The 55,317-nt window shown below is 65.0% G+C and carries 56 protein-coding genes (2 of these 56 only partly in view); 29 read left to right on the forward strand and 27 right to left on the reverse strand.

The window, feature by feature from the left end; all coding sequences use genetic code 11:
- The 4 genes from thrC to ABIA90_RS10040 all read left to right on the forward strand — a co-directional run.
- Positions 1–484: the final stretch of a threonine synthase gene (gene thrC / locus ABIA90_RS10025; RefSeq protein WP_354118704.1), read on the forward strand. It extends 935 nt beyond the left edge of the window; the window shows 484 of its 1,419 coding nt (coding positions 936–1,419); the start codon falls outside the window, past its left edge; its stop codon occupies positions 482–484.
- Positions 481–1,770, forward strand: coding sequence for a M16 family metallopeptidase (locus ABIA90_RS10030; protein WP_166345695.1), 1,290 nt, complete (start codon positions 481–483; stop codon positions 1,768–1,770). Before thrC ends, ABIA90_RS10030 begins: the two co-directional genes overlap by 4 nt.
- Before the next feature lie 39 nt (positions 1,771–1,809).
- Entirely contained in the window at positions 1,810–2,397 is a 588-nt protein-coding gene (locus ABIA90_RS10035; RefSeq protein WP_014498500.1) for a GNAT family N-acetyltransferase, read from the forward strand.
- 119 nt (positions 2,398–2,516) lie between these two features.
- Entirely contained in the window at positions 2,517–3,170 is a 654-nt protein-coding gene (locus ABIA90_RS10040) for a hypothetical protein (RefSeq protein ID WP_354118705.1), read from the forward strand.
- A 199-nt stretch (positions 3,171–3,369) separates the two neighbouring features.
- Here ABIA90_RS10040 and ABIA90_RS10045 read toward each other — a convergent pair whose 3' ends face one another.
- The 5 genes from ABIA90_RS10045 to ABIA90_RS10065 form a co-directional block, all read right to left on the reverse strand.
- Positions 3,370–3,855 carry a F0F1 ATP synthase subunit B family protein gene (locus ABIA90_RS10045; protein ID WP_085402617.1) on the reverse strand — a complete coding sequence of 162 codons (486 nt, stop codon included), beginning with the start codon at positions 3,853–3,855 and terminating at the stop codon, positions 3,370–3,372.
- Between the two features lie 5 nt (positions 3,856–3,860).
- Positions 3,861–4,424, reverse strand: coding sequence for a F0F1 ATP synthase subunit B family protein (locus ABIA90_RS10050; RefSeq protein ID WP_354118706.1), 564 nt, complete (start codon positions 4,422–4,424; stop codon positions 3,861–3,863).
- Positions 4,425–4,484: 60 nt separating this feature from the next.
- The gene (locus ABIA90_RS10055; protein ID WP_007599451.1) at positions 4,485–4,715 is read right to left on the reverse strand and encodes a F0F1 ATP synthase subunit C; all 231 of its coding nucleotides are present in this window, start codon (positions 4,713–4,715) and stop codon (positions 4,485–4,487) included.
- 53 nt (positions 4,716–4,768) lie between these two features.
- Complete coding sequence (locus tag ABIA90_RS10060) at positions 4,769–5,518, reverse strand: F0F1 ATP synthase subunit A (protein WP_071916889.1); 750 nt, start codon at positions 5,516–5,518, stop codon at positions 4,769–4,771.
- Between the two features lie 112 nt (positions 5,519–5,630).
- Positions 5,631–6,005, reverse strand: a complete 375-nt coding sequence (locus ABIA90_RS10065) for an AtpZ/AtpI family protein (protein WP_063980777.1) — start codon at positions 6,003–6,005, stop codon at positions 5,631–5,633.
- 75 nt (positions 6,006–6,080) lie between these two features.
- Between ABIA90_RS10065 and ABIA90_RS10070 the strand changes: the two genes are divergently transcribed.
- The 3 genes from ABIA90_RS10070 (at position 6,081) to ABIA90_RS10080 (ending at position 7,517) form a co-directional block, all read left to right on the forward strand.
- On the forward strand, positions 6,081–6,323 hold the full coding sequence (locus ABIA90_RS10070; protein WP_166076733.1) for a hypothetical protein: 243 nt from the start codon (positions 6,081–6,083) through the stop codon (positions 6,321–6,323).
- A gap of 41 nt (positions 6,324–6,364) precedes the next feature.
- Positions 6,365–6,883 (forward strand): hypothetical protein, encoded by a 519-nt coding sequence (locus ABIA90_RS10075; RefSeq protein ID WP_354118707.1) that lies wholly within the window; start codon positions 6,365–6,367, stop codon positions 6,881–6,883.
- Between the two features lie 160 nt (positions 6,884–7,043).
- Entirely contained in the window at positions 7,044–7,517 is a 474-nt protein-coding gene (locus ABIA90_RS10080) for a secondary thiamine-phosphate synthase enzyme YjbQ (RefSeq protein ID WP_354118708.1), read from the forward strand.
- A gap of 61 nt (positions 7,518–7,578) precedes the next feature.
- On the opposite strand, the gene ABIA90_RS10085 is transcribed toward ABIA90_RS10080, so the two are convergent.
- Entirely contained in the window at positions 7,579–9,204 is a 1,626-nt protein-coding gene (locus ABIA90_RS10085; protein WP_175627402.1) for an MFS transporter, read from the reverse strand.
- A 343-nt stretch (positions 9,205–9,547) separates the two neighbouring features.
- Here ABIA90_RS10085 and ABIA90_RS10090 point away from each other — a divergent pair, with 343 nt between their 5' ends.
- Positions 9,548–10,219 carry a response regulator gene (locus ABIA90_RS10090; protein ID WP_071917775.1) on the forward strand — a complete coding sequence of 224 codons (672 nt, stop codon included), beginning with the start codon at positions 9,548–9,550 and terminating at the stop codon, positions 10,217–10,219.
- 30 nt (positions 10,220–10,249) lie between these two features.
- Here the strand turns inward: ABIA90_RS10090 and ABIA90_RS10095 are convergent, their stop codons facing one another.
- Positions 10,250–13,084, reverse strand: coding sequence for an ATP-binding protein (locus ABIA90_RS10095; RefSeq protein WP_354118709.1), 2,835 nt, complete (start codon positions 13,082–13,084; stop codon positions 10,250–10,252).
- Between the two features lie 200 nt (positions 13,085–13,284).
- Here ABIA90_RS10095 and ABIA90_RS10100 point away from each other — a divergent pair, with 200 nt between their 5' ends.
- The 4 genes from ABIA90_RS10100 to ABIA90_RS10115 all read left to right on the forward strand — a co-directional run bounded on the left by ABIA90_RS10100 (position 13,285) and on the right by ABIA90_RS10115 (position 16,246).
- Complete coding sequence (locus tag ABIA90_RS10100; protein WP_354118710.1) at positions 13,285–13,704, forward strand: organic hydroperoxide resistance protein; 420 nt, start codon at positions 13,285–13,287, stop codon at positions 13,702–13,704.
- 35 nt (positions 13,705–13,739) lie between these two features.
- Complete coding sequence (locus ABIA90_RS10105; protein WP_354118711.1) at positions 13,740–14,768, forward strand: alpha/beta fold hydrolase; 1,029 nt, start codon at positions 13,740–13,742, stop codon at positions 14,766–14,768.
- Between the two features lie 72 nt (positions 14,769–14,840).
- Positions 14,841–15,404 carry a cytochrome P460 family protein gene (locus ABIA90_RS10110; protein WP_354118712.1) on the forward strand — a complete coding sequence of 188 codons (564 nt, stop codon included), beginning with the start codon at positions 14,841–14,843 and terminating at the stop codon, positions 15,402–15,404.
- A 17-nt stretch (positions 15,405–15,421) separates the two neighbouring features.
- The gene (locus ABIA90_RS10115; protein ID WP_354118713.1) at positions 15,422–16,246 is read left to right on the forward strand and encodes an SDR family NAD(P)-dependent oxidoreductase; all 825 of its coding nucleotides are present in this window, start codon (positions 15,422–15,424) and stop codon (positions 16,244–16,246) included.
- Between the two features lie 7 nt (positions 16,247–16,253).
- Here the strand turns inward: ABIA90_RS10115 and ABIA90_RS10120 are convergent, their stop codons facing one another.
- The 3 genes from ABIA90_RS10120 to ABIA90_RS10130 all read right to left on the reverse strand — a co-directional run bounded on the left by ABIA90_RS10120 (position 16,254) and on the right by ABIA90_RS10130 (position 22,247).
- Positions 16,254–19,763, reverse strand: coding sequence for a PAS domain-containing hybrid sensor histidine kinase/response regulator (locus ABIA90_RS10120; RefSeq protein WP_354118714.1), 3,510 nt, complete (start codon positions 19,761–19,763; stop codon positions 16,254–16,256).
- Between the two features lie 321 nt (positions 19,764–20,084).
- Entirely contained in the window at positions 20,085–21,314 is a 1,230-nt protein-coding gene (gene hemA, locus ABIA90_RS10125; protein ID WP_071916882.1) for a 5-aminolevulinate synthase, read from the reverse strand.
- Between the two features lie 198 nt (positions 21,315–21,512).
- On the reverse strand, positions 21,513–22,247 hold the full coding sequence (locus tag ABIA90_RS10130) for a GntR family transcriptional regulator (protein ID WP_354118715.1): 735 nt from the start codon (positions 22,245–22,247) through the stop codon (positions 21,513–21,515).
- A gap of 157 nt (positions 22,248–22,404) precedes the next feature.
- Between ABIA90_RS10130 and ABIA90_RS10135 the strand changes: the two genes are divergently transcribed.
- Genes ABIA90_RS10135 through aroQ form a run of 4 tightly spaced genes read left to right on the forward strand, consistent with a single transcriptional unit; the run spans position 22,405 to position 25,735 of the window.
- A complete protein-coding gene (locus tag ABIA90_RS10135; RefSeq protein ID WP_354118716.1) occupies positions 22,405–23,433 on the forward strand; it encodes a TRAP transporter substrate-binding protein in 1,029 nt (342 codons plus the stop codon).
- A 25-nt stretch (positions 23,434–23,458) separates the two neighbouring features.
- Positions 23,459–24,007 (forward strand): TRAP transporter small permease, encoded by a 549-nt coding sequence (locus tag ABIA90_RS10140; protein WP_502916636.1) that lies wholly within the window; start codon positions 23,459–23,461, stop codon positions 24,005–24,007.
- On the forward strand, positions 24,004–25,284 hold the full coding sequence (locus tag ABIA90_RS10145; RefSeq protein ID WP_259259388.1) for a TRAP transporter large permease: 1,281 nt from the start codon (positions 24,004–24,006) through the stop codon (positions 25,282–25,284). Before ABIA90_RS10140 ends, ABIA90_RS10145 begins: the two co-directional genes overlap by 4 nt.
- A gap of 19 nt (positions 25,285–25,303) precedes the next feature.
- The gene (gene aroQ, locus ABIA90_RS10150; RefSeq protein ID WP_354118718.1) at positions 25,304–25,735 is read left to right on the forward strand and encodes a type II 3-dehydroquinate dehydratase; all 432 of its coding nucleotides are present in this window, start codon (positions 25,304–25,306) and stop codon (positions 25,733–25,735) included.
- Between the two features lie 109 nt (positions 25,736–25,844).
- Here the strand turns inward: aroQ and ABIA90_RS10155 are convergent, their stop codons facing one another.
- The 4 genes from ABIA90_RS10155 to ABIA90_RS10170 all read right to left on the reverse strand — a co-directional run bounded on the left by ABIA90_RS10155 (position 25,845) and on the right by ABIA90_RS10170 (position 30,636).
- The gene (locus tag ABIA90_RS10155; RefSeq protein ID WP_354118719.1) at positions 25,845–26,906 is read right to left on the reverse strand and encodes an MBL fold metallo-hydrolase; all 1,062 of its coding nucleotides are present in this window, start codon (positions 26,904–26,906) and stop codon (positions 25,845–25,847) included.
- A 135-nt stretch (positions 26,907–27,041) separates the two neighbouring features.
- Positions 27,042–29,198 carry a methyl-accepting chemotaxis protein gene (locus ABIA90_RS10160; RefSeq protein WP_354118720.1) on the reverse strand — a complete coding sequence of 719 codons (2,157 nt, stop codon included), beginning with the start codon at positions 29,196–29,198 and terminating at the stop codon, positions 27,042–27,044.
- A gap of 167 nt (positions 29,199–29,365) precedes the next feature.
- The gene (locus tag ABIA90_RS10165) at positions 29,366–30,091 is read right to left on the reverse strand and encodes an outer membrane protein (RefSeq protein WP_063986055.1); all 726 of its coding nucleotides are present in this window, start codon (positions 30,089–30,091) and stop codon (positions 29,366–29,368) included.
- A 224-nt stretch (positions 30,092–30,315) separates the two neighbouring features.
- The gene (locus ABIA90_RS10170) at positions 30,316–30,636 is read right to left on the reverse strand and encodes a hypothetical protein (RefSeq protein WP_354118721.1); all 321 of its coding nucleotides are present in this window, start codon (positions 30,634–30,636) and stop codon (positions 30,316–30,318) included.
- 120 nt (positions 30,637–30,756) lie between these two features.
- On the opposite strand from ABIA90_RS10170, the gene ABIA90_RS10175 reads away from it, so the two are divergent.
- Entirely contained in the window at positions 30,757–31,098 is a 342-nt protein-coding gene (locus tag ABIA90_RS10175) for a hypothetical protein (protein WP_063980791.1), read from the forward strand.
- Between the two features lie 124 nt (positions 31,099–31,222).
- Positions 31,223–31,510, forward strand: a complete 288-nt coding sequence (locus ABIA90_RS10180; protein WP_071917770.1) for a hypothetical protein — start codon at positions 31,223–31,225, stop codon at positions 31,508–31,510.
- Between the two features lie 30 nt (positions 31,511–31,540).
- Here ABIA90_RS10180 and ABIA90_RS10185 read toward each other — a convergent pair whose 3' ends face one another.
- The 3 genes from ABIA90_RS10185 to ABIA90_RS10195 all read right to left on the reverse strand — a co-directional run bounded on the left by ABIA90_RS10185 (position 31,541) and on the right by ABIA90_RS10195 (position 32,960).
- Positions 31,541–32,476, reverse strand: coding sequence for an AEC family transporter (locus ABIA90_RS10185; RefSeq protein WP_354118722.1), 936 nt, complete (start codon positions 32,474–32,476; stop codon positions 31,541–31,543).
- 104 nt (positions 32,477–32,580) lie between these two features.
- Positions 32,581–32,790: a hypothetical protein gene (locus ABIA90_RS10190; RefSeq protein WP_028148688.1), complete on the reverse strand. Its 210-nt coding sequence runs from the start codon at positions 32,788–32,790 to the stop codon at positions 32,581–32,583.
- Positions 32,787–32,960 (reverse strand): hypothetical protein, encoded by a 174-nt coding sequence (locus ABIA90_RS10195; protein WP_187387912.1) that lies wholly within the window; start codon positions 32,958–32,960, stop codon positions 32,787–32,789. Before ABIA90_RS10195 ends, ABIA90_RS10190 begins: the two co-directional genes overlap by 4 nt.
- Positions 32,961–33,409: 449 nt before the next feature.
- On the opposite strand from ABIA90_RS10195, the gene ABIA90_RS10200 reads away from it, so the two are divergent.
- A complete protein-coding gene (locus ABIA90_RS10200; protein WP_354118723.1) occupies positions 33,410–33,682 on the forward strand; it encodes a hypothetical protein in 273 nt (90 codons plus the stop codon).
- Between the two features lie 18 nt (positions 33,683–33,700).
- Here the strand turns inward: ABIA90_RS10200 and ABIA90_RS10205 are convergent, their stop codons facing one another.
- The 4 genes from ABIA90_RS10205 to ABIA90_RS10220 form a co-directional block, all read right to left on the reverse strand.
- Positions 33,701–35,320 carry an ABC transporter ATP-binding protein gene (locus tag ABIA90_RS10205; protein WP_354118876.1) on the reverse strand — a complete coding sequence of 540 codons (1,620 nt, stop codon included), beginning with the start codon at positions 35,318–35,320 and terminating at the stop codon, positions 33,701–33,703.
- Positions 35,321–35,322: 2 nt separating this feature from the next.
- A complete protein-coding gene (locus ABIA90_RS10210) occupies positions 35,323–36,162 on the reverse strand; it encodes an ABC transporter permease (RefSeq protein ID WP_028160040.1) in 840 nt (279 codons plus the stop codon).
- Positions 36,159–37,130 (reverse strand): ABC transporter permease, encoded by a 972-nt coding sequence (locus tag ABIA90_RS10215; protein ID WP_085402596.1) that lies wholly within the window; start codon positions 37,128–37,130, stop codon positions 36,159–36,161. Before ABIA90_RS10215 ends, ABIA90_RS10210 begins: the two co-directional genes overlap by 4 nt.
- 231 nt (positions 37,131–37,361) lie before the next feature.
- Positions 37,362–38,912, reverse strand: a complete 1,551-nt coding sequence (locus ABIA90_RS10220) for an ABC transporter substrate-binding protein (protein WP_354118724.1) — start codon at positions 38,910–38,912, stop codon at positions 37,362–37,364.
- Between the two features lie 215 nt (positions 38,913–39,127).
- Between ABIA90_RS10220 and ABIA90_RS10225 the strand changes: the two genes are divergently transcribed.
- From ABIA90_RS10225 to ABIA90_RS10245, 5 genes are all read left to right on the forward strand, one after another.
- Positions 39,128–39,766, forward strand: a complete 639-nt coding sequence (locus tag ABIA90_RS10225; RefSeq protein WP_166077115.1) for a TetR/AcrR family transcriptional regulator — start codon at positions 39,128–39,130, stop codon at positions 39,764–39,766.
- A 253-nt stretch (positions 39,767–40,019) separates the two neighbouring features.
- Complete coding sequence (locus ABIA90_RS10230; protein ID WP_354118725.1) at positions 40,020–40,682, forward strand: DUF3313 domain-containing protein; 663 nt, start codon at positions 40,020–40,022, stop codon at positions 40,680–40,682.
- 32 nt (positions 40,683–40,714) lie between these two features.
- Positions 40,715–41,284 carry a DUF2147 domain-containing protein gene (locus ABIA90_RS10235; RefSeq protein ID WP_354118726.1) on the forward strand — a complete coding sequence of 190 codons (570 nt, stop codon included), beginning with the start codon at positions 40,715–40,717 and terminating at the stop codon, positions 41,282–41,284.
- Between the two features lie 193 nt (positions 41,285–41,477).
- Complete coding sequence (locus ABIA90_RS10240) at positions 41,478–42,410, forward strand: helix-turn-helix domain-containing protein (protein WP_354118727.1); 933 nt, start codon at positions 41,478–41,480, stop codon at positions 42,408–42,410.
- A gap of 95 nt (positions 42,411–42,505) precedes the next feature.
- Positions 42,506–43,750, forward strand: coding sequence for an acyl-CoA dehydrogenase family protein (locus ABIA90_RS10245; RefSeq protein WP_354118728.1), 1,245 nt, complete (start codon positions 42,506–42,508; stop codon positions 43,748–43,750).
- A gap of 56 nt (positions 43,751–43,806) precedes the next feature.
- On the opposite strand, the gene ABIA90_RS10250 is transcribed toward ABIA90_RS10245, so the two are convergent.
- Positions 43,807–45,357 (reverse strand): winged helix-turn-helix domain-containing protein, encoded by a 1,551-nt coding sequence (locus tag ABIA90_RS10250; RefSeq protein ID WP_354118729.1) that lies wholly within the window; start codon positions 45,355–45,357, stop codon positions 43,807–43,809.
- Between the two features lie 133 nt (positions 45,358–45,490).
- On the opposite strand from ABIA90_RS10250, the gene mddA reads away from it, so the two are divergent.
- The gene (gene mddA / locus ABIA90_RS10255) at positions 45,491–46,279 is read left to right on the forward strand and encodes a methanethiol S-methyltransferase (RefSeq protein ID WP_085398346.1); all 789 of its coding nucleotides are present in this window, start codon (positions 45,491–45,493) and stop codon (positions 46,277–46,279) included.
- Between the two features lie 207 nt (positions 46,280–46,486).
- On the forward strand, positions 46,487–46,909 hold the full coding sequence (locus ABIA90_RS10260) for a GFA family protein (RefSeq protein WP_028148676.1): 423 nt from the start codon (positions 46,487–46,489) through the stop codon (positions 46,907–46,909).
- Positions 46,910–47,110: 201 nt separating this feature from the next.
- On the opposite strand, the gene ABIA90_RS10265 is transcribed toward ABIA90_RS10260, so the two are convergent.
- Positions 47,111–48,670: a winged helix-turn-helix domain-containing protein gene (locus ABIA90_RS10265; RefSeq protein ID WP_354118730.1), complete on the reverse strand. Its 1,560-nt coding sequence runs from the start codon at positions 48,668–48,670 to the stop codon at positions 47,111–47,113.
- Between the two features lie 492 nt (positions 48,671–49,162).
- Here ABIA90_RS10265 and pcaB point away from each other — a divergent pair, with 492 nt between their 5' ends.
- Together pcaB and ABIA90_RS10275 are read left to right on the forward strand one after the other, a co-directional pair.
- Positions 49,163–50,524, forward strand: a complete 1,362-nt coding sequence (gene pcaB / locus ABIA90_RS10270; protein WP_354118731.1) for a 3-carboxy-cis,cis-muconate cycloisomerase — start codon at positions 49,163–49,165, stop codon at positions 50,522–50,524.
- Positions 50,525–50,636: 112 nt separating this feature from the next.
- The gene (locus ABIA90_RS10275) at positions 50,637–51,893 is read left to right on the forward strand and encodes an aminopeptidase (protein ID WP_166077245.1); all 1,257 of its coding nucleotides are present in this window, start codon (positions 50,637–50,639) and stop codon (positions 51,891–51,893) included.
- Positions 51,894–52,030: 137 nt separating this feature from the next.
- Here ABIA90_RS10275 and ABIA90_RS10280 read toward each other — a convergent pair whose 3' ends face one another.
- On the reverse strand, positions 52,031–52,585 hold the full coding sequence (locus tag ABIA90_RS10280) for a hypothetical protein (RefSeq protein ID WP_354118732.1): 555 nt from the start codon (positions 52,583–52,585) through the stop codon (positions 52,031–52,033).
- 238 nt (positions 52,586–52,823) lie between these two features.
- Between ABIA90_RS10280 and ABIA90_RS10285 the strand changes: the two genes are divergently transcribed.
- Complete coding sequence (locus ABIA90_RS10285) at positions 52,824–53,279, forward strand: cupin domain-containing protein (RefSeq protein ID WP_028157215.1); 456 nt, start codon at positions 52,824–52,826, stop codon at positions 53,277–53,279.
- An 80-nt stretch (positions 53,280–53,359) separates the two neighbouring features.
- On the opposite strand, the gene ABIA90_RS10290 is transcribed toward ABIA90_RS10285, so the two are convergent.
- From ABIA90_RS10290 to ABIA90_RS10300, 3 genes are all read right to left on the reverse strand, one after another.
- Positions 53,360–54,412: an amidohydrolase family protein gene (locus ABIA90_RS10290; protein WP_354118733.1), complete on the reverse strand. Its 1,053-nt coding sequence runs from the start codon at positions 54,410–54,412 to the stop codon at positions 53,360–53,362.
- A 112-nt stretch (positions 54,413–54,524) separates the two neighbouring features.
- Positions 54,525–55,046 carry a hypothetical protein gene (locus tag ABIA90_RS10295; protein WP_354118734.1) on the reverse strand — a complete coding sequence of 174 codons (522 nt, stop codon included), beginning with the start codon at positions 55,044–55,046 and terminating at the stop codon, positions 54,525–54,527.
- Between the two features lie 65 nt (positions 55,047–55,111).
- Positions 55,112–55,317: the 3' end of an MBL fold metallo-hydrolase gene (locus ABIA90_RS10300; protein WP_354118735.1), read on the reverse strand. Its footprint extends 610 nt past the window's final position; 206 of the gene's 816 nt are visible here — the last part of the coding sequence; its start codon lies off the right edge, out of view — the gene reads right to left on this strand; its stop codon occupies positions 55,112–55,114.

Consider the following 55,317-nt stretch of genomic DNA (forward strand, 5'->3'; position numbering starts at 1 on the left):
GATCTCCTCGAATTTCGAGCGGCTGCTGTTCGAGGCCGGCCGGCGCGATGCGGCCGGCGTGCGCCGTCTGATGGACTCGCTAAAGCAGTCGGGGCGCTTCGTATTGCCTGACGCGATGCTGGCCGCAATCCGTGAAGAATTCGACGCCGGCCGGGCCGACGAGACCGAAACCGCAGCCGCGATCCGCGCCGCCTGGCGCGAGGCGGGCGAACTGGTCGATCCCCATACTGCGGTCGCGCTTGCTGTCGCTGACCGCGACACCACCGATACGACGGTGCCCAGCATCGTGCTCTCCACCGCCCATCCGGCCAAATTCCCCGATGCGGTCGAGGCAGCCTGCGGCCAGCGGCCGCAATTGCCGGCCTGGCTCGACGGTCTCATGACCAAATCCGAACACATGAAGGTGATGAAGAACGATCAGGCCGAGGTCGAGCGGTTCGTGCTGTCGGTCAGCCGGGCCGCAAAACAGGGAGTTGCCGGATGAGTGTCGAGATGTCCAAGCTTGCCTCCGGCCTGACCGTCGTCACCGACGAGATGCCCCATCTCGAGACCGCGGCGCTCGGCGTCTGGGCCGGCGTTGGCGGGCGCGACGAGAAGCCGAACGAGCACGGCATCTCGCATCTGCTCGAGCACATGGCGTTCAAGGGCACGACCAAGCGCTCCTCGCGCGAGATCGTCGAGGAGATCGAGGCGGTCGGCGGCGACCTCAATGCCGGCACCTCGACCGAGACCACGTCCTATTATGCGCGGGTGCTGAAGGCCGACGTGCCGCTCGCGCTCGACGTGCTCGCCGACATCCTTGCCAATCCCGCATTCGAGCCCGACGAGCTCGAGCGCGAGAAGAACGTCATCGTGCAGGAAATCGGTGCCGCGCAGGACACGCCCGACGACGTCGTGTTCGAGCATCTCAACGAGCTCTGCTATCCCGACCAGCCGATGGGCCGCTCGCTGCTCGGCACCGCCAAGACCTTGCGCGCCTTCAACCGCGACATGCTGCGCAGTTATCTGTCGACGCATTATCGCGGCCCCGACATGGTGGTGGCGGCAGCCGGCGCGGTCAATCACAAGCAGGTCGTCGCCGAGGTCGAGAAGCGCTTTGCGAGCTTCGAAGGGACGCCGGGTCCGAAGCCGCAAGCCGCCCAGTTCGGCAAAGGCGGCGCCAAGGTGGTGCATCGCGAGCTCGAGCAGGCGCATCTGACGCTGGCGCTGGAAGGCGTGCCGCAGAGCGATCTGTCGTTGTTCTCGCTCCAGGTCTTCACCAACATCCTCGGCGGCGGGATGTCGTCGCGGCTGTTCCAGGAGGTGCGCGAGAAGCGCGGCCTCTGCTACTCCATCTACTCGTTCCACGCGCCCTACACCGACACGGGCTTCTTCGGCCTCTACACCGGCACCGATCCGGCCGACGCGCCGGAGATGATGGAGGTCGTGGTCGATATCATGAATGATTCGGTGGAGACGCTGACCGAGGCCGAGATCGCGCGGGCCAAGGCGCAGATGAAGGCGGGCCTCCTGATGGCGCTGGAGAGCTGCTCGTCCCGCGCCGAGCAGCTGGCCCGGCATGTGCTGGCCTATGGCCGGCCGCAGACGGTCGAGGAACTGGTGGCCCGGATCGACGCCGTCAGCGTCGAATCAACCCGGGATGCCGCGCGTGCGCTGCTTTCGCGGAGCCGCCCTGCAGTTGTCGCATTGGGCAGTGGCAGGGGTCTGGACACGGCGGTATCTTTTGCGGAAGGATTGACCCGGGCACGTGCCAAGGCGCGGCTGCATTAGGAGCCGCGCACGGGCTGATCTGCCCCGGGAAGCATCACCATGGCCCTGTTTCGCCTGCCATCCAGTGGACCCGCCGCCCTCGCGCCGCGCGGCAACGGCCTGTTGCTGCGCGCGCCGCAGATGTCGGACTTCATACAGTGGGCGCATTTGCGGGAGTCCAGCCGCGACTACCTCACGCCCTGGGAGCCGATCTGGCCGTCGGACGACCTGACCCGGTCCGGCTTCCGCCGCCGCCTGCGGCGCTATTCCGAGGACATCGCCGCGGACCGGTCCTATCCCTTTCTGATCTTCCGTGAGCTCGATGGCGCCATGGTCGGCGGCATCACGCTCGCCAATGTCCGCCGCGGCATCGTCCAGGCCGGCACCATCGGCTATTGGGTCGGCAAGCCTCATGCCCATCGCGGTTACATGACGGCGGCGCTCCGGGTGCTGCTGCCGACGCTGTTCGGCGAGCTCAATCTGCACCGGGTCGAGGCCGCCTGTATCCCAACCAATGCGCCGTCGATCCGGGTGCTGGAGAAGTGTGGCTTCTCCCGCGAGGGCCTGGCGCGCCGCTATCTCTGCATCAACGGGGTCTGGCAGGACCACCTGCTGTTCGGCCTGCTGCACGAGGATTTCCGCGGCTGAGCTGCCGCTCGTGCTGCCAAAGTCTCCTTGTTTGCTGCCTTGGGTTCGCCGATTTTGGCGATATAAACCGCTGGCCTGCCGGCGATCGGCTGGAGGATGGTCATGGAGTATGGGCGTTGATGGTGAAGAAGCTTCGGTCATCGCGGAATGCGTTGCGGCGGGGGACGGGGATCGCGCTGGCGTTGTCGGTTGCGCTCGCCTCCGTCTCGCCAGTGGCGGCCCAGTCGCTCACCGACCGCTTCAAGAGCCTGTTCGGCGGCAAGTCCGACGAGCCGGCCCAGCCCGCGCCGGCGCCGGCACCCGGCCAGCCGGCGGCTGACGACGTCGATTGTCCGCAGGTCACGGTGCGCGCCGGGGCCTCGACCTACGCGGTCGGCGCCGCCGGCAAGCCGGCCGTCGGCAATGAGATCCGCTTCCAGGCCACGATCACCAAGATGGCGCGTGAATGTACCCGGAATGGCGGCGATATCACGGCCCGGATCGGCATCCAGGGCCGTGTCATCGCCGGTCCCGCCGGTGCGCCTGCGACCGTCGAGGTGCCCTTGCGCATTGCCGTGGTGCAGGGCGGCGTCGGCGAGAAGGTGATCGCCTCGAAGGCGTACCGGACCACGGTCGAGATGTCGGAGGGCGGCAGCGTGCCCTTCACCTTCATCGCCGAGGATCTGGCCTATCCGGTGCCCTCGGCCAAGATCGCCGATTCCTACATCTTTTATGTCGGCTTCGACCCGCAGGCGCTCTCGCCCGAGCCGAAGGCAAGGCCGAAGAAGAAATAGGTAACCACAAGCTTCGCTGTCATGCCCCGCGAAGGCGGGGCATCCAGTACGCCGCGGCTTCTCCGTATCCCATTGCTGTCTCTGGAATACTGGATCACCCGCCTTCGCGGGTGACGACACCTGATTTGCGGCTACAGGCCTGCCCAACAAAAAAGCCGGCGCTCGCGCGCCGGCTTTTTGATTGATGAAGGCAAAACCCTCAGTTCAGCTTCTGCCGAACCTCGTTGATGCCCTTGGCGAGCAGGTCGTCGGCGACCTGGCCCTTGACCGACTGCGACAGGATCGTGGAGGCGGCCTGGACGGCGGCTTCCGCGGCTGCGGCGCGGACATCGGCCACCGCCTGGGCCTCGGCGAGCGCGATCTTGCTCTCCGCGGTCTTGGTGCGGCGGGCGACGAAGTCTTCCATCTTCGCCTTGGCCTCGGTCGCGATGCGCTCGGCTTCGGACTTGGCGTTGGCGATGATGTCGGCAGCCTCGCGCTCGGCCGTGGCACTGCGCGCCTTGTAGTCGGCGAGCACCTTGGCCGCTTCCTGCTTGAGGCGCGTCGCGTCGTCGAGCTCGGCCTTGATGCGGTCGGCGCGGTGGTCGAGCGCAGTCGTCACCTTCTTGAAGACCCCGAGATAGCCGAACAGGACCATCAGGATCACGAAGGCGATGGCGACCCAGGTTTCAGGATCGAAGAACATATCGACTAACCCTTCAAGGACGCGTCAACGGCAGTGCTGACTGAGGCTGCGTCCGGAACGATACCGGTGAGCTGCTGCACGATCTGGCCTGCCGCATCGGCCGCGATGCCGCGGACGTTGCTCATGGCCGTCGTGCGGGTCGAGGCGATGGTCTTTTCCGCCTCGGCGAGCTTGACCGCCAGTTGCTCTTCAAGCGCCTTGCGCTCGGCTTCCGCCTGCGCATTCGCCTTGTCGCGGGATTCGTTGCCGATCGCCTGCGCGCGCGAACGTGCCGAAGCAAGCTCACCCTCGTAGGCCTTCAGCGCCGCGTCGGACTGGTCCTTCAGCTTCTGCGCTTCGGCGAGGTCACCCTCGATCTTGTTTTGACGTGCCTCGATCGCACCGCCGACGCGCGGCAGAGCGAGCTTGGACACGATCACGTAAAGCGCGACGAAGAAGATCGCGAGTGACACCAGCTGCGAAGCATAGGTGCCGCTCTCGAAAGGCGGAAAACCGCCACCGTGACCGCCTTCGGACTCGGTGTGGGCGCCCGCCGCCAGACTTTTCGCCCCGCCATGACTCTCAGCCATGGATTACTCCTGTTGCCGTCATGCGCGCCGCTTCGGTCGAAGCGGCGCGAAACATCGTCCTCAGAGCGGAACGAACAGCAGCAGCAGCGCGATCAGCAGCGAGAAAATGCCAAGCGCTTCGGTCACGGCGAAGCCGAAGATCAGGTTGCCGAACTGGCCCTGAGCGGCCGACGGATTGCGAACGGCTGCGGCAAGGTAGTTGCCGAAGATCACGCCCACGCCGACGCCCGCGCCGCCCATGCCGATGCATGCGATGCCCGCGCCGATAAGTTTTGCTGCTGCCGGATCCATTTTAGACTCCTTGGAAGAAAGATTGGGTTGTGGGTGGAAATTCCCCGGACCGCTCAGTGTCCCGGATGAATGGCGTCGTTCAGGTAGATGCAGGTCAGGATCGCAAACACATAGGCCTGCAGGAACGCGACCAGAATCTCGAGAGCGTACAGCGCGACCGTGAGCGCCAGCGGCAGCACGCCGCCGACCCAGCCCAGCGCGCCGAGCGAGAAGCCGAGCATGGCGACGAAGCCCGCGAAAACCTTGAGCGCGATGTGGCCGGCCAGCATGTTGGCGAACAGACGGACGCTGTGGGAGACCGGCCGCAGGAAGAACGACAGGATCTCGATGAACATCACGAGCGGCAGGATGTAGCCGGGGACGCCGTGAGGCACGAAGATCGAGAAGAATTTCAGGCCGTTCTTGGCGACGCCGTAGATCAGCACGGTGAAGAAGACCAAAAGCGCGAGCGCGGCCGTCACGATCAGATGGCTCGAGATCGTGAAGGTATAGGGGATGATGCCGACCAGGTTCGAGACGCAGATGAACATGAACAGCGAGAAGATCAGCGGGAAGAACTTCATGCCTTCCGCGCCGGCAGTCGAACGGATGGTCGAGGCGACGAATTCGTAGGAGATCTCGGCGACCGACTGAAGGCGCCCGGGAACCAGCTGCGTGCCACTGGCAAGCATCAGGAACGAGATGATCGCCACCGCCACCAGCATGTAGAGCGACGAATTGGTGAAGGCGATCGTGTGATTGCCGATATGGCCCAGGGTGAAGAGAGGCTCGATGTTGAACTGGTGGATCGGGTCGATTTTCATCAGCGCGGCATCTCTTGGTCTGCCGGGCAATGCCGGCGGGTCTCGGTCTGCCGGCCGGGCCGGCCCGTACCGGCATGGCCGGCACGATCATTCCTCTGTTGGTGCGGATCGCTTAAGAATCACCGCGCCTGTTTTGACCCGCGCCTGCCGTTCTCACCACATTCACCACGCCGGCCACGAAGCCCAGCAGCAGGAACACGATAAATCCGAAAGGCGACGTCGACAGCAAGCGGTCGAAACCCCAGCCAATCCCCGCTCCGACAACGACCCCGGCGACCAACTCGGAGGATAACCGGAAACCAAGCGCCATCGCCGAAGCTCTGGCCGCTCTGTCTTCACCGTCACCTGCGGGTTGCTCGGTCTTGATTCGTCGGTCCCGGAATTCGGACAACCGCTGATCAAGATTTCCGAGCCGTTCGGAAAGCGCAGCTTCCTCGGACGATCTATCGCGATCCCCATTCTCGCCGTGTCCCGTGCCCTGTGTCATGCAACGAAGACCCGAAACGCCGCGGCTGAATGGAAATTACGCCCGCCACCCTCAAAAGCCGCGCGGACCATACTGATGGCCCATAATCAAGTCAAGCCAAGTCACGATTGCGTCGCGTTCTATTATGTATCTGATTTACTTGATGATATTGGCACGCACGGCAACGCTGCACACAGCGTGACGCCGCACCGCAGCAGCTCTCTTCATGATCGGCGAATGCGACCACCATTTCGTCCTGCTGGCGGGATCAAAGGGATTGCCGCGATCGTTGATATCGGTGGCGCGTTTTGGGCGGCAGATCGCCTCGCCGGGGTGTAGAATTGAAGAGAAGCCACAGAAGCGCCATGGCGGAGAGCGCGATGAGACCAGCAAATTCAACCACAGCATCATGGCTTGTAGCGGCAGTATTCGCCGCGATGATGACCATCGGCGGCGGCCTCGTTGCTGCACAGTCCGCGCCCGACAGCGAAAACGGCCGCTACAGCATGACGCCCATCCCCGAAGGCGTGCTGCGGCTCGACACCCGCACCGGCACGGTATCGACCTGCACCAAGAACGGCGCCGGCTGGGCCTGCTACGCGGTGCCCGACGAACGCACCGCGCTCGACGCCGAGATCGGCCGGCTCCAGGCCGAAGTCGAGAAGCTGAAGGGGCAGATCGCGGCGGGGCCGACCGTGTCAGGCAAGATCGACGAGGCGATGCCGAAATCCGATCCGCTCAAGAAGGACCCGAAGGTCGCCGAGGGGGACCGCAAGATCGAGATTCCGCTGCCCAGCGACCAGGATGTCGATCGGGTGATGTCGTTCCTGGAAAAGGCCTGGCGCCGGCTGATCGACATGGCCAACCGCGTGCAGAAGGACGTCTCGGGGAAGATTTGAGGACCCCTTCGCGTTATCCATGCGTTGAGCTGCCGTAGGGTGGGCAAAGGCGTTCTTGCGCCGTGCCCACCATGTTTCCACCGTGACGTAAGAAGACATGGGCACGTCGCTACGCGCCTTTGCCCACCCTACGGCGGCATTCCGAGTTGAGAGATCTTTCATGACATCAGGCAAATCCGTCACGCGCTCGGCGCCATCGTCGGTGCAAGCCACCACCGTCGCATCGTCACTGCTGACCGTGCAGACGCCCGGCCGCGGCTTCACGGATCTCACCAGCGAAGCCGCGAAGTTCATCAATGAGGTTCAGGCGCGCGATGGCGCGCTGACGCTGTTCATCCGGCACACCTCGGCTTCGCTGACGATCCAGGAGAACGCCGATCCGTCCGTGCTCGTCGATCTCACCACGTCGCTGTCCAGGCTCGCGCCTGAAAACGGCGGCTGGATGCACGACACCGAGGGACCGGACGACATGCCGGCGCATATCAAGACGATGCTAACCGGGGCCTCGCTTCAGGTCCCGATCCTGAACGGCAAGCTCGCGCTCGGTACGTGGCAGGCGATCTACCTGATCGAGCACCGCAAGCGCCCGCACCGGCGCGAGGTGGTGCTGCAATTCATCGGCAGCAATCACTGATCCCAAAACAAAACCGGCCGCGGAGACCGCGGCCGGTTCGTGTGTCGATCGGTGCTGTCGATCAGGTCGCCTTGATGTCGACGTCCTTGGTCTCGGGCAGGAAGAAGAAGCCGATCACGACGGTAATCGATGCGAAGATGACCGGATACCAGAGACCCGCATAGATATCGCCTGTGGAAGCCACGATGGCGAAGGCGGTCGCGGGCAGCAGGCCGCCGAACCAGCCGTTACCAATGTGGTAGGGCAGCGACATCGAGGTGTAGCGGATGCGGGTCGGGAACAGTTCGACCAGCATCGCGGCGATCGGGCCGTACACCATGGTGACGAAGATCACCAGGATGAACAGCAGCCCGACGGTCGCGGCCACCTGCGGACGGAAGATGTCGAACGGATGCGACATCTTCACGATGCCCGCATCGCCCGGCTTCGGATAGCCGGCTGCCTGCACTGCGGCGAGCAGCGCGGGATTGCCGTCCTTGGCGTTGGCGTAGGCGATGTCCTTGCCGTTGACCACCACCTTCACGCCGGAGCCGGCCGGGCCGGAAGAGGTCGAGTACTTGACCGACGCGCCCGACAGGTAGGCGCGTGCGGTGTCGCAGGGCGCGCTGAAGACGCGGGTGCCGACCGGGTTGAACAGGTCGCCGCAACCCGCGGGATCCGCCACCACGTCGACCTTGACCGACTCGATCGCCTTTTCCAGCGCCGGGTTGGCGTTGGTGGTGATCATCTTGAAGATCGGGAAGAAGGTCAGCGCCGCGATCAGACAGCCGCCGAGGATAATCGGCTTGCGGCCGATCTTGTCGGAGAGCACGCCGAACACGATGAAGAAGCCGGTGCCGAGCAGCAGCGACCAGGCGATCAGGAGGTTGGCGGTATAGCCGTCGACCTTCAGGATCGATTGCAGGAAGAACAGCGCGTAGAACTGGCCGGTGTACCAGACCACGCCCTGGCCCATCACGCCGCCGAGCAGCGCGAGCAGAACGAGCTTGCCGTTCTGCCAGTTGCCGAAGGCTTCCGTCAGCGGCGCCTTCGAGCTCTTCCCCTCGTCCTTCATCTTCTGGAAGATCGGGGATTCGCTGAGGCGGAGCCGGATCCAGACCGAGATGCCGAGCAGCAGCACCGAGACCAGGAACGGGATGCGCCAGCCCCAGGCCGCGAAATCGGCCTCGCCGATCGCGCTGCGGGTGAACAGGATCACCAGCAGGGACAGGAACAGGCCGAGCGTGGCCGTCGTCTGAATGAACGAGGTGTAATAGCCGCGCTTGCCGTTCGGCGCGTGCTCCGCGACATAGGTCGCCGCACCGCCATATTCACCGCCGAGCGCCAGGCCCTGGGCGAGGCGCAGCGCGATCAGGATGATCGGGGCCGCGATGCCGATGGTCGCCGCATTGGGCAGCAGGCCGACGATGAAGGTCGACAGACCCATGATCAGGATGGTGACGAGGAAGGTGTATTTGCGGCCGACGATGTCGCCGACGCGTCCGAACACGATGGCGCCGAACGGACGGACGAGGAAGCCCGCGGCGAAGGCCAGCAGCGCGAAGATGTCGCGGGTTGCCGGCGGATAGGCCGAGAAGAACTGCGCGCCGATGATGCCGGCCAGCGAACCGTAGAGGTAGAAGTCGTACCACTCGAAGACGGTACCGAGCGAGGAGGCGAGAATGACGAACCGTTCGTCCTTCGTCATCCCTCCCGCGCCCGCTTGAGACACAGCCATTGTCGACATGTTGAGTCGCTCCCCGAAATGCGTTTCCTCGCGCCCCGGATATCCGGTCATGCCGGATCAACCCAGGTCTTGGCTCCAAGGTAACATCGGCGTGAAACCCGCCCCAATACGACTTTCGGCCTTGCGCACTGACGCGCACCTGACGCCGCGGACCTTTCAATCCGGCACGATCGCGCTCGACCACGGGTTAACCCCGTTCCCGCAAAGGGATAATGCCCACTTGCATGCCACGGCCGGTCGGGAAAGAATTGACCAAGGCCCCGGGCCGGCCTACTGGCCCGGTGTGAATGCCAGCAAGAGAACGATGAGCGCTCCTTCGACCCATCTTGTCATTGCCGATGACCATCCCCTGTTCCGCGACGCGTTGCGGCAAGCGGTGGCGGGCGTCCTGACCTCGGCCAGGATCGACGAGGCGGGATCGTTCGAGGATCTCACCAAGCTGCTGGAACAGACATCCGACGTCGATCTGGTCCTGCTCGACCTCTCGATGCCCGGGATCTCCGGCTTTTCCGGGCTGATCTATCTGCGCGCGCAGTACCCGGCCATCCCGGTGGTGATCGTCTCGGCCTCCGACGACAGCGCCACGATTCGCCGCTCGCTCGATTTCGGCGCCTCCGGCTTCATCCCGAAGCGATTCGGCGTCGAGACCTTGCGCGACGCGATCCTCAAGGTGATGGAGGGGGACGTCTGGGTTCCCACCGACACCGATCTATCGGCCGCCGCCGATCCCGACATGACGCGCCTGCGCGACCGCCTGGTGACGCTGACGCCGCAACAGGTCCGGGTCTTGATGATGCTGTCGGAAGGGCTGCTCAACAAGCAGATCGCCTACGAGCTCGGCGTCTCCGAAGCCACCATCAAGGCGCATGTCTCGGCGATCCTGCAAAAGCTCGGCGTCGAGAGCCGCACGCAGGCGGTGATTGCCGCGGCCAAGATCGCCGGGGGCCAGTGGAAGCAGGGCACCCCGACGGGGTAAGCCGTCGTCGGTGCGCACTGCCGACCTGGGTCACCCCAGGAGCCTCTTGGCGGCCCCGATATCCGCAGTCTCGGAGCCCTCGGCAAAGCCCTCGAGCGCCGACTGCAGCAACCGCTTCGCTTCCTCACACCGGCCACGTTCAGCAAGGACCTCGGCGAGATCGATCGCAGCCCGCAGCTCCCAGGCTTTTGCGCCGTTGCGACGGCCCAGCTCCAACGACTGCATTAGGTGGCTTTCGGCATCTCCACGGTTCGGCTCCGGCAGTGACAGCAACACATTGCCCTTCATGCGCAGCAGCTCGGGCATGTAGAGATGATCGCCGCCCTGCTCGACGAGGCCGATCGCGTCGTCGATCAGGCGCGCACTCCGCTCGATCTGCCCGAGCGCCAGCAAGCCATGCACGAGCGCGATGTTGAACGTCGTGGTGAGCAGCTCGTAGCCGGCGTCGTGGAGCTCGCGCAGACAGGCCCGTATCGTCTCGACGCCGCCAGCGGCGTTGCCGCGCCGGATCGCCAGCTCGCCTTTGACGCCGCGGCCGACCGCGAGATAAGGGCCCATCGAGCGCGTTTCGGCATGTGCGATGAAGCGGTCGAGGTTCTCTTCCGCGCCGTCGAGATCCCCGCTCCAGAGATCGATCGAGACCGCCCAGATCAGCGCGATGCAGAGCGTGATCGGATGGTCCATCTGCGCGGCCTCGGTGACCGTCTGCCGCGCCAGTTGCCGCGCATCCGCCGGCCGGCCCTGCAACCAAAGCTCGCGCGCGAGCGAGATGCCGGCCCGGTTGCGGTGATCGAAGCCGTGGACCGTGCTGATCCGCTCCGTGCCCGGCCCGTGCCAGGCGGCCTCCAGCATGCTCAGTGCGTCGCGATGCTCGCCGGCCAAATGCAAGGAGACACCCAGCAGCGAATGGGCGAGGGCGATGGCGGCGGCATCGCCGAGCGTCTCGGCGACCGTGAGGCTCTGCTGCGCATAACCGAGCGCGGCGTCGAACTGTCCCATCCGCTCGTGGAAGATGTGCATGCGGCCGAGCAGCTGGAGCTGGTTCGGCGCGTCGCCGCGCGCCTCGGCGATCGCCAGGCTCCTGCTCAGGGCGGCACGCGCAGCTTCGCTGCCGCCACGCGTGAACATCAAGGTCAATCCGAGGGCGGCCTGGATGTGCATTTCCTCGGCGCTGCCGCGCGAGGGCGGATCGATCGCAAGCAGCGCCCGTTCCGACCAGCGTCGGCATTCGATCAGCAGCGACATCGCGAGAAAGATCGGAGCCGCCGCGGCGGCGAGCGCAATGCCGATGCCGACATCGCCGCCCGTTCCGAAGCACCAGTCGAGAGCGGCGCGCACGTTGTGAAGCGCGGAGAAATGGATCGCGCGTTCGTCGGCGCTCGGCACTGTCGCCCATGTCGTGCCGGCCTGCTCCAGCCATCGCCGGTAGTAGGTTGCGTGGCGGGCGGCGAGCGCGGTCTCGTCCGGCTCGATCTCGAGCAGATAGGCGCGCGTCGTGTCGAGCAGACGGTAGCGCATCATGGCGCCGACCGGTCGCGGCGCGACCATCGACTTGGCGACCAGGCTGTCGATCGCGTCGAACAGGCGCGAGCGGTCGACGCGCTCGTCCGGCACGATTTCGAGCGCGGCGTCGATGGTGAAGTGACCGGCGAAGACGGCAAGCCGGCGCAGCACGAGACGCTCGGTGTCGGACAGGAGCCCGTAGCTCCAGTCCAGCGTCGCTTGCAACGTCTTCTGCCGCGGCAGCGCGGTGCGCTGGCCCTGCCAGAGCAGATTGAGGCGTTCGTCGAGCAGTGCGGCCGTCTGTTCCAGTCCGTAGGCCTCGACCCGGCCGGCGGCGAGCTCGATCGCCAGCGCCATGCCGTCGAGCTTGCGGCAGATCCGGGCGACGATCGCGGCATTGGCATCGTCGAGCGCGATCTGCGCGCCGCCGGCCATGGCACGTTCGAGGAAGAGCTGAAGCGCGGGATAGGTCTGCGCGGCAGCCGCGGTCAGCCCGGGATTGTCAGGCGGAACGGCGAGCGGCGCCAATCGATAAACCTGCTCGCCCTCGACGCGCAGGGCCTCGCGGCTCGTGGCGAGGATATGGACATGCGGTGCGGCGTGAAAGATTTCGGCTGCCAGCGGCGCCGCGGCGGCGATGACATGCTCGCAATTGTCCAGGATCAGCAGCATCCGCTTGTCGCCGAGATGCGCGAGCAATGCCGGCAGGGGATCGTCGGTCTGCGCCGGCAAGCCCAGCATCAGCAGGATCGAGGTGATCACGAGATCGGGATCGCTGAGCGCGGCAAGATCGACGAAATGCGCGGCGTCGGAGAAAGTCTCGAGCAGGTCGTGCGCGATCGCCACCGCAACGGCGGTCTTGCCGACGCCGCCCGGGCCGACGATCGTGACGAAGCGCGAGCCGATGAGCTTGTCGGAGACGGCGGCGACCGCATCGTCGCGCCCGACCATCCGTTGCAGCCGGTTCGGCAGCTTGACGGGCGGTAATTCCGTTCGCTGCGCGGGACGCCGCTCTGCCGCGATTTCCGCCTTGGAGATCGGCGCCACGAAGCAATAGCCGCGGCCGGAGAGCGTGGTGATGTAGCGGGCGCCGTCCTTGCCGTCGCCGAGCGCCTTGCGCAGGGCTGCGACGTGAAAGCGCAGATTGGCTTCCTCGACGGTCAGGCCGGGCCACACCAGCGCCATCAGATCCCATTTGCTGACGACCTCGTTCGGCCGCGACATCAGTGCGATCAGCGTGTCGAAGGCCTTCGCGCCGAGCGGCAGCGCGACGCCGTCGCGCATCACGAGCCTTTCATGCGATGTCACGGTGAATGGCCCGAACGATAGGGTTCCCGTTGCGGTGCCGGCCGGCTCGGTCATGGCGAAATCTTGGTCCTTTCAAACCGACCGGATAGCCAGATGATCGCAATCCGGCAAGGCCGCACCTGCATCGGCATCAGACCGCTGATGCAGGCCTCGTGGCGGGGCTGCGCGCCGGGGCCTCACAACTTCTCACAAGTCCAAACGGGTGTCCTGCCGCCGCCGCTGCTAGTCAGTTGCGCGACGGCAAGGAGACCTTCATGACGCAAGCGGCAAAACTGCTCTACACGGCCAGGACCCATACCAGCGGCGGACGACACGACGGCATATCGCGCAGCTCCGACGGTCGCCTCGACGTCAAGCTGTCGCCGCCGGGCGGCACAGGCATCGGCACCAATCCTGAGCAATTGTTCGCAGCCGGCTGGTCGGCCTGCTTCGAAGGCGCGATGGAGATCGCGGCCCGCAAGCGCAAGATCGAGCTTCCTCGGAAATGCGCGATCGATGCGGAGATCGATCTCGTGCTCGACGAGGGCGCCTATTCGCTCAGCGCGCGCCTCAACGTCAGCCTGCCGGGCCTCGATCGCGAGATCGCGCGCGGCATCGTCGATGAGGCGCACCAGACCTGCCCCTATTCAAAGGCCGTCCGCGGCAACATCGACGTCACGGTCGCGCTGATCTGACGGACATCACCAACCATCAACAAGGTAGCACCACCATGAAACAGATCATCGACCAGCACCGCCGCAAATTTTTCGGCGTCGCCGCGGGAACCGTCGCCGTCGGTCTCGGCGTGATCGACCTCGCCCGTGCCGAAACGGACGCGCCGAAGCCGTCCGCATCGAATGCGTCGTTCGGTCCGATCAAGCAGATCGACGCCGGCGTCCTCAATGTCGGTTATGCGGAGGCAGGTCCCTCGAACGGTCCCGTGGCGATCCTGCTGCACGGCTGGCCTTACGACATTCACGCCTTCGTCGATGTCGCGCCGATCCTGGCAAAGGCCGGCTATCGCGTGATCATACCGTACCTGCGCGGCTACGGCTCGACGCATTTCCTTTCCAGCGAGACGCCGCGCAACGGCGAGCCCGCGGCCATGGCCGTCGACATCATCGCGCTGATGGACAAGCTCGACATCAAGAAGGCTGTTATCGCCGGCTTCGACTGGGGCGCGCGCACCGCCGATATCATCGCTGCGTTGTGGCCGGATCGCTGCCGCGCGCTGGTGTCGGTCAGCGGCTATCTGATCTCCAGCCAGGCCGCAGGCAACGCGCCGCTGCCGCCGTCGGCCGAGCTGCAATGGTGGTACCAGTTCTATTTCGCGACCGAGCGCGGCCGCGCCGGATACGAGAAGTACACGCATGATTTCGCAAAACTGATCTGGAAGCTCGCCTCGCCGCAATGGAAGTTCGACGACGCGACCTTTAGCCGGAGCGCGGCGTCGCTGGACAACAAGGATCATGTCGCCATCACGATCCACAATTACCGCTGGCGGCTCGGGCTCGCCCAGGGCGAAGCCAAATACGAGGAGCTCGAAAAGAAGCTCGCTGCAGCTCCGGTGATCAGCATCCCGACGATCACGATGGAGGGCGACGCCAACGGCGCGCCGCATCCCGACCCCAGCGCCTATGCCAAGAGGTTCTCAGGCCGGTACGACTTCCGCCTGATCACCGGCGGCATCGGCCACAATCTGCCGCAGGAGGCACCGCAAGCCTTCGCCAAGGCCGTCATCGACGCCGACGGCGCCTGAGCGTTCATTCGATGCCTCGGTCCAGCGCGGCTGGACCGAGGCTATGCCGCGCTCCCAGCATGAAGGAACGTCATGACGTCCATCGAATCTGAAAAGAAGAAGCGCTTCCATGCCACGGCTATCACGCTTGCCGCGCTCCTTCTCGTCGTTCTCCTGACTTGCGTGCCCTACCTGGTCTCGATCGCTCTCGCCGAGGGGCCGGCACAAGGCAATACGGCAGACGCCTCGCCGATCTTCGGCGTCACGATTCCTGCGGGTTACAAGCAGTGGGAGCTGATCGCGCCCGCCGAAGAGGCGGCACCGCTCGATGAGCTTCGAGCCGTTGTCGGCAACCAGACCGCGATCGATGCTTATCAGGCCGGAAAACTTCCGTTCCCCGATGGCACCATTCTGGTCAAGCGCGCCTGGAAACGGAAACAGTCACCGGAATTCGCATCCGCGACGATCCCCGGCGCGGCCACTACGGTTCAGGTGATGGTCAAGGATTCCAGGAAATATGCATCCACCGGTGGCTGGGGGTTCGGCCGCTTCATCAACGGCAAGCCGGTCGACGAGGCCCAGCACCGCACCTGCTTCGCCTGTCACGACGCCCGCGCGAAGAGCCACGATTACGTCTTCACCCGGCTTGCGCCTTGAGCGGTCAGGAGCCCGCCGTGTCAAAGATCTGGTTCATCAGCGGCAGCTCGCGCGGGCTCGGACGCGCCATCACGGAAGCCGCGCTTGCGGCGGGCCACCGGGTGGTTGCCACTGCCCGGAATCTCGGTCCGCTCGAATCGCTGCGGGAACGCTTTGGGGAAAGACTGCGGCTCGCAACGCTCGACGTGACCGACGAGGCGGCCGCGCAAGCGGCCATCGGCCTCGCCGTGGAGGCATTCGGCGGCGTCGATGTGGTCGTGAACAATGCCGGCTATGGCGATCTCGGATCGGTCGAGGACACGAGCCTGGCCTCGTTCCGTCAGCAGATCGAGGTCAATCTGCTCGGCACCATCATCGTCACCAAGGCGGCGATCCCCGTGCTGCGCCGGCAGCGCCGCGGGCATATCGTGCAATTCTCATCCGTCGGCGGACGGATCGGAGCTCCCGCACGCGCGGCCTACTCGGCCGCGAAATGGGGCATCGAGGGCTTTTCGGAATCGCTGGCACGCGAGATGGCGTTGATCGGCGTGCACGTGACGATCGTCGAACCCGGCGGCTTCCGCACGGGCTTTGCGCAGGCCGCGCATGCGACCGGCGAAGGGCGGGCGGAGTACGATGCCGTCGTTGGTGCGGCCGTCAGGATGCAGCGCGATTACGACGGCCGCCAGCCGGGCGATCCGGCGAAGGCCGCCGCCGTCGTGCTGGAGCTGGTCGACATGGACAGCCCGCCGCTGCGGATCGCGTTCGGCAGCGACGCCGTGAACGCCATCGCGGCGACGGACCGGCAACGCCTCGAAGAGCTCGAGAGGTGGCGCGCGCTCAGCGTCTCGACCGACTACTGACCGCGTCTCACTCCGCCGCCACCATCTGCTGCGTGCGCCACTGTCCCAGCAGGGCGCGCAGCGAGGCCGGCTTCACCGGCTTGTTGAGCACCGCGACATTTTCCTCGCGCGCGGCGACCTGCACCGCGGGGCTGCGGTCGGCGGTGATCAGGATCGCGGGGATGCCGTCGCCGAAGCGGCGGCGGATGTCGCGGATGGCGGCAATGCCGTTGCCGCGATCGAGGTGATAATCGACCAGCAGGCCGGTGACGCGGCGGCCCGCGCCTTCGATCGCGGCGATCGCGCCCTCGGGGTCGGCGACTGCGATGACCTCGGCGTCCCAGGCCTTCAGCAGCGTGCGCATGCCGTCGAGGATCGCTGCGTCGTTCTCGATGCAGACGATGAGGGCGCCCGAGATCGGCCTACGCGCCAGCGGTGTCGCGCTGGTGACGGCCGCGGTGTGGGTGATCGCCTTGGCTGTCGGCACTGTCACGGAGAAGACCGAGCCGCCGCTCTTGTTGCCGTCGATGGCGATGCCGTGCTTGAGCACGCGTGCAAGACGCTCGACGATCGAGAGGCCGAGTCCAAGGCCGCGGGCGATCCGCGCGCCCTGTTCGAGGCGGTGGAATTCCTTGAAGATCTCGCCGCGCTTGACCGGGGGGATGCCGACGCCGGTGTCGTAGACGCAGATTTTCAGCGAAGGGCCCTGGCGGCGGCAGCCGACCAGCACGCGTCCGCGCGGGGTGTATTTGATCGCGTTGGAGATCAGGTTCTGGAGCAGGCGCCGCAGCAACAGCCGATCGGACTCGACCGGCAGCGAGCAGGGCACGAAGGCGAGCTCGAGGTTCTTGGCGCGCGCGATCGGCGCAAACTCGATCTCGAGCGAGCGCATCAAATCGGCCATCTTGAAGCTCGAAATCGAGGTCGTCATCGCGCCGGCGTCCAGCCGCGATATGTCGAGCAGTGCGCCGAGGATCTCCTCGATCGCCTGGAGCGATTCGTCGATGTTCTCGACCAGCCGCGTCTCCTCGCCGCTGTGCTGGCGCTCGACCAGGCTGGTGACATAGAGCCGCGCCGCGTTCAGGGGCTGGAGGATGTCGTGGCTGGCCGCCGCTAGGAAGCGCGTCTTGGAGATGCTGGCGTCCTCGGCCGCGCTCTTGGCCAGCGCCAGCTCGGAATTCAGCCGGGTCAGCTCCTCGGTGCGGTCGCGCACCCGCTTTTCGAGCGTCGCGTTGGCGCGCTCCAGCGCTTCGGCGGCCTCGAACGTGGGGGTGACATCGGTGAAGGTGATGACGAAGCCGCCGCCGGGCATGCGGTTGGTCAAGATCTCGATCACCATGTGGCGGTCGGGCAGGCGCTCGAGATAAGGCTCGCCGTCGGTGGTGTAAGCCGCGAGCCGCCGCTCCAGCATGGCTTCGCGCTCGACCGGATTGTCCGGCTCGCTCACACCCATGAATTCCAGGATTTCACGCAATGGCGTGCCGAACTGGATGAAATGCGGCGGCACGTTCAGGAGATCGCCGAACTGCCGGTTGGAGCAGATCAACTGCAGGTCGGCGTCGAACACGGCGATGCCCTGGCGGACATGGTTGAGCGCGGTCTGGAGGATCTCGCGATTGAAATGCAGCGCCGCGTGGGAATCGTCGAGCAGTTTCAGCGCCGCTTTCGCCGAGACCGTCCGCTTGCGCAGCAGCAGCGACATCACGAGCCGCGAGGAGGCTGCGCCGATCGAAGAGGCGATCAGGTGCTCGGCGTGCTGCAGCAGCTCGAAATCGGCGGGCGCCCCGGATTCCAGGCGAACATTGCGCCGTACCGAAAATGCCTCGAACGAATGCCGGGCGCGGTCGGGCCCGAGATATTGCGCGACCGTGGTCTGGATGTCCTGCACCGTGACGGTGGTGCGCCAGCGGCGGAAGTTCGGGGAGATCGGCGCGAGCGTGTTGGGTACGAACAGATCGGCTTGCACCAGCTCGATCGAAGATGGCCGCCGCGCCAGCGACAGTAGCACATAGGTCAGGATGTTGAGCGACAGCGACCAGATCACGCCGTGCATCAGCGGCGGCAGGTCGGCGCCGAACAGCGCCTGCGGGCGCAGCGCCTCGATCCCGAACGGGCCGTGCTGGAGCAGCAGGATGCCCGCCGTCGAGGAATCCATGAAGCTCGGGATGAACAGCGTGTAGAGCCACACCGCGAAGCCGACCAGCATGCCGCCGATGGCGCCGCGCGCGGTGGCGCGCCGCCACAGCAGCCCGCCGAAGAAGCTTGGCGCGAGCTGGGCGATGGCGGCAAAGGAGAGCAGGCCGATCGCCGCAAGCTGGGTGTTGCCGAGCGCGCGGTAGTAGAAATAGGCCATCACCATGATGGCGAAGATCGCAAGCCGCCGCGAGCGCAGCAGGAAGTCGCTGAAATCGGCGCCGCCGGTGCGCCCCTCCGGCCGCCGCTGCAGCACCAATGGCACCACGAGGTCGTTCGAGACCATGATGGAGAGTGCGACGCATTCGACGATCACCATCGCGGTCGCCGCCGACAGCCCCCCGACGAAGACCGCGACGCTGAGAAGTCCCGCGCCGCCCTCCATCGGCAGCGCCAGCACATACATGTCCGGTTCGACCGCGCCGAACGGAAAGGTGACGAGGCCAGCAAGCGCGATCGGGATCACGAACAAATTGATGGCGACGAGATAGAACGGGAACAGCCAGCGCGCGCGGCTGACCTCGGCATCCGAGGAGTTTTCGACCACGCTGACGTGGAACTGGCGGGGCAGCAGCATGATCGCGCAGAGCGACAGCAGCGTCATGGTGAGGAAGTTGCCGATCGACGGCGAATAGTTGATGGCGCGCACCGCCTCCGGCGTCCTCATCGCGCGCTCGATCAATTCGTGTGGCGAGAACATCCAGAAGGTGACGAAGATGCCGGCGGCAAGGAAGGCGATCAGCTTGATGATGGATTCGGTTGCGACCGCCAGCATCAGTCCGTGCTGGTGCTCGGTGGCGTCGGTCTGCCGCGTGCCGAACAGCACGGCGAAGGCGGCCATCGCCAGCGTCACCATCAGCGCCATGTCGCCGAGGATCGGGATGTGGGAGAACGCCTGGTCCTCGCTCAGGATCGTTTCGAGCGAGGAGGCGACCGCCTTGAGCTGGAGTGCGATGTAGGGCACCGAGCCGATGATCGCGATCAGCGCCACCGTTGCCGCCACCGCCTGGCTCTTGCCGTAGCGCGCGCCGATGAAGTCGGCGATCGAGGTGATGTTGTGCGCTTTCGCGAGCTGGATCACGCGGCGCAGGACGCCGGCGCCGAGCCCGATCATCAGGATCGGGCCGACATAGATGGCGAGGAAGTCGGTCGAGGCGCGGGTGGCGAAGCCGACCGAGCCGAAGAAGGTCCAGGAGGTGCAATAGATCGCGAGCGAGAGCGGATAGATCAGCCCGGACGCGCGGCCGCGCCCGGCCGGCGAGCGGCGGTCGCCGTGGCTCGCCACCAGGAACAGGAAGCCGATATAGCCGAAGGCGGCAGCGATCACGCCCCAGTCGTGCAGCATGGCGAGCGCGCTTCTCCCTGGGCGCGAGGGCGCCCGAACTCATTTTCCTTGCAAATCTAGCGCGTTGGGCGGGCGCAAGCGACAGCGAAATGCCCTACCGGGGCGGGAATTGGGGTTGTCGTTAAGGTGCGGGCGGACGCGGATCCCGCTTACCTTCCCCTGGAGGGGGAGGGTCGATCGCGCGAAGCGCGAGCAGGGTGGGGTGATCTTTCCACACGAGCAGCGTCAGAGGTGGAGACACCGTCACCCCACCCCGTCTCCCATTTTCGCTGCGCTCAATGTGAGCCGACCCTCCCCCTCCAGGGGAGGGTGGAGAAACGCCTACTCCGCCGCCAGCGACTTTTGCTTGAGCGGCAGACCGAGGCGGTCCCACACCTGCAGGAGCGCTTCGGCTAGCTGATCGATCAAGCCGTCGTCGTGATAGGGCGAGGGCGTGATGCGCAGGCGTTCGGTGCCCTTGGCCACCGTCGGATAGTTGATCGGCTGAATGTAGATGCCGTGCTGTTCCAGCAGCAGGTCGGACGCCTGCTTGCACTTCTCGGCATCGCCGATGAACAGCGGCACGATATGGGTGTCGCTCGACATCACAGGCAGGCCGGCGGCATTGAGGATCGCCTTGACGCGGGCGGCGCGGTCCTGGTGGCGCTCGCGCTCCCAGTTCGAGGTCTTCAGATGCTTGATCGCGGCGGTCGCGGCCGAGCAGATCGCCGGCGGCAGCGCGGTGGTGAAGATGAAGCCCGGCGCGTAGGAGCGCACGGCGTCGATGATCTGGCCGTTGGCGGCGATGTAGCCGCCGAGGCAGCCGAACGCCTTGGCCAGCGTGCCTTCGAGAATGTCGATGCGATGCATGACGCCGTCACGCTCGGCGATGCCGCCGCCGCGCGGGCCGTACATGCCGACGGCATGGACCTCGTCGACATAGGTCATCGCGCCATATTTCTCGGCGAGATCGCAGATCTTGGCGAGCGGGGCGACGTCGCCGTCCATCGAATAGAGGCTTTCGCAGGCGATCAGCTTCGGCCGGTTCGGACCTGCGGCCTTCAACTTCTCTTCGAGGTCGGCGAGGTCGTTGTGGCGGAACACGACGCGCTCGCAGGCGGACTGGCGGATGCCCTCGATCATCGAATTGTGGTTGAGCTCGTCCGACAGGATCAGGCAGTTCGGAATGAGCTTCGCGATGGTCGCGATGCCGGTCTGGTTCGAGACATAGCCCGAGGTGAACAGCAGCGACGCTTCCTTGCCGTGGAGATCGGCGAGTTCGGCCTCGAGCTGCACCAGCGGATGATGCGTGCCGGCGATGTTGCGGGTGCCGCCTGCGCCGGTGCCGACGCGGGTCGCGGTTTCGACCATGGCGCCGACCACTTTCGGGTGCTGGCCCATGCCGAGATAATCGTTGGAGCACCAGATCACGACGTCGCGTTTGCCCTTCGGCGAGTGCCACAGCGCATGCGGGAACCGGCCGGCGATGCGTTCGAGATCGGCGAACACGCGGTAGCGCCGCTCGGTGTGGAGACGATCGAGGGCGGTATTGAAGAACTGGGCGTAATCCATCGGCAAAACCTAAGACGGAACTGACCAAAAAGGGCGCATCTTCTTAGAGCTTTTCCAGCTCTAGAGTCTATGCGCTATCCCACATTTGGGCATGGGGAGCATTTGGGCAAAATGCCCTATCGTGCGATTTGAAACTTGATCCCGATCAAGTTCGCGCGAGAGGCAATGTTGCTTTGCACCATTGGCGGCGGTGCGGATCTACCCGGCCTTGGCCTTCTTGCGCGGCTCGCTCCGCGCCTCCTTCACGGCGGCCACCGGCCTTAACCAATCCGAATTGCGCAAGGCATGCACCACGCAATCATGGATGTGGGTGTGCAGCACCTTGTTCGCGCCCTTGGCGTCGCGCTTCAGCGCCAGCTCTTTCAGCTCGCGATGCTCGGCCGCCGCCATCTCGCCGCGGAACACCACGGCGATCATCTGGTAGCGCAGATAGCGGTCATAGACCGCGGCATGCGCATCGAGCAGCACCTTCGAGCCGCAGGCCGCGACGAGCGCGCGGTGAAACTGGAAATCGCACTGTTTCCAGCTCTCCGCATCGGATCGCTCGCCTGACAGCAGCATGCGCTCCATCGCCGCGAGCTTGTGATGCGCCGAGACGATGTGCGCTTCCCAGTCGAGATCGCCGGCCGCGAACGACTTCTCGATCATGTGGCTCTCGAGCAGCTCGCGCAGCTCAGCGATCTCCTGGAATTCGGTCGCCGAGATCGGCGCGACCTCGAAGCCGCGCTGGCCTTCGGCGACGACAAAACCTTCCGAGCACAGCCGGTTCAGCGTCTCGCGCAGCGTCGAGATGCTGGTGCCGTAGGCGCCGCTCATCCGCTCGAGCTTCAGCTTCTGCCCCGGCGTCAGCTTGCCGAAGATCAGGTCGGTGCGGATGCGGCGATAGGCGCTGTCGCCCACCGTCTCGGCGGTCGTGTCGGGAAGGGTGTCCATGCCTCATCCTAGCGCTTTGGACGTGCGTTTTGCCAAATTTCGTAACTTTATCAAGCGTTTCTTGTAATATCAGACAAAATTAAAAATATAGGTTGATTTATAATTCGTCATATAAGACGTTCCACCCCCAAGAACGAGATCAACAGGGGAGGCGGCGATGCCCGTTCGATTCAAAGGTCTGGCTTTGGTGGCGGCGATCGGCGCGGTCGCCTTGGGCGCGATGGCGCCGGCCTCGGCGCAGGCCATTCAAGAGCGCACCATCCGCTGGGGGCACCTCAACAACACCGACCATCCCGTCAGCAAAGGCGTGCAGAAATTCGCTGAGATCGTCGCGGCCAAGAGCGGCGGCAAGCTCAAGGTGCGCGAATATCCGGCCAACCAGCTGGGCAGCGAGATGCAGCAGCAATCGGCGCTGCGCGCCGGCACCCAGGAGATGCAGTCGCCGGCGACGACGTCGCTGGTCGGCATCGTCAAGGATTACGGCCTGATCGATTTCCCCTTCATCGTCTCGACGCCGCAGCAGGCCGACGCCCTGCTCGATGGTCCGCTCGGCGCAGCGCTGCTGGCAAAGCTGCCTGAGAAGGGGCTCGTTGGTCTCGCTTATTGGGATCTCGGCTTCCGCAACGTCACCAACAGCAAGCGTGCCATCACCAGGGGCGAGGACCTCGGCGGCATCAAGATCCGTGTGATCCCGAACCCGGTCTATCTGGAGACCTTCAAGGCCTTCAACGCCAACCCGGTGCCGATGAGTTTCTCGGAGCTCTATAGCGCGCTGGAGACGGGCACCGTCGACGGCCAGGAGAACCCGTTCTCCGTGATCCTGTCGAACAAGTTCTTCGAGGTGCAAAAGTATCTCAGCGTCACCAACCACACCTATTCGACCAACATCATCCTGATCAGCAAGAAATTCTGGGACGGGCTTTCGCCTGACGAGCAGAAGATTTTGCAAGACGCCGCGATCGAGGCGCGCGACTACCAGCGCAAGGTCAGCCGCGAGCAGGCCGCTGCCGCGATCGACGAGCTCAAGGCCAAGGGCATGGCCGTCAACGAGATCGCACCCGCCGAGCTCGATCGCATGCGCGAGAAGACAAAGCCGATCGCGGAAAAATTCTCGGCCGACTACGACCCCGCCATCGTCAAGCTGTTCAACAGTGAGCTCGACCGCGTGCACGCGCTGAAGCCGTAAGCCGACGCGCAGCAGGACGGACATGATGAAAACGATGGTCGACGCCTATTTCTGGCTGCTCCGCGCGGTGATCGCGGTGCTGCTCGCCGCCATGGTGGTGCTGGTGTTCGGCAACGTCGTGCTGCGCTACGGCTTTAATTCCGGGATTGCGATTTCGGAAGAGCTGTCGCGCTGGTTGTTCGTGTGGATGGTGTTTCTGGGCGCGATCATCGGCCTGAAGGAGCATGCCCATCTCGGCGTCGACAGCCTCGTCAAGGTGCTGTCGCCGTTCGGCCGCAAGGTCTGCTACGGCCTCAGCCACGCGCTGATGCTCTATGCCTCCGTGCTGCTGACGGAAGGCTCCTGGAAGCAGACGGTGTTGAACTGGGACACGGTGGCGCCCGCCTCCGGACTCTCGGTCGGCCTGTTCTACGCCGCCGGGATCGTGTTCGGCGCCTCCTCCTGCGTGATCATCGTGCACGAGCTCTATCGGCTCGTGACCGGGCAGGTCGCCGATGCCGATCTGATCGCCATCAGCGAGTCCGAGGAGCTCCCGCATTCTCCCGGCACCGCGAGCGGAAAGCAGCAGGCATGACTGTCGCCGTCTTCACCTTCTCGCTGCTGGGCGCCATGGCGATCGGCATGCCGATCGCGTTTGCGCTGATCATCTGCGGCATCGCGCTGATGACCTATCTGGCGATGTTCGATTCCCAGATCATCGCGCAGAACGTTATCAACGGCGTCGATTCCTTCCCGCTGATGGCGGTGCCGTTCTTCATCCTCGCCGGCGAGGTCATGAACACCGGTGGCCTTGCGCGCCGCATCCTCAACTTCGCGATCGCGCTGGTCGGCCATTTCCGCGGCGGGCTCGGCTATGTCGCGATCCTGACGTCATGCATCCTGGCCTCGCTCTCGGGCTCGGCGGTCGCGGACGCCGCGGCGCTCGGTGCGCTCCTGGTGCCGATGATGGCCGCCGCCGGCCACAATCGCGCCAGTGCGGCCGGCCTCGTCGCTGCCGGCGGGATCATCGCGCCCGTCATTCCTCCGTCGATCGGTTTCGTCATCTTCGGCGTCGCCGCCAATGTCTCGATCTCGAAGCTGTTCCTGGCCGGCATCGTGCCGGGCCTGCTGCTTGGCGTCGGCCTGTGCTTTGCCTGGTGGTGGGTGGTGCGCAAGGAGAATCCGGCGCGCCTGCCGCGCAAGAGCATCGCAGAGATCTGGCGCGCGCTGATCGACGGCTTCTGGGCCCTGATGCTGCCGATGATCATCATTTTCGGCCTGCGCTTCGGCATCTTCACGCCGACGGAAGCGGCCGTCGTCGTCGCCGTCTACTCGCTGGTGGTGGCGATGGGCGTCTATCGCGAGCTCAGGCCGGCACAACTGCCGGCACTGCTGGTCTCGACCGCGCAGACCACGGCTGTCGTGATGTTCCTCGTCGCCGCGGCGCTGGTATCGTCCTGGCTGATCACGGTTGCCGAGATCTCCGACCAGATCGTGGCGCTCGTGCAACCGTTCGCGGGCAACAAGACCCTCCTCACCTTCGTTCTGATGATTATCGTCGTCATCGTCGGCACCGCGCTGGACATGACGCCGACGATCCTGATCCTGACGCCGATCCTGATGCCGATCGTCAAGCAGGCCGGCATCGACCCCGTCTATTTCGGCGTGCTCTTCATCATCAACAATGCGATCGGGCTGATCACGCCGCCGGTCGGCGTCGTGCTCAACGTCGTCTGTGGCGTTGCCCGCGTCTCGATGGATGATCTGATCCGCGGCGTCTGGCCCTTCATGATCGCGCAGCTCGTCGTGCTAGCCTTGCTGACGCTGTTTCCCGTTCTCGTCACCGGCCCGGCCAAGTGGTTCGGTGGCTAACTTCTAGAAGGACCTGTCCATGAAGCGCGTGATGATCCTCAACGGTCCCAACCTCAACATGCTCGGCATCCGCGAGCCGCACATCTACGGCACGACCACGCTCGACCAGGTCAACGCAAGGTGCGAGGAAGCGGCCGCCAAGCTCGGGCTCAAGTTGGCCTTCCACCAGTCCAACCATGAAGGCGTGCTGGTCGATCTGATCCAGTCGGCGCGGCAGGATGCCGATGCGATCGTCATCAATCCGGCCGGCTTTTCCTTCACCTCGGTCTCGATCATGGATGCGATCAAGACCTTCGAAGGCCCGGTGCTGGAGGTCCACATCTCCAACATCCACGCCCGCGACGAATATCACCGCCACTCCAAGATTTCGTTCGTGGCCACCGGTGTGATCTGCGGGCTGGGCCCGTTCGGCTACGTCGCGGCGCTGCACGCGATCGCGAATATGAAGTGAGCCGCTTCCACAAACTCGTCATGCCCGGGCTTGTCCCGGGCATCCACGAACTCGTTTCGACCTGAAAGAACGTGGATGGCCGGGACAAGCCCGGCCATGACGCCGTGGCTCACGTCGTCCGGAACTGGAGCACGCCGTCTTTCGTCTCCGCCGTCAGACGGCCCTCGACGATCATGTAATTGACGTGGGCAACGAGCTCGCCGGCGGCAAAGCCCATCTGGTGCTCGTCCAGCACGTGCTTGTTGAACACGACGGGGACCAGGGCGCGCGAGGTCTGCGGCACCTCGCTGCAGGCTTCCGCGATCAGGCGGCAGCGCTCCTCGTGGTGATCGGCGAGCTGCTTGATGCGGGTCTTCAGACCATAGAACGGCACGCCGTGGCCGGGCAGCACCAGCAGATCGTAGGGCAGGGTGGTGGTCAGGCTCGCGAGCGAGGCCAGATATTCGCCGAGCGAGTTCTGGTCGGGTTCGACCGCCCAGACGCTGACATTGGGCGAGATCTTGCTCAGCACCTGGTCGGCGGAGAGGAACAGCTTGTCGTCGGCGCAATACAGCATCACCTGGTCGAGCGCGTGCCCGCCGCCGGTGATCACCTTGAAGCGGCGCGTGCCGATCACGACCTCGTCGCCATGCGAGATGCGGCGGTAGGACGGCGGCAGCACCGAGACGCGCTTGAGATAATCCTGGCCGCGGCCGAGCAGCTTTTCGGTGAGCGACTCGTCCATGCCGTGGCGGCGGAAGAACAGCCGCTGGGCTTCGCGCCGCTCCTCGGTGCCGCGGTTCTGGTGGTAGACAGATTGCAGATATTCGACCTGCGTCATCACCAGCGGGCAGTTGAACCGCTCGACGATCCAGCCCGCGAGGCCGACGTGATCGGGGTGCGAATGCGTGACGATCAGGCGCGTGATGTTGACGCCCTTCAGCGGCCCCTCGAACAGTCTGGTCCAGGCCTCGATCGTCTCCTCGTTGCCGAAGCCGGCATCGACCATGGTATAGCCGTCGCCGTCGGCGAGCAGGTAGATGTTCACGTGGTTGAGGCGGAACGGCAGTTTCAGCCGCGCCCACAACACGCCGGGACGCACCTCGACGATCTCTTCGGGGCCGGGATGCTGTTCCCAGGGATAGCGCAGGGCCTCGGCCGAGGACTGCACGGTGTCGGTTTTCGGGTTCATGCTACCGGCTTAAACCCGCCGGGCGCGGGGCGCCAGCCGAAAAAGGACAGGCCGTGATCTCCGCATGGCGGTCATACCCGCAGTTTTCCGTAGCCCGGATTACGCGGTGCGCCATCTGGGCTACGGACCGGCGGCTTACGCCGCCCGCATATTGTTGAGGAATGCGTCAATCTCTCCGCGCAGCATGTCGGCTTCGCGGCGGAGCGCGTCGGAGGCGCCCAGCACTTCGCTCGCCGCCGCGCCGGCTTCCGCGGACGCCGTGGAGACGCCGATGATGTTGCTGGAGACCTCGCTGGTGCCGCCGGCGGCATGCTGGATGTTGCGGGCGATTTCGCGGGTGGCCGCGCCCTGTTCCTCGACCGCGGCGGCGATCGTCGTCGTCACGTCGTTGATCTCGCCGATGATCCGGCCGATGCCCTGGATGGCGCCCACCGCCGAGGTGGTGACTTGCTGCATGCTGGCGATCTGGGTGCGGATCTCTTCCGTCGCCTTGGCGGTCTGGCTCGCGAGGCTCTTCACCTCGGAGGCGACCACTGCGAAGCCGCGGCCGGCTTCGCCCGCGCGCGCTGCCTCGATGGTGGCGTTGAGCGCGAGCAGGTTGGTTTGCGAGGCGATGGTCTGGATCAGGTCGACCACGACGCTGATGCGGCTCGCACTGTCGGCAAGGCTCTGCACCGTGGTGTCGGTGGCGCCGGCCTCGTCGACCGCCTTCCTGGCGATCGCGGCCGAGGTGACGACCTGCTTGCTGATCTCCTCGATCGAGGACGACAGCTGCTCGGTGCCTGATGACACGGTCTGCACGTTGACCGAGGTCTCCTCCGCGGCGGAGGCAACCGCGTTCACCAGCGCGTTGGACTGGTCGGCGGTGTTCGACATGCTCTGCGCGGTGGACTGCATCGAATTGGCCGACTGCGCGAGATTGTCGAGCGCGTTGCGTACCGCGCCCTCGAACTCGGCGATCTTCGCTTCCATGCGCGCGGCACGCTCGGCCTTGGCGACACGGTCCTTGTCCTGCTCGCTCGACATCGCGCGGGCCTCGATCATGCTCTCGCGGAACACCTGCAGCGTGTTCGCCATCACCGAGATTTCGTCGTTGTGGTGCTTCGAGCGGTAGATCTCGGTCTCGAGGTCGCCGTTCGCGAGCAGCTGCATCGACTGATGCAGCGCGCCGATCCGCCGCAGGATGTTGCGGCCGACATAGAGCCAGACGAACAGCGCCGAGCCGACCAGCATCAGCGCGCCCAGCGCCAGCATCGCGGTGGTGGCGAGCGAGATCTCCTGGCGCGCCTGGAAGGTCGACGCGTTGGTCTCCTTCTGCACGCCGTCGACGAGCTGCTGCACGCTGATGCCGAGACCGACATTGAGCTTGCGGGTCTCGTCCAGAATGGTCTGGCCGTAGTCGATGGCGTCGAGCTCCTTCTGGCGGATCTTGAACACGCCGGTCTTGCCCTCGCCGAAGGCGAACAGCTTCTGCACGGCGTCGCGCACCGTCTGCATCGAGGGCATGTTCGGGAGATCCTCGAGGTTCGACTTGACGCGGTCGCGCGTCGCCTTGAACTCCTTCTCGATCGCCTCCAGCGTGTCGCTGTTGTTGGCCGACAGCGCCGCCATCATGTCGGCGGCCATCAGATTGCCGTTGGCGGAGATTGTCGCGACCTGGGAGACGGTGCGGGCAGCCTCAGTCGCATCATCGGCGGAAACTTCCGCCGCGCCGAGGATCGCGTTCAGGCGTGTCTGTGCGTCCAGCATCGCAGGACCGGCCGCGCCGACGAAGGTGAGCTGCGCCTTGCGCAGCGCCTCATACTGCTTGTCATGCAGCGCGCCGGTCTCGAGCCGCTCGCGCGCGGCCGACACCAGGCTCTGGGTCGCCTCGTCGATGCTCTTGGCGGTGTCGCGCAGCGCGGTTGCGATCTGCTTGTCGGCGCCGAGCTCGATGATCTCGCCGAGCTTGGCCATGGCGAGCTGCTGGATGTCCTTCACGCTCTTGGTGCGTTCCTTCAGCGCCTCGTCGGAGGGCGATGCAAGCAGGCCCGGGCCTTGCGCGGCGAGCGTCGCGCTCTGCGAGGCAAGCTGCAGGCTGGCGGAGAGGCGCGGGATGTCGCGGCCGCTCAGATCCATCATGGTCGCGCCGAGATGATTGAACACGAAGCCGGCGCCGGCTGCGATCACGAGGCCCATGCCCGCGATCAATGCGAAGGCGGCGAACAGGCTGCCGCGCACGCCCCACCTTGGCATCTTGAAACGAGGCTTGAGACGGCCAAGGACATGGCCAGCACCCAGACGGATCGCCATCGAAATTCCCCCACGCGTGATCTTTATATTTTCGCCGCGGAGTATCCCTGGGTCGGGTTAAAAAATCGCAAGTTGCACAATCGGTTGCGCCTGTTCCGCACAGCGAAAAAAGAAAGGGCCGGCAGAATTGCCGGCCCCTGTTGGCGAGGAGATTTTTGGAGGCGCGATCAGTAGCGCGCGACCGCCGAATTGGCCCAGTTGAAGCGGTAGTTGACGCCCGCCTTGAAGGTGTGGTCGTCGGTCGTGAAGTTGCCGGTGCCCACCAGCGGGCCCGCGGTGAAGTGTGCGTCGCCGAAATTATAGTACTGATACTCGGCCTTGGCCGACCAGTTCGGGGCGAACATGTATTCGAGGCCGGCGCCGACGGTGTAGCCGTTGCGGTGATCGCCATCGATGATGAAGCCCGTCGGCACGCCGCCAATCGTCACCTTCTCGTTGTTGTCCGAATAGGCGTAGCCGCCCTTCACGTAGAGCAGGCCCGGACCCCAGGTGTAGCCGACGCGGCCGGTGATCGAGCCGAGGCCACGCTGGTCGTTGCTGTAGGCGACGCCGCCCGGGAACGCCGCGCCGACGCTGCCGGAGAGCCAGGAATACTGGCCTTCGACGCCGACCAAGAAGTTCGGGTTGAACTGCCAGTCAGCACCGACCTGCACGCCGCCGAGGAAACGGCCGTTGCCGTTGTTGCCGGTGGAGAGGCCGTTGAAATTGTTGTCGCTGGAGAACGCGCCGCCGACATGGCCGCCGACATAGAAGCCCGTCCAGTTGTAGATCGGCGCGGCATAGGCCGGCGCAGGCGCCTTGTAATAGTTGCGGTTGCCGAGATCGGCGCCGACGGCCGGCGCGGCAGCGCCCACCACGAGCAGCCCAACGGTCGCAAACAAAATCTTCTTCATCGTCTTGAACTCCAGCACTTTGGTCCCCGGCAGGCGCGCTGTCCGCGCCGTCGTTGGTTTTGCAGATAGCTCGCTTTTGACGAAAATGCTGTCACATCCGTGGCACAGCGACAGCCAACCTAACTTATTGGGCTGTAAATGATTTTCGTGCTTAATGGCGGCTTAAGAAGTGGTGAAGGAAGGCTTAACGTCGCACGTCTCGGGTAACTTGCGCGCGTCTCTCGTTAACCAAGCCGCCGCCGCACCTCATCGCGCATCTGCTCGCGGAAGGCCGCGCGCCTTGCGGGCCGGTCTTCCTCGCGGACGTCGTGGCGATCGAAGACGTCGAACTTCTCCATGATCGGATAGCGCTCGCTCGCCATCGCGAGCACGCGCAGCACCTTGGTCGCGGACGGCGTCGGGCCACGGACCTCCCAGCGCCGGATGGTATCGGCGCCGCCCTTCTCCGGCAGTCCGCAAAGCTTGGCCATGTCGGCCGCGGTGAGCTTGCGCTCGAGGGCATCGGAAAGGTCGTTGCGGAGCTGCTTCAGTTCGGGGCCGGTCATGCTGCTTGCGTCCAGGGAAGTCACTGAAGGCGATGCACTAGCGCTGATTCGGGTCCATCCGAAGGCGGGTGGTCGTGATAGTGTGTCCATGCCGGTCGAGCATCAGCGAGGCGAAATCGCATGCCTGTGTTCAAGCTGCCCCTGTCGGGGGATGTCGTCCAGTCCATTTATCCGTCGTTCTTCAGTCCCACCGGCGGCCAGTTCGGTCTCGTCAACATCACGGTGGGGCAATCCTCGGCGCCAGATGTCGAGAAGGACGTGCTGTCGGATGTCGCCGGTTACGGCAAGCAGATCGGACAGATCGCGGACGCGCTGCTGGCCGTGGTCGAGCATCTGGAGTCGCGGCCCGACCACGCGCTCGCTGACGATCCGGCGATCGTCGCCTTCAAGGCGCTGATGCACTCCGTCGCGACAGTCAAGGAGCGACATGGCCGCAAGGCATGTCGTCCGAAGCGACGATGACCACGGCGGCGGCCTGGGTCAGGCACATTCGGGCGTGCACGAAGTTATGAACGGATGCCTATGGAAATCTTGCGTTGAATGAACACATCCCACACTGGGCTCGCAGCCAATGAAGGGAACCGCCATGACAAGCATCAAACCCGCCATTGCCGCACTCATCACTGTCGGACTGCTTGCCGCGCCCTTCGCAGCCGAAGCGAAGAAGGCCCGGCCGAGCCGGCATCACTACAGCACGGGCGTGGTCGCCCCGACCTATGGCGCCGCCGCATTGCCGGTCGCGCAGCCCAGGACCTCTTACGGGTCGTCCGGACAGACGGTCGGGACGGTCACGGCGCCCTCGATCGGATCGTACAATTGGCCGTCGGTCGGCGTGACCAATTCGGTGCCGACCTGGAGCAACACCACGAGATAGAGAACCCGTCGCCAGGCGCGCCGGTGACCGTCAACGCGTGCCGGGCGCGAGGCCGGAGAGCAGGTAGAGCGCGACCAGCAATGTCGCGACCGACAGCATCGTCGTGACCGAGACGGTGGCCGCGACCAGCTTCTCCTCGACCTTGTGCTCGTGCGCCAACACATAGACGGTCTTCGCCGTCGGCACGGCCGCGCATATGACGGCGGCAACCGTGTAGAGCGGATTGAGGCCGGTGACCACGCAAAGTCCGTAGACGATCAGCGGCATCACCACCAGCTTCACGGTCGCGAGCGCGAACGATGCCTTCAGGTTGGATCGCAGACCGTCGACCGACAGGCCAAGCCCGATGGCAAACAGCGCGCAGGGCGTGAGCGCGGCGGCAATGATGTTCAGATAGGCCGCGACCGGCGCCGGAATCGGCAAGCCCGTGATCGCCCAGACGAGACCGATCAGCGTCGACAGCACCATCGGATTGAGCAGGATCTGCTTCACCAGTCCGCTGGAATGCGAAGGGCCGCGCACGTCCCTTTCCAGCAGGATGACCGTGAGCGGAAACATCACGCCGGCGACGAACACCGTCGCCACCGCGGCGGGCAAGACGGCGGGCTGGCCGTAGATCGCGTGCAGGATCGGGAGCGCCACGAAGCCGGTATTGGTCATCGCCGCCGCCATGCCATGGATCGTGCTGCTGGCGAGGTCATGCTTGCCGTCCGCACGGACCGCCAGGAAGACCAGCGCGAAGCAGAGGAGGGAGCCGCCGCCGAACGCGAGCAGGAAGCGCCATTCCAGCAGATTGCGCGCCGGCTCCTGGGCGATCGTGACGATCAGCAGCGCCGGCATCGCCACGTTGTAGGCAAAATGCACCAGCGCGTCCGCAAGCGAGCGGGAGAGATAACCGAGTTCGCCGGCAAACCAGCCGGTGACGATGATTGCGAACACGGGAAGAACGAGGCTGGCGACCTCCATCCGGCGTCCCCCTCTGCCAAGCAGCGTCGCCATTCTAGCCTGGCGATGCATGCTCGTCACGGTTCAACTGGATGGCGCCGTCCTCGACCAGACGTCCCGTGGCCTCAGGCGCCCCTGCCGGTCTGTTGACCGAACACGCAGCGCCATCCAGCCAGGCGTTCGGCCGGATGCTGGTTCATCCATTCGGCGAGCTGCGGCGCGCCCATCAGGCAGGATTGCATCGAGACGTTGGCGAAGTCCGAGGTGGTGACGATCTGCTCGTGACAATTTGCCGGAGAGGAGAGGCTGCACAGCACCGCGATGATCTTGATCACGCCAGATTTCCTGCGTCGCCGTTGGCCGCGCGGCCGATCGTCGCCTTGCCCTGCGGCTCGCCGCTCGGATCAGCCGGCGGAAAAATGCTGTCGTAGATCGCGCGTGCCTCCTGAATGAGGCGAACGCGCTCGCGCTCGGATTTCGAGATAAACTGAATAACCTGGCCCATGTCGGCTCCAATGGATCGGAAATCCATCATCAGATGATGGAAATCATTCCATGCGAATCTGGGGTGCCGGCCTCTGTTTCGCATCTGTGCGGACGGTCACGAGGGATAAAAAGCCCGTGACTGTTCCGTCGCCCGAAGAGGAGCGGAATACCTTAGCCATGAGCTGGCCTGACGTTGCCGGCGCGCGCTCCTCGTGTCCCGGGATCGCCGCAAGCAAGGCACAACATGCAAGCATCCTCCGGTGCGGCGGCGAGCCAAGGGGCTGGGAGTGCGCCCCGGTTCGGTTGGAGCTGCTCGTCGCGCCATCGTGATGGAGCGTCAGGCCCTGCAGTGTGATCGTGTTGCGGCACATTTTCGCGCGCGTGGAGTTGTAAGATTGCTCAGTGCACGAGTGGTTCGACGAGCGAACGGCCGACGCGACTGAGACACCGCGCCCGAAAGGATTAGCCATGACAAGAACCAGACGCTCGATTGCGGTACTTATCGCGGTCGGATTTGCGGCATCGCCATTCGCTGCAGGCGCGCAGACGTCTGCGGCGGGCACCCAAAGCAACACGGGCGGTCTTTCCGGAGCGCCAGCAACGCAAGGCACAACTTATGGAAGCTCCGGACAGACCGTCGGGACCGTCACTGCGCCGTCGGTCGGAACGTCTAATCAACCATCGGTCGGCGTGACCAACTCAGTCCCCACCTGGAAGAACACCAACCCTCCGGCCAGGTAGAACCCGCAAGCGGTTGGCTCACGCCGCCGGCGCGCGCTCCTTGCGTCCTGGGACCGCCGCAAGCAGCTCGCGCGTATAGGCGTGCTCTGGCGCGGCGAACAGTTGCGCGGTCGGCTTCAACTCGACGATGGCGCCGCGCTGCATCACCGCGATGCGGTCGCAGATTTGCGCCGCGACGCGCAGATCGTGGGTGATGAACAGCATCGAGAGGCCGAGGCGCGCCTTGAGGTCTTCGAGCAGTCGCAACACCTGCGCCTGCACGGAGACGTCGAGCGCGGAGACGGCTTCGTCGGCGACGATGATTTCCGGTTCGAGCGCGAGCGCGCGCGCAATGCCGATGCGCTGACGCTGGCCGCCGGAGAATTCATGCGGGTAGCGGTCGAGCGCTCCGGCGTCCAGCCCGACCATCCTGAGGAGATCGCGGGCGCGGTCGAACGCCAGTTTCGGATCGATGCCGGCTGCGATCGGACCGTCGGCGATGATGTGCCCGACCTTGCGGCGCGGATTGAGCGAGGCGAACGGGTCCTGAAAGATCATCTGGATGCGATGGCGCTCGGCGCGGAGCGCCTTGCCCGAGAGCTGCGTGAGATCGGTCTCGCCGATCCGCACCGTGCCGCGGTCGGCTTCGATCAGTCGCATCACCAGCCGCGCCACCGACGATTTGCCGGAGCCGGATTCGCCGACGAGGCCGAGCGTCTCGCCCTTGAGAATGTTGAAGTTGACCTCGCGCGCGGCATCGACGCGGCGGTCCTCGCGAAACCAGCCGCCTGATGTGACATAGGTCTTGTCCAGCCCAACCACCTCGACGGCCCTGGCCTGGTCATCGAGCGGCTCGCGCGCCGGCGGATCCATCGACGGCACGGCGGCGAGCAGCGCCTTGGTATAGTCGTGCTGCGGATTGTTGAAGACGGAGCTAGCGGGGCCCTCCTCGACGACCTTGCCATGCCTGAGCACCACGACCTGGTCGGCGATGTCGGCGACCACGCCGAAATCATGGGTGATGAACATCACCGCCATGTTGCGGTTGCGCTGGAGGTTGCGGATCAGTTTCAGGATCTGCGCCTGCGTGGTGACGTCGAGCGCGGTGGTCGGTTCGTCCGCGACCAGCACTGCGGGCTCGAGCGCGAGCGCCATCGCGATCATGGCGCGCTGGCGCTGGCCGCCGGAGAGCTGGTGCGGATAGGCGCGGACAATGCGCTCGGGGTCGGGCAGGCCGACCTCGCGCGCCAGCGACAGCGCCTTCGCGCGCCGCTCCTTCGGCGTCAGCAGACCGTGGGCCTCGAACGTCTCCGCCATCTGGTCGCCGATCCGCATCAACGGATTGAGCGCGGTCATCGGCTCCTGAAAAATCATCGCGAGGCGGCGGCCGCGCAAATCGCGCCAGCCGTCGTCGTCGAGCTTGAGCAGGTCGCGGCCTTCGAACTGGATCTCGCCGGAGGTGACGGTGACCGTATCAGGCAGAAGCCCCATCAGCGCATGCGCGCACATCGACTTGCCGGAGCCGGATTCGCCGACGACGCAGACGATCTTGCCGGGCCGAAGATCCAGCGAGACGCCGTCGGCCGCGAACGGACGCTCGGCGCCCTTGGGCAGCGCGATCCGCAGATTCTTGATGGAGACGGCGGGCGGGGCGGTCATCATCAGCGGCCCTCCCGCGACAGGCGCGGATTGAGCGCGTCGTTGAGGCCTTCGCCGATCAGGTTCAGCCCCAGCACCGAGATCAGAATGGCGACGCCGGGAAACACCGTGATCCACCAGGCCTGGCGGATCACCGTGCGGCCGGCGCCGACCATGTAGCCCCAGGAGATCAGATTGGGATCGCCGAGCCCAAGGAACGCCAGGGAGGATTCCAGCAGGATCGCGGTCGCCACCATCAGCGAGGCCAGCACGATCACCGGCGACAGCGCGTTGGGCAGGATCTCGCGCAGGATGATCCAGGTGTTGCTTTGGCCGGTGACGACGGCGGCCTGGACATATTCGCGCGTGCGCAGCGACAGCACCTCGCCGCGCACGAGGCGGGCGACCGGCGGCCAGCTCACCACCGCGATCGAGGCCACGATCGAGTAGATCGAGGGCTGCAGGATCGCGACCAGCACGATCGCAAGCGCGAAGCTCGGAATGGTCTGGAAGAACTCGGTGAAGCGCATCAGGGCGTCGTCGACCTTGCCGCCGAAATAGCCGGCCATGGCGCCAATGGGAACGCCGACGACCAGCGCGACCAGCGTGGAGACGAGACCCACCAGCAGCGAGACGCGCGCGCCAAAGATCATGCCGGCGAACACGTCGCGGCCGAGCGCGTCGGTGCCGAGTGGCACGGTCGAGAGCGTGAAGGGCGGCAGGAACGGCCGCTGCACCATGCGCCAGGGTGAATTCGGGAACAGCATCGGCCCGAACACCGCGACCGAGATCGCAAGGACAAGGATGACGAGCCCGACGACGCCGCTCGGGCTCTTCAGCATCGATTTCCAGAACTGTTTCATGAGGCGAATTCGATGCGCGGGTCGACCAGGCGGTAGACGAGGTCGGTGATGAGGTTGAAGATCAGCACCATGGCGGAGCAGATCACGAAGACGCCGAGCAGGAGGTTGTAGTCGCGCTGGAGCAGCGCGTCGTACATCAGACGCCCGATGCCGGGCCACGCGAACACGGTCTCGGTGATGACGGCGCCGCCGATCAGCGTGCCGGAATGCACGCCGGCCAGCGTCACGACCGGCAGCAGCGCGTTGCGCAGCACGTGGCGGCGCTGGATCACGGCATCGGAGAGGCCCTTGGCGCGCGCGGTCTTGACGAAGTCGAGCCGCTTCACCTCCAGCATCGAAGCGCGCGTCATGCGGGTGTAGGTCGCCATGAAGAACAGGCCGAGCGTCATCGCCGGCATGATCAGGTGCTTTGCGACGTCGACTGCATGGGCAAGGCCGGTGAGGTTGGCGCCGACCGTCTCGTAACCGAAGCTCGGCAGCCAATCCATGGTGACCGAGAACAGGAGGATTCCCATCAGTGCCACCCAGAAGATCGGCATGGCGTAGAAGATCAGCGCGAACACGGTGATGGCCGTGTCGAGGAAGGTTCCGGCGAAGCGCGCGGCGAAGGTGCCGAAGAGAACGCCGAGCATCAGCGAGATCGCGAATGCGGTCAGTGTCAGCAGCAGCGTCGCCGGCAGCCGCTCGCCGATCAGCTTCACGACCGGCGCCTGCTGGCGGAAGGAGAAGCCGAGGTCGAGCGTGACGACGCCCTTGACGTAGATGAAGAGCTGCTCGGGCAGCGGCTTGTCGAGGCCGAACTTTTCCCGGAGCTGCTTGACGAAGACCTGGTCACTGGCGCCGGCCTCGCCCGCCATCACGACCGCGGGGTCGCCGGGCGCAAGCCGGATCAGGAAGAAATTGAGGACGACGATTGCGAGCAGGACGATCACGCCCTTCAGGACACGCTGAGCGACGAAGGAGAGCATATTAGAGAGTCATCTCTTGTAGCGTGACCTGGAGCCACGGAGACAGTGGGCTCCCTCGCCCCGCTCTTGTCCGCCGAAGCCTCGGCGAAGGCGGGGAGAGGGTTGGGGTGAGGGGGACTCTCCGCGGGGACGGTGATAGTTGGGCTCGCGGAGACTCCCCCTCACCCGAATGTGCGCTATGCGCACATTCGACCTCTCCCCGCGAGCGGGGAGAGGTGAAGAGGGCAGCCATCATTTGTCCAGCCATGCGTCCTTGAAGCCGTCATTGACCCCGATGCCCGTGGTGATCAGGTTCTTGACCTTGCAGCGGGTGATGGTCGGGAATTGCAATTCCAGCATCCAGGCCACCGGCACGTCCTCGACCAGGATTTTTTGCGCCTTCTCGTAGATCTCCTTGCGCTTCGAGTCCGGCGTCGCGGTCGCGCCGTCGGCGAAGAGCTTGTCGATCTCCGGGTTGGAGTAGCCCTCGACGTTGTTGAAGACCTGCCCCTTGGCGATGTTGCTGGAGATATAATTGCGGCCGACGCCGAGCGCGGGATCGCCATACTGGTAGAGATAGGTGAAGGCGATGTCGTAGTCCCAGTCGCCGATCTTCTGGTTGCCGCCGGCAACGTCGGTGGCGATCGTCTCGATGTTCATGCCGACGTCCTGGAGGTTCTGCTTCACGGCTTCACCCCAGCGCTGCCAGGTCTCGCCATAGGCGAGCGGCAGCAGGCGGATCTTCTCGCCCTTGTAGCCGGCTTCCTTCAGCAGCGCCTTGGCCTTGGCCGGATCGTAAGGGTATTTCGGCACGTCGTCGGTGTAGAACCTTATGGTCGAGGCGGACGGGCCTGTCGCCACCTTGCCGAGCCCGTTCCAGATCACGTCCTTGGCGAAATCGCGGTCGATCGCGTACATGATCGCCTGCCGCACCCGCTTGTCGGCGAGTGGCCCCTGGCGGTTGTTCAGCCATAGCCAGGCGAGCGGCGAGAAGAACTCCCAGCCGGCGCCGGTGACGCAGGTGTCCTTCAGCTTGGACAGCCGCGGCACGTCGAAGTTCTCGACCGAGCCGCCGGGCAGCACGTCGACCTTGCCGGTCTCATACGCCACCGAGCGCGCGGCGGCGTCGGGAATGATCTGCCAGTAGATCTCGTCGAGATAGGGCTTGCCCTTTTCGTGGTAGTTCGGGTTCTTGACCAGGCGGATGAACGAGCCCTTCTGCCACTCCTTGAACATGAAGGGGCCGGTGCCGACAGGCGCGTTGTTGTAGGGGTTGGTCTTCCAGTCGGTGCCTTCATAGAGATGCTTCGGCACCATCGGCATCGAGCCGACCTCGAAGATGCCGAGGAACGGTCCGAATGGCTGCTTCAGCGTGAACACCACCGTATATTCGTCCGGCGTCTCGATCTTGTCGACCTGCGCCAGATTGGTGCGGGCACGCGCATGCGTCTGCTTCAGCATCTCCATCGAGAACAGGACGTCGGCGGCGGTGAAGGGCTTGCCGTCATGCCAGGTCACGCCCTTCTTGAGCTTGAAGGTGTAGGTCTTGGCGTCCTCGCTGACGCTCCAGCTTTCGGCAAGCTCCGGCAGTGGCTCGAGCTTGGGGCTGTAGCGCAGCAGGCCCTCGAAGATGTTGCCCGAGACCATTTGAGTCGGGCCGTTCTGGACCTGCGCAAGCATCAGGCCGGGCGGCTCGGGCTGGATCACGGCGTTGATCACGCCCCCCGTCCTCGGCTCTTGCGCCAGCGCCGAGGCCGTGAGGCCGCAAGCCAGGAGGGCACCAAGCAACACTCGTTTTGGCATGTCGTATCTTTCTCAAGCGAGACCGGCCGAGAACGCTTCGCACGTCATGGCGCGCAAAGCTCCGGCCGGCCCATCCCAGTCCCCATCCGGTATCGAGGCTCACACAGTCTCATTCGGGGCCGCAAGATGAAAGTCTCGACAGTGTTCGCACAAAAAATGTACAGCGCGTCCTGTTTTCACTTGATTCATTGTCTTGTCACGGAGACAAGTCGGCCATGGACAATGCCAGCCGCTCCGAACGATCCCGTAACGCCGCACTCGAAGCGGCCATCGCGATCATCGCGCGCGACGGGCCGGGCCGGCTGACGCTGGATGCGATCGCGCGCGAGAGCGGACTCAGCAAGGGCGGCGTGATGCATCAGTTCCGCACCAAGGAAGCGGTGCTGAAGGCGTTGCTCGACCGGCAGATGGCGCATTTCGAGGAGTTCGCCACCAGCACCATGGCAAAGGTGAGCGCGACCTCCGCGAATCCCAATCTGGCGACCCAGCTCGCGACCGTGCGCGAAGCGGCCACCTCGCCGAATTCTGCCGCGCTGGCGCTGGTTGCGGCCATGGTCGAGAATCCCAGCCTGATGGCGCTGCCGCGCGAGCGCGAGATGGAGAGGATGGCGGCGATCAGGGAAGAGGCCACTGATCCTGATCTCGCGATGCTGCGCTGGGCCGGCGCGATGGGACTGCTGCTGAGCTCGTTGTTCGGCATGTCACCGCTCAGCAAGGACGAGCACCAGCGGCTGTTCGCGCGTCTGCTCGACGACGCGCAGTGGACCGGCCTCGAGCGGCCGGCCGCCAAGCGCACCGCCAAATCCGGCGGGCACTCGGCGGCGAAAGCCGCAACGCCGCGCAAGCGCGCCTGATTCCTCGTTAACGATTTCCCGCCGATCGCTGCCCAAAGCCGCGCCTGCGGCCAAATGTGCCAGGCCTGTGTTTTTGAACTTTACAAACCGTCTAGTCGGTTTTATAAATGGACACACTGAGACGGCCCAAGGCTTCCGAGATGGCCCCGGACGAAGCCTCGGGTTGGCACTGGTGAGCGCCGCAGCCGCGTCTGGTCCCGTACGCGGCTGCGGTCGCCGCTGCCTGGGCAGCAAGCCGCTAGAGGAGTCTGGAATGAATAGCTCGATCGCCCTGCGCGGTCTGGGAACGCTGCTGCTCGGCGCAGCCGTCGCGGGCTGCGCCACCGTCGCGCCCGTGCCGTATTCCGGGATGGCGTCCTCAGCCTACATGGCGCCGGACAAGTCGGACGCCTCCGGCCGCGTGCCCTACCGCTATTCCACGCCGGTCGACTGGCGCGCTTATAACAAAGTCATCCTCGAACCGGTCGTGGTCTATCGCGGCAGGGATCACCAGTTCGGCGACATGTCCGACAAAGACAAGGCGACGCTTGCCGCCTACATGCAGACCCGTTTCGCCGAGGGTCTGCGCGGCCGCTTCGCGCTGGTACGCGAGCGTGGGCCGGAGACGCTGCGGATCAGGCTGACACTCACCGGCGCCGTCGCCAACACGCCGGTGCTCGGCACGCTCTCCCGCTTCGACGTCGCCGGTGCGGTTTATAATGGCGTGCAGGCCGCCCGCGACGGCGAGGGCACGATGACCGGCTCGGTCATCTACGGCGTCGAGATATTCGACGCCGCCACTGCGCGCCTGCTCTCCGCCTACGTCACCAAGCAATACCCGGCTGCCTACGACATCAAGGCCACCGCCGGCGCGCTCGCCGCCGCCACCGCCGGCCTCGACAAGGGCGCCGACGCCTTGATGGCGCAATTGAACTGACGCCGCGACCCATCCAACGAAAGGTGCTGCTGATGAACATTGTCCTTCGCTTCGTGCTGCGCGTTGCGATCACGATCCTGATGATGGTGTTTGGCGGCCGCGCCGGCGCCGCGGCGCCGCCCGATCCCAGCGGCACCTGGCTCGTCCAGGACGGCCGCGCGCGCATCAGGCTCGAGCGTTGCGGGCCGTCGCGCGACCGCATCTGCGGCTTCATCATCTGGATGAAGGAGCCGGCCGACAAGCGCGGCCAGCCCTATCGCGACAAGGAGAATCCCGATCCCGACAAGCGCGCCCGCGCGCTGCTCGGCCATCAGCTCATCATGGGTTTGCAGGCGACGCCGGAGGGACAGTTCGCCGGCGAGATCTACAATGCCGAGGACGGCAAATCCTATTCGGTCTCGCTGTGGCGCGACTCCGCCGATCGCCTCAAGCTCAGGGGTTGCCTGATCAAGTTCCTGTGCCAGACCCAGACCTGGCAACAGACCCTCGACGTGCTGCCCGGCCAGCTCGTTGGCCTCACCGGCGATCTCAACGGCCCCCGCGCCGACAAGGAATGGGCCGCCGTGCCGGCACCGAAGCCGATGCAGGCGAAAGCCAAGTAGCGGATTGCTCCTCTAACCACTCACTTGGTTTCCGGTGCGCCGACGGCTGCGCTCGCAATGACGACGTGATGACGGTCGCATATTGCGCGCCTTCGAGATTTGACCGGTTGTTCGCCAAAAGCTATCCTTCCGTCCCGCTGGGTCGTCCAATCTGAATTTGCACGCGCGAATTCCTCGTTCCGGGGGCGCACCTATGGAATGGTCAGCCAAGCCATCTCGCGCCGATCAGCCCTTCGGCAGTTGGGCCGACGATCTCGCTGCGGCCTTTGTCCGGCTCGAGCCGCGTAAAATCGCCGACCGTCCCTTTGAAGGTTCGATCGCGCGTACCGACGCTGCGTCGGTCCAGATTTCGCTGGTGAAAGCCACGGGGCACTGCGTTCTCCGGCTGCGGCCCCATATTGCGCGAAGCACGGACGATCTCTGCTTCGTCAATCTCCAGCTCGAGGGTCTGGGCCGCACGACGCAGCGGGGCCACGAGCAGGTCTGTGCGCCCGGCGACCTCGCGGTCGCCGATACGACCGAGCCGTTCGAGATTGCCAACGGCCGCGACTTCCGCCTCTTTTGCTTTGCCGTGTCGCGGCGGCACCTGCCAAAGAGCTTTGCGGATTCTCCGCGGCTTGCGTTGTCGAGGACGGAAAATGGCCGCGCGTTGTCGCGCACGCTCGCAGGCTATGCCGAGCTTTGCCTGGCAGCACCCGCCGTTGCGGCAAGCAGCGGCACGCATGTGGTCGAGCTGATCGCGCATGCACCGGAGATGCTGGGTGAAATGCCGGTTGCGCGCGTGAATGCGCCCGTGCTGCTGTCGATGATGCTCGACCATATCGACCGCCACAGCGACGATCCCGGTCTCGATGCCGAATTGCTTGCCCGGAAGTTCCGCTGCTCGGAGCGCTACGTGCACCGGTTGTTCGTCGCGACCGGCCGCTCCGTCGGCGAGCATGTCAGCGATCGGCGGATCCTGATCTGCGCCCGCGACCTGCTCGACGCGCAGCATCGTCACAAGACCATCTCCACGATCGCGTATGAGGCCGGCTTTTCCGACATCTCGCACTTCAACCGCCTCTTCAAGCGCAGCCACGGCCTCGCCCCGCGCGAATTTCGCAGGACGAAGGGGAAGGGCGAGTAGTTCGCCTCCAGCCAAGAATTAGGTCGCTGCCGACCAAGATTTTCCGCCCTCGCTCGGCTCACCCTGGTGACCTGCCGGAGCGAGGGAGATGTTCGATGGCGATTGATTTCACGCTTTCACCTGCGCAGCGCGCGTTGCAGCTTCAATCGCGAAAATTCGCGGCGGAGGTCTTGGCCGGCGCCGGCAAGGCCGAGTTGCTGGCGACGCCGGAAGAGCGCTTCCTCGCGACGAAGCCGACCTATGAGGCGATGGTCGCTGCCGGTTATCTGCGCAAATGCATTCCGGCGCCGGCGGGCGGCGACAATGCCGGACTCATCGACATGGCGATCCTGGCGGAAGAATTCTACGCCGTGAATCCGAGCGTGACGCTGACCATGCTCGGCACGGTGCTCGGTCTGCTGCCAATTCTGCTTGGTGGCACCGCGGAGCAATGCGCCCGCCTGCTTGCACCGTTCCTGAAGACGAGCGGCGCTCCGCTTGCGGGCTTCTGCTCCTCGGAACCCGGCGGCAGCGCCAATGCTGCCGCGCCGCCGCCGGGCGAGGGCGTGCGCACCACCGCAAAACGCGAGCTCGGCAATTGGATCATCAACGGCCGCAAGAAATGGGTGTCGTCCGCCACCGGGTGGGATCGCAATGGCGCCGACGTGCTGTGCGTGGTGTGCCGGACCAATCCCACCGCGCCACGGGAGCAGGGTGTCTCCATCATTGCGGTCGAAGGCCCGGTGCATGGCATCGTGTTCGAACGCGCCATTGATTCGATCGGCCACCGCGCTCACCTCGTGCCGGAATTCAGCCTGCGTGCCGTCACCGCGCCGCACGGCAATCTGCTCGGGCAGGAGGGGGGCGGCTTGATGCTGGCGTCCGCCGCCTTCACCGGCACGGCGGCGCTGGTCGGCATCTTCGGTGTCGCCCTGATGCGGGCCGCCTTCGACTTCGCATTGTATTTTGCCCGCACCGAGAAACGCGGCGGGGTACAGGCGATCATCGAGCATCAGGCGGTCGGCTATGCACTCGCCGATGCCAAGACCACTATCGAAGCCGCGCGCTACCTGAGCTGGCGGGCCTGCCATGCGCTCGATACGCAATCACCGGGCGCCGACGAGCTCGCGGTCCAGGCCAAGATCTTCGGCTCCGAAGCCGCGGTGCGGGTCATCACCGACCTGATGCGCGTGGTCGGCATCGACAGCTATGATCACGCGGCACCGTTCGGCCGCTTGTTGCAGGACGCGTTGGCGCTGCCGATCTTCGACGGTGGCAACATGGGCATTCGGCGGCGCCAGCTCCACGCGATGCTGATGCGGCCCGATTACGATCCACTGACCGCGTGCGGAGGAGCCTGAGACGGCGCGTCGTATCTGCATCCGCCCTTTGCGCATTTGCGGGGAGAGGGAGTTCTCTACCCCAACCCCGCGCGCCGGAACCCTTCCAGATAGTGCTCGCGATCGGCGTCACTGGCCCAGGGCAGCTGCGTCGCGATCCAGTGCAGCGAGATGTTGGGCTGGGTACGACGGAGTTCGCCCAGCGCCATCTCGGCCAGCGCGCCGTCGCCGGTCATGCCGGCGGACACCGCGAGCACGCGGTAGGCGCCGGTGAGGTCGCCGCGATGGCGGATCGCCTCGCGCGCCAGCGCGATCGCTTCGTCGTAATGCCGTTCGGTGAAGCGCGCATAGCCGGCAATGCCGTAATAGATCGCCAGCGACGGATCGCGCGGCGAGAGCCGGATCGCCCTCTGCGCCGCATCGAACGATTCCCCGGAGCGGCCGGCGTAGGACAGCGCCAGGGCGTAGTAGCCCTGCGCCAGCGAGAAATTCGGGTTGAGCGCGAGCGCCTGCTCGAACTCGGACAGCGCGTCGGAAAGCCTGCGCGTCGAGAAGAAGACGCTGCCGAGCGCGGCATGCGCCCATGCATCCTCGTGGTCATGGCGTACCGCGGCGAGCGCGGCGGCCTCCGCGATCGGCACCGTCGTGGCAAGCTCCGCCCAGCCGAGATGGACGCCGAACATGTGGCTTGCCGCGAGCACCGACAGCGCCTGACCGTAGTTCGAGTCGATGGAAATGGCGCGTTCGAGCAATGCCTGCGCAGCCTTGTGGTCCTGCTGCGTCACCCGCCAGTAATGCGACAGCGCGCGCATCAGCAGGTCCCAGGCATCAAGGCTCGCGGGCGGCTTGCGGTCGGCGCGAAAATTCTCGGCCGCGTGGATCTGCGGCTCGATCGCCGCGACGATCGCGTTGGTGATGTCGTCCTGCACGCCGAAGACGTCGACAAGCTCGCGGTCATAGCGCTCGGCCCAGAGATGGCTGCCGGTGGTGGCGTCGTTGAGCTGCGCGGTGATGCGCACACCGTTGTCGACCTTGCGCACGCTGCCTTCGACGATGTAGCGGACGCCGAGCTCCTCGGCGATCTGCCTGATATGAACCGAGCGCCCCTTGTAGGTGAAGGACGAATTGCGGGCGATCACCATGAACCAGCGCTGCTTCGACAGCGCGGTGAGAATGTCCTCGCTGATCCCGTCGCCGAAATATTCCTGCGCGGGATCGCCGCTCATGTTCTCGAAGGCGAGCACCGCGATCGCCGGGCGGTCCGTCACGGCGCGCACCGGGGCAGGGCCGGGTTCCACCGGCGCAAGCGTCGCTGCCACATCTTCCCGGACGTCGCCGACGAAGCGAAAGCCCTTGCGCGGGATCGTCTTGATCAGCCGCTGCGTCGCGCCGTCGTCGCCAAGCGCCTTGCGCGCGGCATTGATTCGGCTGTTCAGGGCGGAATCCGAGACGATCCGGTCGCTCCAGATATGGCTGATCAGGTCATCCTTGCTGACCACACGGGCGCGTTGAGCGACCAGATAGAGCAGCAGATCGAACACCTGCGGCTGCAGCGGCACGGCTGCGCCGCTGCACGTCAGTTCCCGCAGGTCGCCGTCGAGCACGTTGTTTTCAAAGAGAAATCGCACGTTTCTGTCGTCTCAAGCAAAAATCAAAGTGGTCTCAGGCGAAAATCAACCGTCCGTGAAAGTCAGGGGGTGTCCGATCCGGCATGGTGCGAACACTAAACAGTGCCGATGCCTCGGCACAACGGAGCGTTCTATGACCCAACTTGATCACCAACTTCATTCCATCGGCCCGGAGGTTGCGGGCTCACGCATTTTCAAATTCATCGGCTTTCTGTACGGAATTGCGGCATATCTCGTGTTTTTCGTCACCATTCTCTATGCCATCGGCTTCGTCATGGGGCTGGTGGTGCCGAAGACCATCGACACCGGAACCGACACGCCGACGGCCGAAGCCGTCATCATCAATCTACTGCTGATGACGCTGTTCGCCCTTCAGCACAGCGTGATGGCGCGCAAGCAGTTCAAGGCGTGGTGGACGCAGTTCGTCCCCAAGCCGGTCGAGCGCTCGACCTACGTGCTGTTCGCGAGCCTGTCATTGCTGCTCCTGTTCTGGCAGTGGCGTCCGATGCCTACGGTCGTATGGGATGTCGGAAACCCGGATCTCGCCGTGACGCTGGTCACGCTGTCCCTCGCGGGCTGGGTGCTGGTGTTCGCCTCGACCTTCATCATCAATCACTTCGAATTGTTCGGGTTGCACCAGGTGACCAACCATCTCGTGGGCAATGAGGCGGCGCCGCCGCGCTTCAAGACGCCGTTGTTCTACAAGTTCGTTCGTCATCCGATCTATCTCGGCTTCATCATCGCGTTCTGGGCGGCGCCGGTCATGACGGCGGGCCATCTGCTGTTCGCGGCCGTGACCACGCTCTACATCTTCGTCGGCATCGCGCTGGAGGAGCACGACCTCGTCGATCTCTTCGGCGACGAATACCGGCAGTACAAACAACGGGTGTCGATGCTTATTCCCTGGCGCAGATCGGTATAGCCGTAGCATCTTTCCGCCGCGTCCACCGAAAGGAGGACGCGCGGCGGAACCGAAGCGCGTAACGGACGTTGCCGGCCTCCAGCCCTCAACGTCCCTCGGGGTGATTCCCTCCGCTCCGACGCCTCTCCCCGCATCCGCCTTTGCCGGTTTATCGGCGAGCCGGAGCGGGGAGAGGAATTTCAACCTTCATCCAACGGAGACGACCCAATGAAACATGTCGGAAACTGCTTCTGTGGCGCGGTCACAATCGAGGTCACGGGCGAGCCGGCGGCGATGGGCTATTGTCATTGCCGCTCCTGCCGCTCGTGGTCGGGCGGACCGGTGAATGCCTTCAGCCTGTGGAAGCCGGAAGCCGTGCGCATCACCGAAGGCGCCCAGAACGTCGAGACCTTTGCCAAGACGCCGCTCAGCCAGCGCAAATATTGCAAGAAGTGCGGCGGTCATCTCATGACCAACCACCCGCCGCTCGACCTGATCGACGTCTTCACCGCCACCATCCCCACGCTCGCATTCACACCCGGTGTTCACGTCAACTACGCCGAGACGGTGCTGCCGATGCGCGATGGCCTGCCGAAACTGAAGGACTTTCCGGCCGAGTTCGGCGGCAGCGGCGAGATGATGCAGGAGTAGGGTGCACTTACCCTCCCCTGGAGGGGGAGGGTCGATCGCGCGAAGCGCGAGCGGGGTGAGGTGATCTCTCCACACAGGCAGTCTTCGTTGTGGAGAGACCGTCACCCCACCCCGTCTCTCATCTTCGCTGCGCTCAGATACGAGCCGACCCACGGGCGAGCTACGCTCGTCCCGGACCCTCCAGGGGAGGGTGAGCAGGGTCTACCTCATCCCCGCGCGCTGAAACCCCTGCAGATAGTGCTCGCGATCCTCTGCCCGCCGCATCGGCAGCTCGCGCGTGAGCCAGGCCAGCGAGATGCCGGGCTGGGTGCGTTGCAGGCCCCGCAGCGCGTACGCCGCGAGTTGAGGATCGCCCAACATGCCGGCGGCGGCCGTCAGCACGCGATGGGCGCCGACGAAATCGGCGCGCTGCCGCATCGATTCCCGCGCCATCTGCACGGCGCCCTCATAGTTGCGGCCGATGAACTGGGCATAGGCGGCTACGCCGCAATAGATCGCCGCGAGCGGATCGCGCGGGCTCAGCCGCAGCGCGCGGCGTGCGGCGGCATCGCCGTCTCGCCATCTCCCCGCGTAGCACAGCGTCACGCCGTAGAAAGCGTGCGCCATCGCAAAATTCGGATTGAGTTGCAGCGTCAGCTCGAACTCAGCCAGCGCGTCGTCGAAGCGGCGGCGGAACAAATAAGTGTAAGCCAGACCGTGATGGGCCCAGGCGTCCTCGCGATCGGCTTCCACCGCCGCGAGCGCCGCGCGTTCGGCGACCGGCACGGTCATGGCCATGTCGGCCCAGCCCATATGCGCGCCGAAGATATGGCTGGTCGCGAGCAGGCCCAGCGCCTTGCCATAGGCGGGATCGATCGCGGTCGCCTGTTCCAGCAGTCCTTGCGCGGCGGCGTTGTCCTCGCGCGTGATGCGCCAGTAATGCGACAGCGCACGCATCACGAGGTCCCAGGCGTCGAGGCTGCCCGGTGGCTTCTGCTGGGCACGAAAGCTTTCGGCGGTATAGAGCTGCGGCTCGATCGCGGCGACGATCGCCTCGGTGATCTCGTCCTGCACGGCGAAGATGTCGGCAAGCTCGCGGTCGTAACGCTCGGCCCAGAGATGGCTGCCGGTCGAGACGTCGTTGAGCTGCGCCGAGATGCGCAGGCGATCGCCGCTGCGCCGCACGCTGCCTTCGAGCACATAGCGTACGCCGAGCTCGCGCGCGACTTCGTGCATGTGAACGGCGCGGCCCTTGTAGACGAAGGAAGAGTTGCGGGCGACGACGAAGAACCAGCGCAGCTTCGACAGCGCCGTGATGATGTCCTCGCTGATGCCGTCGGAGAAATAGTCCTGCTCGCGGTCGCCGCTCATATTGGTGAAGGGCAGCACGGCGATCGCGGGACGGTCGGGCAGCGCGAGCGCCGCCTGCGGCGCCTGGGCGACACGGCCCGGCTCCGGCAAGGCCGCGCCGCGCTGCGTCTGGACAGCGCCGACGAAACGAAAGCCCTTGCGCGCGATGGTGCGGATCAGCGCCTGGTTGGCGCCGCTGTCGCCGATCGCCTTGCGCGCCGCGTTGATCCGGCTGGTCAGGGTGGATTCGGAGACGCTGCGCCCGTGCCAGATCTTGTCGATCAGCTCATCCTTGCTGACCACCCGGTCGCGGTTCTCCATGAGGTGGACGACGAGGTCGAAGACCTGCGGCTCCACGGCCACGGGAACCTGCTCGCGGCTCAGCTCGCGCCGGTCGGTGTCGAGAAGGTGGTCCCGGAACATAAACTGCACGTCGAAAACTCAACCCTCGCAATGACATCAGGCAATGATGAAATCAGAATGGATTTCGACTCTAAGACTGTGAGTCCGCTGAGCGGCCTGCCGGGTTCACCACGATCGCGTGATGGCTGCTATGCCGTTTTCGGATAGGAATGCAACTTGAATGAGAATGTGGCGGGTCTGGTGGACTGTCGCGGGCTGCGCACTTAGCCCGATCTTGCTGCGCGCACAATTTATCCCCGTCCCCCTGAAGTGGCCGCCTTGTCACGGCCCTCGAAGGGCGACAACCCGGCTGCATCGCGGCCGCTCATCACTTCGAGGTCCTTCGTGCGCCGCTGCGCGTCGCACGCTTCGCATCTCAGGATGACGGGGGGATAGAGCGATGCGCCGTCGTAATATCGTCGTACGACATCGAATGTGTGGCGAGCCATGAATGTCCATTGCCGAACAGCGCGGCCCGCGTAAGCTGCTCTCCACACAAACACCAACCATAAAGAAACGCCCATGCCCGCTTTTCCCGCCGCGACAACCGTGCTCGATTCCATGCTGTTCCGCGACGCCTTCGGCACGCCCGAGATCCGCGAGGTGTTTTCCGATGTCGCGCTGGTGGCGCGCTATGCCGAAGTCGAGGTGGCGCTGGCGAAGGCGGAGGCGAAGTGCGGCGTGATCCCGCAGGAAGCCGCCGACCAGATCGCGGCGCGGACCGACGTCGCCGCATTCGATTTCGATCTGCTGCGACAGGAGACCGACATCGTCGGCTATCCGATTCTGCCGCTGGTGCATCAGATGGTGAAGCAGTGCGGCGAGGCTGGCCGCTACGTGCATTGGGGCGCGACCACGCAGGACATCATGGATACCGCGGTGGTGCTGCAATTGCGCGCCGCGCTCGGGATCGTCGAGCGCGACATCGCCGAGCTGCGAAACATTCTCGCGGACCTCTCGAAGCGCTACCGCGACACGCCGATGGCCGGGCGCACCCATCTCCAGCAGGCGCTGCCGGTGACGTTCGGCTACAAGACCGCGATCTGGCTCGCGATGTTCGACCGCCACGCCGAGCGGCTCGTGCAACTGAAGCCGCGCGTGCTGGTCGGACAGTTCGCCGGCGCCGCCGGAACGCTGGCCTCGCTCGGCGGCAAGGGGTTCGAGGTGCAGGAGGCGCTCTGCGCCGAGCTCGAGCTCGGCGTTCCCGCCTCGACCTGGCACGTCGCGCGCGACGGCTTTGCCGAGGCCGTGAACTTCCTCGCGCTCGTCACAGGCTCGCTCGGCAAGATCGCGCTCGACATCATGATCATGGCCTCGACCGAGTTCGCCGAGGTTTACGAGCCCTTCGTCAAGGGCCGCGGCGCCTCCTCGACCATGCCGCAGAAGCGCAACCCGATTTCCTCGGAGCTGATGCTCGCGGCGTCCAAGGCGGTGCGCCAGCATGCCGGTCTGATGCTGGATGCGATGGTGCAGGATTTCGAGCGCGCCACCGGGCCCTGGCATGCCGAATGGATGGCGATCCCGGAAAGCTTCGTGCTGACCGCCGGCGCGCTGCACCAGGCGAAGTTTGCGCTCGCAGGCCTCATCGTCGATGAAAGGAAGATGAACGACAATCTCGCCATCAGCCGCGGCCTGATCGTGGCCGAAGCGGTCATGATGGGGCTGGCGCCGCAGATCGGGCGGCAGGAGGCGCATGACGTGGTCTATGATGCCTGCCGGCTCGCCAATGAGAAGGGTCTGACATTGGCGGACGCGCTCTCGTCCGACGCCCGCGTCTCCGTCAGGATCGACCGTGCCACGATCGAAGCGCTGACTTCACCGAAAAATTACCTCGGCCTTGCGCCTGCCATGGTCGACCGGGTGCTGAAATCGGCAACGCGTTGAAAACCAAAATGCGCGAAACTCCGTATCTCTCCGTGTCGCAAGGCGCTCGCGCACTTGCGCCTTGCGATGCTAGACTTAGATTGAACGAGAGAGCTTCGGCAGAGGACCCCGCATGATTGATCACCGCAATTCCGCCGTTCCCATCGATCCCGTGAAACTCGACCGGCTGGCCGAGGTGGCGGTGAAGGTGGGCCTGGGCTTGCGGCCGGGACAGGATCTGCTCTTGACGGCGCCCGCGATCGCGCTGCCGCTGGTGCGGCGGATCGCCGTGCACGCCTACAAGGCCGGCGCCGGTATCGTGACGCCGATCCTGTCGGATGAGGAGATGACGCTGGCGCGCTACCGCCACGGCCAGGACAACAGCTTCGATCGTGCCGCCAACTGGCTCTATGAGGGCATGGCCAAGGCGTTCTCCGACAACACCGCGCGGCTCGCCATCGTCGGCGACAATCCGATGCTGCTGTCCGGCGAAGATCCTTCCAAGGTGGCGCGCGCCAGCAAGGCCAATTCGATAGCCTATCAGCCGGCGCTGGAAAAAATCGTCAATTTCGACACCAACTGGAACATCATCGCCTATCCGAGCCCGTCATGGGCCAAGCAGGTCTTCCCTGATGATCCCGAGGACGTTGCGATCGGCAAGCTGGCAGACGCGATCTTCGCGGCCTCCCGCGTCGACCGCGAGGATGCGATGGGCAATTGGGCGAGCCACAACGCGGTGCTGCGCGAGCGTACCAACTGGCTCAACGGCCAGCGTTTTCGCGCGCTGCAATATTCAGGTCCCGGGATCGACCTCTCCATCGGGCTTGCCGACGGACATGAATGGGAGGGCGGCGCCTCGCTGTCCAAGAACGGCATCAGTTGCAACGCCAATATCCCGACCGAAGAGGTTTTCACCACGCCGCACTGCCGGCGCGTCTTTGGCCATGTCGTGAGCTCGAAGCCGCTGTCCTACCAGGGCACGCTGATCGACAACATCGCGGTGCGCTTCGAGGACGGCAGGATCGTCGACGCAAAGGCCTCGCGCGGCGCGGAGGTGCTGAACAAGGTGCTCGACACCGACGAAGGCGCGCGGCGTCTCGGCGAGGTGGCACTGGTGCCGCATTCCTCGCCGATCTCGCAGAGCGGGCTGTTGTTCTACAACACGCTGTTCGACGAGAACGCGGCCTCGCACATCGCGCTCGGCCAGTGCTATTCGAAATGCTTCGTCAACGGCGCGCAGCTGACGCCGCAGCAGATCGCCGCGCAAGGCGGCAACCAGAGCCTGATCCATATCGACTGGATGATCGGCTCTGCCGAGACCGACATCGACGGCATTCTCGCCGACGGCAGCAAGGTGCCGGTGTTCCGCAAGGGCGAGTGGGCGAAGTAGTCCGCTGCTGCTCGTTATGCCCGGGCTTGTCCCGGGCATCCACGTTCTTTGTGCCGCTAGGCGTGGATGGCCGGGACAAGCCCGGCCATGACGATGATGGTGGAAGGTTCAAGCCCCAGCGCTGGCGTCACGTGCTCTCACGCCGCCGCGTTGCGCAGCATCCGGTTGTTGTCGATGCTGAAGCGGTTGAACAGCGTCGTGAACGGGCTGCCGTCGGTGGCCCGCACGATGGCGTCGGACGTGGCGACCGCCTCGTAAAGCGCACCGATGGGATCGTCCGCCTCGGGCAGGTCGAGGCTGCCGCGAATTTCCTCGCGGGCCGCGTTGACGTCATCCTCCTCGTCGAGTGTCGCCTCCAGCGCATCCGCCGCGCGCCGCATCTCTGCGAGATCGCCGCCGGCGGAGAATTTGAGGATGTCCAGCCAGTAGGGGCGGGCGACAACGAGCTGGATGAAGGCCTCGAACGTGCCGGCGATAATTCCAGCGCGGCCCTCCGATGAGACGTAGAGCACATTCCGCGATGGCAGCAGCACGAAGGTGCCCCCGCAGCCGTCGCTGCCGATCTGCCGGGGGTTTTCGACGCCGTCGATGGTGAACCAGGGCTCCTCTTCGGCTGCGAAGGAAACATCGAGGCTGCCGAGCCAAGCGACGACCTCGCCTTGGGCTGTCAGAACCTCCGGGGTGAGGGGCATCGGTGCGGACTCCTTCGCTGGTCACTTTCGCGCACTTTGTCGCACCCCGGAAAAGATGGGTTCATGTGCGCGAATTTGCAGGCAAATCCCGACGTTAACCTCTTCGCACTGCAACTTGCGGCTGATTGTCGGCGCCTGCGTAAGAAAGAATTAAAAACCGGCTACTAGCGTTCCAACATCTTTGGAAACAATCCGGGCCCAGACCCGGCCATACATATTTTATTCCCTGGGGAAGCAGATGTCGCCGTCATTGATTGAAATCAGTAGTTGCAACGTGGATCTCGAGCTGCGGCCGATCGAGCCGTCCTGGATTATCGAAGGCAATCCGGTGTCGCGCTCGCACATCCTGTCCACCAGCGCGGATGGCACCGCCTCGACCATCATCTGGCAGTGCACCGAAGGCCGCTTCAACTGGTACTACGACATCGACGAGACGATCATGATCATGGAAGGATCGATCGTGCTCGAAAGCGACGGTATGCCGCCGAAGCGCTATGGCCCCGGCGACGTCATTTTCTTCCGCGACGGCGCGCATGCCAAATGGCATGTCGAAGGCCACGTCAAGAAGATCGCCTTCTGCCGCAAGACCAATCCCGTGATGATCGGATTCCTGATCCGCGTCGTCAACAAGCTCAAGCGGATGTTCGTCTCCGCCGGCGAGCGCCGCCCCGCCTCGCTGTTGGGGGCTGGCTAGAGTTCAAACATATCCAAGGACGCTTCCCAGCGGCCACGACGGAAGAGGGGCCGGGACCAACATCCCGGCCCCTCTTCTCGTCATGACGGCAGTTCGAGCCGGTAGACATCGCTCGCAGTCCGCGAGAACAGCGCGGTCTTCTCGGCCTCGCTCAAGGGGGCGGCGATACGCTTGAACGCGTTGAAGATCACCTGGTAGCTGCACTGGCCCTTGTCCGGCGGGAAATTGCTCTCGAACATCGCGCGCTTGGGGCCGAACGCCTCGATGCAAGTCTCGACATAAGGCCGCCAGGCCGCGGCAAGCTCCTCCGATGACGGCGGCTTCGCGCGCAGATGGAAGTCATAGCCGAGCAGGCACATCGCGAGCCCACCGAGTTTCACCGAGACATTCTCGCACTTCGCGATCTCTTGGATCGAGGCGCGCCATTGCGGAAACACCTCTTCGCGCCGTCCGGCAAAGCGACCGACGCCGGCCGGGCCGCCGCAATGGTCGAGCACGATTTTGGTGTCAGGAAAGGCGCGCGCGAGCTCAGTCAGCTCGCCGATCTGCGGGTGAAACAGCCAGGCATCGAAGCTCAGGTTCAGCGGTGCGAGGCAGGCAAAGCCCTTGCGGAAGATCGGATCCTGCAACAACCCCTTCGGCCGGTTGACATACATGCCGGCGACGACAGGGTCTTCGTCCCAGGCCGAGGAATGCCTGATGCCGCGGAAGCGGCCGTTGCCCGCCGCGATCTCGGCTTCCAGCACCGGCTTGGCGGCATCGCCCAGCAGCAGGTTCACGTGGCTGACGATGCCGGCGCAGATCGCGGCCGTGCCGTAGCCGCCGCTTGCGCTCATGGCGGCGACGCCGTTGGCGAACTCGACTTCGCCGACCGGCCGGAATGCCTCGGGCCCGTGCGCGCGATACATCGAACGGCAGTCGACATAGACGGTGGCGATGATGTTGTGCCCGGAGGCAATATCGGCCGCCATCTCGTCGATCAGATAGCGCTGCCCGCGATTCCAGAGATGGTGATGAGGATCGACGATCGGCCGCAAGGGATCGATGATCTCCTCCTGATATTGCGCGAGCCAGTCCTCGCGCGGCTCGACGAATAGCCCGCTCGTGTTGGCGGGCACACCGCTTGCAGCCATCGGCATTCGCTCCCTCATGTTTTTTGTGGGGGGAGCCTAGCACCTCGTCTTCGCATCCAGCTGCGCGTGCTGCGCAACCGCACCCGTCATCGCGAGCACAGCGGCGCCGTCGTTAGCCCTTGCGCCGCTTCGCCCTCACATCGACCACAAGCCGCCAATCGGCGGCGGCTGCCGGCTTCACTTCGCCGAGCCAATGGAAGGAATCATCGGTAATCTCTGTGAAACTCCAGCGTGTCAGGTCGCCCGCATCGGTCGCGCCTTCCTGCACGATGTCCGCGCCGCGCGGGCGGCCGATCTGCTGGCGGAACACGCTACGACCGGGATCGAACCAGGAAATCCGCCACGCGGACATGGAGGGGTCGTAGACCCGCAGCGTCGTGCCGTACCAATTGCCGGCGATCGGAAACGCCGGCGCAGCCGCGGGGCGGGGAATGATCCAGACATCCTGAACGGCGCGGCCTTCCAGCACCCAGCCGAAATGGATTTCGCCGGGCGCGGTGTGCTTGGTTCCATCGGGGCCATGAGCGGTGATCCCGGCATCCCAGTCGCCGACGAAGCGGCCGTAGAGCTGGAGCGCCGCCGCGTGCTCGGGGTTCGGTCCGTCCGCGTGCAAAAGTCTGGCAAAGTCGGTCATGTCGATCTCCTGTCGTCAGGAGATCAGCACGACCGACCGGCAATCGACTTGGAGAAAATTGCGCGTCAGACGCCGTCGAGGATGATGACCGTCGGCGTCGTCGGCAGCGCGTCCCGCGACATCCGGAAGGAACGCTCGCTGCGCCGGTCGATCTCGAACTGCCGGCCGATGAGGTGCATGAACTCGTCGAGCGGGGTGGCGAAGCGGTGCATCGGCAACACCACCGAGGCGCGCAGCCGCTTGGTGATCTCGGAGACGCCGTCGAGCGACA

The organism is Bradyrhizobium sp. LA6.8 (assembly GCF_040547935.1).
GTDB lineage: Bacteria > Pseudomonadota > Alphaproteobacteria > Rhizobiales > Xanthobacteraceae > Bradyrhizobium > Bradyrhizobium barranii.

Bases quoted from the DNA above. Each gene is read 5' to 3' on its own strand.
- ABIA90_RS10030 (WP_166345695.1), top strand. From the start codon at position 481: ATGAGTGTCGAGATGTCCAAGCTTGCCTCCGGCCTGACCGTCGTCACC.
- ABIA90_RS10035 (WP_014498500.1), top strand. From the start codon at position 1,810: ATGGCCCTGTTTCGCCTGCCATCCAGTGGACCCGCCGCCCTCGCGCCG.
- ABIA90_RS10040 (WP_354118705.1), top strand. From the start codon at position 2,517: ATGGTGAAGAAGCTTCGGTCATCGCGGAATGCGTTGCGGCGGGGGACG.
- ABIA90_RS10045 (WP_085402617.1), bottom strand. From the start codon at position 3,855: ATGTTCTTCGATCCTGAAACCTGGGTCGCCATCGCCTTCGTGATCCTG.
- ABIA90_RS10050 (WP_354118706.1), bottom strand. From the start codon at position 4,424: ATGGCTGAGAGTCATGGCGGGGCGAAAAGTCTGGCGGCGGGCGCCCAC.
- ABIA90_RS10055 (WP_007599451.1), bottom strand. From the start codon at position 4,715: ATGGATCCGGCAGCAGCAAAACTTATCGGCGCGGGCATCGCATGCATC.
- ABIA90_RS10060 (WP_071916889.1), bottom strand. From the start codon at position 5,518: ATGAAAATCGACCCGATCCACCAGTTCAACATCGAGCCTCTCTTCACC.
- ABIA90_RS10065 (WP_063980777.1), bottom strand. From the start codon at position 6,005: ATGACACAGGGCACGGGACACGGCGAGAATGGGGATCGCGATAGATCG.
- ABIA90_RS10070 (WP_166076733.1), top strand. From the start codon at position 6,081: ATGGCCCATAATCAAGTCAAGCCAAGTCACGATTGCGTCGCGTTCTAT.
- ABIA90_RS10075 (WP_354118707.1), top strand. From the start codon at position 6,365: ATGAGACCAGCAAATTCAACCACAGCATCATGGCTTGTAGCGGCAGTA.
- ABIA90_RS10080 (WP_354118708.1), top strand. From the start codon at position 7,044: ATGACATCAGGCAAATCCGTCACGCGCTCGGCGCCATCGTCGGTGCAA.
- ABIA90_RS10085 (WP_175627402.1), bottom strand. From the start codon at position 9,204: ATGACGAAGGACGAACGGTTCGTCATTCTCGCCTCCTCGCTCGGTACC.
- ABIA90_RS10090 (WP_071917775.1), top strand. From the start codon at position 9,548: ATGAGCGCTCCTTCGACCCATCTTGTCATTGCCGATGACCATCCCCTG.
- ABIA90_RS10095 (WP_354118709.1), bottom strand. From the start codon at position 13,084: ATGACCGAGCCGGCCGGCACCGCAACGGGAACCCTATCGTTCGGGCCA.
- ABIA90_RS10100 (WP_354118710.1), top strand. From the start codon at position 13,285: ATGACGCAAGCGGCAAAACTGCTCTACACGGCCAGGACCCATACCAGC.
- ABIA90_RS10105 (WP_354118711.1), top strand. From the start codon at position 13,740: ATGAAACAGATCATCGACCAGCACCGCCGCAAATTTTTCGGCGTCGCC.
- ABIA90_RS10110 (WP_354118712.1), top strand. From the start codon at position 14,841: ATGACGTCCATCGAATCTGAAAAGAAGAAGCGCTTCCATGCCACGGCT.
- ABIA90_RS10120 (WP_354118714.1), bottom strand. From the start codon at position 19,763: ATGCTGCACGACTGGGGCGTGATCGCTGCCGCCTTCGGCTATATCGGC.
- hemA (WP_071916882.1), bottom strand. From the start codon at position 21,314: ATGGATTACGCCCAGTTCTTCAATACCGCCCTCGATCGTCTCCACACC.
- ABIA90_RS10130 (WP_354118715.1), bottom strand. From the start codon at position 22,247: ATGGACACCCTTCCCGACACGACCGCCGAGACGGTGGGCGACAGCGCC.
- ABIA90_RS10135 (WP_354118716.1), top strand. From the start codon at position 22,405: ATGCCCGTTCGATTCAAAGGTCTGGCTTTGGTGGCGGCGATCGGCGCG.
- ABIA90_RS10140 (WP_502916636.1), top strand. From the start codon at position 23,459: ATGAAAACGATGGTCGACGCCTATTTCTGGCTGCTCCGCGCGGTGATC.
- ABIA90_RS10145 (WP_259259388.1), top strand. From the start codon at position 24,004: ATGACTGTCGCCGTCTTCACCTTCTCGCTGCTGGGCGCCATGGCGATC.
- aroQ (WP_354118718.1), top strand. From the start codon at position 25,304: ATGAAGCGCGTGATGATCCTCAACGGTCCCAACCTCAACATGCTCGGC.
- ABIA90_RS10155 (WP_354118719.1), bottom strand. From the start codon at position 26,906: ATGAACCCGAAAACCGACACCGTGCAGTCCTCGGCCGAGGCCCTGCGC.
- ABIA90_RS10160 (WP_354118720.1), bottom strand. From the start codon at position 29,198: ATGGCGATCCGTCTGGGTGCTGGCCATGTCCTTGGCCGTCTCAAGCCT.
- ABIA90_RS10165 (WP_063986055.1), bottom strand. From the start codon at position 30,091: ATGAAGAAGATTTTGTTTGCGACCGTTGGGCTGCTCGTGGTGGGCGCT.
- ABIA90_RS10170 (WP_354118721.1), bottom strand. From the start codon at position 30,636: ATGACCGGCCCCGAACTGAAGCAGCTCCGCAACGACCTTTCCGATGCC.
- ABIA90_RS10175 (WP_063980791.1), top strand. From the start codon at position 30,757: ATGCCTGTGTTCAAGCTGCCCCTGTCGGGGGATGTCGTCCAGTCCATT.
- ABIA90_RS10180 (WP_071917770.1), top strand. From the start codon at position 31,223: ATGACAAGCATCAAACCCGCCATTGCCGCACTCATCACTGTCGGACTG.
- ABIA90_RS10185 (WP_354118722.1), bottom strand. From the start codon at position 32,476: ATGGAGGTCGCCAGCCTCGTTCTTCCCGTGTTCGCAATCATCGTCACC.
- ABIA90_RS10195 (WP_187387912.1), bottom strand. From the start codon at position 32,960: ATGGGCCAGGTTATTCAGTTTATCTCGAAATCCGAGCGCGAGCGCGTT.
- ABIA90_RS10200 (WP_354118723.1), top strand. From the start codon at position 33,410: ATGACAAGAACCAGACGCTCGATTGCGGTACTTATCGCGGTCGGATTT.
- ABIA90_RS10205 (WP_354118876.1), bottom strand. From the start codon at position 35,320: ATGACCGCCCCGCCCGCCGTCTCCATCAAGAATCTGCGGATCGCGCTG.
- ABIA90_RS10210 (WP_028160040.1), bottom strand. From the start codon at position 36,162: ATGAAACAGTTCTGGAAATCGATGCTGAAGAGCCCGAGCGGCGTCGTC.
- ABIA90_RS10215 (WP_085402596.1), bottom strand. From the start codon at position 37,130: ATGCTCTCCTTCGTCGCTCAGCGTGTCCTGAAGGGCGTGATCGTCCTG.
- ABIA90_RS10220 (WP_354118724.1), bottom strand. From the start codon at position 38,912: ATGCCAAAACGAGTGTTGCTTGGTGCCCTCCTGGCTTGCGGCCTCACG.
- ABIA90_RS10225 (WP_166077115.1), top strand. From the start codon at position 39,128: ATGGACAATGCCAGCCGCTCCGAACGATCCCGTAACGCCGCACTCGAA.
- ABIA90_RS10230 (WP_354118725.1), top strand. From the start codon at position 40,020: ATGAATAGCTCGATCGCCCTGCGCGGTCTGGGAACGCTGCTGCTCGGC.
- ABIA90_RS10235 (WP_354118726.1), top strand. From the start codon at position 40,715: ATGAACATTGTCCTTCGCTTCGTGCTGCGCGTTGCGATCACGATCCTG.
- ABIA90_RS10240 (WP_354118727.1), top strand. From the start codon at position 41,478: ATGGAATGGTCAGCCAAGCCATCTCGCGCCGATCAGCCCTTCGGCAGT.
- ABIA90_RS10245 (WP_354118728.1), top strand. From the start codon at position 42,506: ATGGCGATTGATTTCACGCTTTCACCTGCGCAGCGCGCGTTGCAGCTT.
- mddA (WP_085398346.1), top strand. From the start codon at position 45,491: ATGACCCAACTTGATCACCAACTTCATTCCATCGGCCCGGAGGTTGCG.
- ABIA90_RS10260 (WP_028148676.1), top strand. From the start codon at position 46,487: ATGAAACATGTCGGAAACTGCTTCTGTGGCGCGGTCACAATCGAGGTC.
- pcaB (WP_354118731.1), top strand. From the start codon at position 49,163: ATGCCCGCTTTTCCCGCCGCGACAACCGTGCTCGATTCCATGCTGTTC.
- ABIA90_RS10275 (WP_166077245.1), top strand. From the start codon at position 50,637: ATGATTGATCACCGCAATTCCGCCGTTCCCATCGATCCCGTGAAACTC.
- ABIA90_RS10280 (WP_354118732.1), bottom strand. From the start codon at position 52,585: ATGCCCCTCACCCCGGAGGTTCTGACAGCCCAAGGCGAGGTCGTCGCT.
- ABIA90_RS10285 (WP_028157215.1), top strand. From the start codon at position 52,824: ATGTCGCCGTCATTGATTGAAATCAGTAGTTGCAACGTGGATCTCGAG.
- ABIA90_RS10290 (WP_354118733.1), bottom strand. From the start codon at position 54,412: ATGGCTGCAAGCGGTGTGCCCGCCAACACGAGCGGGCTATTCGTCGAG.
- ABIA90_RS10295 (WP_354118734.1), bottom strand. From the start codon at position 55,046: ATGACCGACTTTGCCAGACTTTTGCACGCGGACGGACCGAACCCCGAG.